A 57,153-nucleotide genomic window follows, 5' to 3' on the forward strand; every position below is an offset into this window, starting at 1 on the left:
TCGGATCAGGGGTCATAAAAAACAATTTTTTTCAAAAAAAGGGAAAAATACCGTTAACCAAAAGAACTTGACAAAGTCGCAGATTTTACAAAACTTTGTCATAGAAAGCAAGCGGGAGTAGCTCAGTTGGTAGAGCGGCAGCTTCCCAAGCTGCAGGCCGTGGGTTCGAGACCCATTTCCCGCTCCATGATTCCGAACTCACCGTCAGGCACTTACGCTTTATTCGTAGGTGCTTTTTTCGTTTAGAGGCTATTCGGCCTTTTCGTTGGAAGGCTTTAGACGCTTGTATTTTTACGACTATGCAGCAAGTACGCCAAGCAATTGAGAAATGGCCCTTAGCGTATAAGTGCCGAACATACTCACCAGGCATTGAGGGCGGTCGATTGCCGATAAGCCAATTAAGTTTCAGTCAAAACTAGCTCACTAAACGGGACAAGGACAGCTATCTTTATAACACTTTGCTGCCCTGAATCGAAAGGTACTTTACTGCTCACCACTTCAGCATTCCTTTCTACGATTATTCGCTTTCATTCGATAAAATGTGGTAAGCGTAGCAAAAAACTATTTACGGAAGGTTGTAATGGCTTCCTCATAAATCCGCACGCCCGGTATCTGCCGTACCCCGTGAGAAATGTCTGCCTTGATAGCGGCCTCATCCAGCTTCCAGTAGCCGTTAGGTATTTGATTGTGATCGACTATCTCATAGGTCCACCTCATCTGAACGCCTTTCGGCTTATCAACAATAGCTACCTCAGGGGTTAGCCAGTTGGTTTGACCAGACTCAGCTAAGGTGGCTTGTTGAGCAGCCTCGGCCTGTTGGTGCTCCCGAATGCGCAACATCTCCTTGTTATAGTGCTCAACAGCGTCTTTCAGCGGCTGCATAGCGGCCATGATCGGTGCCGTCAACTCTTTTTCAAGCTCCATCCAGTCGTGTTTCTGTTTGTCAAGTTCGCGGGTGATCTTCAGCCGTTCAGCCGCTACGAGCTTAATTAGCTCATGCCCCTGAGCCACATGTTTAATCAAGATCTCTTGCTGCTCGGCACTACCGCATATGGCAGGCTGGCGACGCAAAAAAGTCACATAGTCCGTTAAGGTAGCTTGAAGTAGTTCACGACCATTAGAGTCGGTCAGTGACAGGCTTGTATTAGGTTTAGATGGCGTATCCATACCCCTAAAAGCATTCGGGGCTCCTAAATGTTAGAAGGAACATTCTTGATTCGCTTTTGCAGCCTGTTAGATTCTCAGGCACAGGAAACTATGTGAGTCGATAAAGAGAATAAATATATTTTTAGGCTATCACTTTCGTAACTATCGTCTACCAACGGGCAAATGAAATGCCATGATAAGCAACGCCCAGACCTGTAGTGATCCGGGCGACTAGTGAAATTAACAGCTATAGCCTACTTTTTCTTTAGTAACTGTTCAACAAGCTGTTCCAACTTATTTAGCTTTGCTCTCAGTTCTTGATTCACAGTTTGCTGGTGTTGATTAGCCTTCTCCAGTTGAATACTATATAGAGTCAATTCTTCAATCTTCTCCAGGAGCTTAGCGTCCATCTTGGCCGCTTCAATACCCTGCTCGACTACCTCAGCCGCCGACGGTACACCTGGCAGGTGCTGATGCTGTTGAATATAGGTATTCACCTCCAAGAGCGAACGTAGCTTGTAGCCACTCATAAACACTTTATCTGACCAATCGGCTACGCTCTGCACTGAGTACCGGCCTGCGGAGGTCAGAATTAGCTTACCTGTGGCGTCAACGGTGAGTAGCTTGTCAGCCGTGGTGAGTTGAACGGGACTATTGGCGGTGAGTCGACTTATACGAATACCGGATTCATGCTCAATGCCGCTGTTAACGTCTAGACGAGCGGTAGGGGCTGAGGTACCAATACCGACGTTTGCTTCGTTGCCTAATACAACTGCGTTACTTATAGCTACGTGACTGTTTGCGCCGATGGCCGTCGCATTAATCAGATTTTGAGCGATAGCATCAGCTCCGGTGCCCACGTATGTATTGCGTGATCCATTGTCATGGTTGCCTGTGTTAAAGCCGATATAAACATTGTCATCTGAGTCACTGCTGGATGGTCCTGCACCATTGCCTACGAACGTATTGTGGCTACCTGTGATATTGCCCCGGCCTGATGATGTTCCAAAGAAGGTGTTGCCCGTTCCGGATGTATTGGTATGTCCAGATTGATAGCCAACGAAAGTATTGCCATCAACATACGTGTTAAAACCTGCTCTATAACCAACAAATGTATTCTGCACACCATTCTGATTGGCAAAGCCTGTTTTACTACCTACGAATACATTACCAGAAGCATTATTGTAGAAACCTGCTGAATCGCCAACCATGACTATATTATTTCCGTTTCGTCCGAATTCATTAGCATAGGCTCCAACAAATACATTAGAATAGCCTGTCGAGTTATTATAGCCAGTAAAGAAACCAATGGCAACGTTATGGCGACCAGTTGTGTTAGAATAACCCGATTGATAGCCCAAAAATGAATTATAGGCTCCCAATGTGTTTTTATACCCCGACGAGCCGCCTATAAACAAATTGTATGACCCTGTAGAAGTGTTGTAGCCAGCATAACTACCAACAAATGTGTTAATAGCACCAGTCGTATTATTAAAGCCAGCCTCGCTACCGACGAATGTTCCACCTAGACTGCTGGTCGCTTTGTTGCCAGCATTAAAGCCGGTAAAAACATTATGATTACCAATCAAACCAGCACTCCCAGCATTGACCCCTACCATTACATTGCTCTGTCCTGGGTTATCAACAGCGGGCGAATTAATAACTAAGTTATTTTGTGCTTGGAGGCTCAGCGAGAAGAAAACAAGTGAAGAGAGAAATGAGTAAACAGGGTTTTTCATAAAAAACAATTAGATGCCCTAGCGGAGCTAGTAGCAGTGGGTACGACTTGGATTTACTATTGATACCAGGAAGTTGAGTAAGAATATGCCGGACGGTCTTTAAGGTCCCTTCTTGTACCCGCTTCTCTATAAACTTATAGAGAAGCGGGTACAAGAAAGAGCGAAAAAGTATATAGCCAGATCTGCTACTTTAGTCTCTAAACAAACCTACTGACTTAACTGCAACTTAGCGTCGAGGGCATAAATTAGTTGTGATCCGGTCTCAAAGGTTACCCTGCCAGCAGTACCGATGTAACCAGACGACAAAGTAATTCTGTGTTTGATCACTGCCGCATCAGTCGCCGTTGGTACCCGACCACAGGACCAGATAGTGGCATCACTCCATAGTCCATTCTGCAACGTATACATACCCGAGGAGCAATCCGAACCCTGGTATTCGTAAGCACCCATATCAATCCGTCCCGCCTGCAGCCGCTTATTACCGCCTAAATCCAAGCTGCCTACCATAGCCGTTGAACTAGATGGATCGCCAGTGTTGATGCAAGGACTAGAAAGCTTAAGCCGAAAGTCGTTGGTCGCTGGGTCAGCAAACAAAGGATCAGCATTAATATTGCCCATTCCCGTATAGACGCCATTACCCTGAATATTTGAATAGGTGATATCTGGGTAGTTTCTGAAACTGAACACCGCTGGTTCGTTAGCTACTCGGCCCGTGTTTCCCCAAAAAATACAGTTTATTAGCTTGGCTTTTATACTATTTTGGGAGTCGTAAAAATAGATAGCGGAAGCCGACTGAGTGATGTAGTTCTTCGTGAAGGTACAATTAAGTATAATAGGTGTACTAACACCATTATAACCTATTCCGAAATAAGCTGCTCCGGCATAGAAGTATGCTGTATTCTGGTTAAACAAGCAGTTGACCAATGAGGGTTTGCTATTGCCTACGTAGCATGAAGAAAAACTAATCGCTCCACCATCGTACTCGCTCTTATTACGGTTGAACTGACAATTAATAAATATTGGTGCACAGTAACCGTCAAAACCCGCACTTTTGACTGCACCTCCATTTTCATTAAAGGCTGTATTTTGGTCAAACACGCAATTCACAAATGAAGGAGTACTATACCCTGAAACTTCTCCGGTATTGTATACAGCCCCTCCACCCTCAGCCCTGTTTTTCGCGAAAACGCAATTTCGAATTGTTGGATTGCAATAGTTACCGACGCCATCTCCCTTATTCAACATTCCTCCGCCATACCAAGGAAAACCTGAGCCTTCTTGGTTGCCCTGTGTAATAACAAAGCCGTCCAGAATCGCCGTGCTATCAAGCTTAGTATTGCTAATCACATGATAGGTGTTGTCGTCAATAAGTCCTGTGGTACCAATATCACCGCTTAGCGTAGTGCTGCTAGGCTTACTTGGACTGGTGGGAGGACGCTGGTCTGGGGACGACTCAGTGCCGATAAAGCCACCGTAGATAGCTACCCCATTCCGCATCGAAAAGCTAATAGCTCGGTTGGTAGTAGTGGTCGGCTTATACGTACCGGCTGCTACCCAAACCTGACTTCCAGCTTCTAGTGAGCTAAGCCGACTTTGCAACTGAGAGCTAGGTAAGGCATTGGCCCATGAAGAACCGGACAAATTACCCGCTCCCGCTTCAGTGACATAAACAATGGATTGAGCCGACGAAAAGCAAAATGACAAAACAAGAAGACTGGCGAGTAAAAGTCGAGTGAACACCTGAAACACAAGTTTATAGGATTATTACAAACTTAGCCGATGTAAATCGATTAACAATGAACAAATGATAAACCAAACATTTGGTGTATACAAGGAAACGAGACTTTCTTCTTAAGCTTAGAAGACCGCTTCAAGATGTCGCTTCGAGATTTGTCCAGTGTTTTATTGTAAGTTCAGTTGGCGAAGCTAGTAAACTGTTGGACAGCACAAACATGTGCGGAATGGCTGTCTGTCTTGTGTTTGCGCAGTGGCCTCTTAGAAGGCCACTGCCCGGTTTTTGAAAAGATCACATTTCCTTACCTTTTCTAGGAACCCTGGGACGACCTAGATAGTGATCGATATGGTGAGTTAAAACGATTGCCTGCTGGCTTAGCCGCGTCAGATCAATTGTATGCGTCTGCAACTGAATCGGGTTATCAAGCACGTCCACTTCCTGAGACAAACGACGTAGATGGTTATGCATCAACTGTAGATGCTGTTGAGTCTGCTGCTTGATGTGTTCAAGAGTCGAAGATTCCGAACAGTCTTCAGTGTTCAGGTGATGGGTTCGTTTGGCCAGTAAAGCATAACTAAATCGGAACTGTTCAGCTGCCTTAAGCCAAAGATCGAATTGGTGAGAAGTAGTTAGATCAGTGGTTAATAAAGGATCATTTAATAGTGATAAAGGCATAATTGACTCGATTCAGTGTAGTGAATGGGGTACCTACGTATTTTGAACCAGTATCAATTCATATGCCAAATTCTGAAAAGCCCTCTTTATATCGGCTAACCAACCATCTTTTTGATTGAATGGACCACTTAAGCAATATTTTCTCTTGCGCGGAGACATTAAGCCTTTGTTCAGTATAGCTGGCAATCTGTAGCCAGCACGTGGAGGTCCGGAGTACTACAATTCTTAACCTTATCAGTTGAGCAACTTCCTTCTACGGCTTTCGTATTCCTGTTGAGTCAGAGTGCCAGCGTCCAAGGCCGCCTTTAGTTTAATTAACTCCTGAGCAATCTTAGCAGGTAAGGCCGGTGAAGCGGCAGCGGAAGGACGGTACTTGATGGGCGGCAGCAGTTCACCAGCGTTGATGGCACTATCAAGAGCAATGTAATAAGGAGGAAGGGTACCGGGGCTAATTGCGCCATACACACCAAACCCATTCTCCGCGGAGCCTCTTGCTATCAACTCTTTTAGTACTACTTTCTGACCTGAGTACGTGTGGTTTAGCGACTTTTGTGCGTCCGAGTCATCGCTGGCTGAAAGCGTATGAATATAAACGAATCCTTTATCCTCCTTGGAGCCTTGTCCCAGTTGCAACGTATCGCCAGCCGACAGTATCCAGCCAGGAACTTGGGTCTGATAACCTGCTTTAAGTCGTTTAGCATCTGGCTGCTGGGTCCTTGCTTCTTGTTGCGTAACAGGTCGGGGTTTGCCATCCTGCTGAGCCTTGCTAGGTTGTGAAACAAGTAGAAGACAGACCAAGCAGGTCAACGTATACTTGTGAAGGTTGTAAACATGTTGCCTATTGCAGAAGTCGCGAGAGTGCTGAAACAGGCGGCTTTTAGCTAAAGTATGAATCATATTACGTCCAGTAGTGGGGTGTTAGCTCTATAACTCAAGCAGATAAGTTAAGTTTTACGCCTGGCACAATTGATCTATGACTTTGCCTTCTGCTTCACCGGCCAAGGCGGGCAGGTCTCGATTTCAGCCTTTCAGAGAATAAGTCTATCTATTCATCAAGTTCTTATTGGAAGAAGTTTTGCCAGACCGAACCAATTAGTAAACCAAATTGACTACCTGCGCGTTGGCTCTATAATACTTATTACTGCTCACTTATTTATGCAGGCTACTCTTACTGCCAGTGCGCCCGCTGTTCCGACGGGCCTCGTTCGTTTTATCATTGTTGTCACGGCTATTTCAGCGGCCGTTATGGAGCTTATTGACGTAACGATTGTCAATGTGGCCCTCAACGAAATTGCCGGAGCCTTAGGTGCAACCATTGAGGACGTAGCCTGGGTGGTCACCTCCTACGCTATTGCCAATGTCATTATTATACCGATGACGGGTTTTCTGGCTGATTACTTCGGGCGTAAACGGTACTACGTCGCTTCCATCATTCTCTTTACGGTTGCCTCTTACTTCTGCGCCAGTTCGACGAGCTTGTGGCAGTTAGTTTTCTGGCGATTTATTCAAGGTATGGGGGGCGGAGCGTTGCTATCTACCTCGCAGGGTATCATTTTTGACGCTTTCCCGCCAGACAAGCGTGGTGTTGCATCCGGCATATTTGGCATGGGCATCATTCTTGGTCCTACGCTGGGACCCTTCTTAGGTGGGGTCATTGTCGATAACTATCATTGGTCGTATATCTTCTACGTCAACGTACCTATTGGCATTCTGGCGACGGTACTAACCATGCTTTACATCGCTAAAAAGCCCGGTGAAGGTACTCGTAAACACCTGATCAAAATCGACTATGCGGGTATTCTGCTGCTATCAGTGGGCGTCGGTTCACTTCAGTACGTGCTTGAAAAAGGGCAGTCCGACGACTGGTTCGAATCCAAGGCAATTGTGGTGCTTACACTAACGGCCATCCTTGGGCTGGGCGGCTTCGTCTGGCGTCAACTTACTGCTACGCACCCCGTTGTTAATTTGCGCGTGTTGAGCAAGGGGACACTAGGTGTGACCACAATCTTTAGTTTCGTGGCAGGTGTTGGATTATTTACATCGGTCTTTGTGTATCCTGTGCTGGTGCAGCGTATCAACGGGTTTACCCCAACGATGACCGGCATTTCGCTGCTTTGGCCCACGCTGGTAGGTATTCCTTTGTTTCCTTTGATTGGTAAACGGTTGTCCGGGGGAGCTTCACCCTTACCCTTCATTATCATCGGGATGGTTACGTTTGTGGTGTTTGGCTTTTACAGCGGCACTTTGAACGGGCAGGCTAATCAGTGGGACTTTTTTTGGGCGCAGATGATGCGCGTAGTTGGTGTAACCATGCTTCAGCTACCGCTTATCAACCAAGCTGTTGCGGGTTTGCCTCCTCAAGATTTCCCATCGGCTATCGCGCTTAACAATATGATTCGGCAATTAGGAGGAGCCTTTGGTATTGCATTGGCAAACACGTTCGTCGCGCGTGACTACGCCCAGCATCGATACGATCTGGTGGCCAACCTTGACCCGGCTAACCCGCTACTGGCTGAACGACTCAAGCTGATGGGCGGAGCCAGCGACCGGGCTTATAAACTCCTTGATTTGGCGGTTGATAGACAGGCTTACCTGCTGTCGTACCTGGACACATTTCGGCTGGTAGGCATTTTCTTTTTGATTATCCTCCCACTAGTTTACTTCCTGCGAACAAAAAAGAAATCAGCCCAAGAGATTGCCCTAGCGGCAAAAGCGATGTCCGAAGCGCATTAATTGTTAGTCAGCTGACTCATTTGAGTGCATTAAGTTAGGCTCTTGGTTCCTCTACGGCTTGAAGGCTGTAGTCTCAGGAAAATCCAATCCGCAGGTCCATGCTCTACTGTGTCCATTGGCAAGGCCAACGTGTCATAGTACAGTGTGTGCTTGCATCAGTTGAAGACAGGAGGTACAAACTCACAATTACTAGTATGGGACAACGCTTGACGAGCCATTGCCAATTAACACTTAGAGATCAAACTGTATTTTAATATACTCGTATCACTTGGTGCTGAATAGTCCATACTCTCATTGATTTAAGCTTTTGCTGGCTGAACGTGGTTAGCAGGTTAAATCGCTAATCAATTAACTCAGGGGTATGAAAAAGACAATCATCATTGGAGCCATGCTAATAGGCATCGCGACCTTCAGCGCTCAAGCGCAAACAAATGGATCAAATAACAGTGGCAACGGTAGTAGCGGGTCGACATCTCAGCAGGGATCGTCAGCCACTAGCGGTAGTAATAGCAACAGTCAGGGAACTCGTAGCAAGTCCAGTCGGTCTGGTTCGGTCAGTGATGGCTCGACTAACAACGGTAATCGCAGTCACGGTAACCACTCGCTAAACGCCCAAGGCAGTGTATCGCCGTCTAGTCAGGGTGGTTCGTCGGGTAGCGGTGGCCGTAAGGGTAAAGCAACAAAGTCGACTTCAACCAGCTTGAATTAATATACCGAGCTATTTACCGCGAATAAGTGGTTACATGCTCGTTACTGCCCGGGCTGGTACCAGTCCGGGCTTTCAATTCCTAATCCCTTTTTATTCAGTGTCCTCTTTAACGAGCAGAAGTTTGCTGATAGCCCTGCTGCTCATCCTTTTATGAACCGGATGCCACTACGTTTTGAAACTTGTGCTCGTATTATAGTGGGCAACTTCCGCTTACTGGCTAAAACTTCTTGAAAGCGTAGAAAGCAGGCTCCAGGAAATTAGCACCGAAGCATACAAACAAAGTTGACCGGTGCCTACTCTACTCAATAGTCATTTTGAGCAAAAGCCAATCTGATCGTATAATCTAAGCCGCAATAAACATCTGCAATTCAGACATGTAATCGTCCGCTCCTATTGAGTGTAAACGAACAGGAACTGATTTAGGACAACCCATCTCCATCCACCCTTGAATAGTTACGTGTACAAACTGCATAAACGGAGGTTGACCTTCCAATCTGGTAAGAGTTACGGATTTGAACCAGCTTAAGGCTACAACTCCGGCCGCTTTGTGATTCGGATGATTGGGATAACTTACAAAAGCATTTTTCCCGTCTGGTGTTATAAAATGAACATACAGTTGCTGAGGGCTATCTACAAATGTAGGATAGGTATACTGGTAGAATCCTGGTGAAGGAGGGGTAGACAGTTGAGTCATTCGTTGGCTTTAACTTTGAGTAAAAATACAGTTATATCACTAAGTAGTTTTCGAATTTACGGATAAATAAATTACTGATTACAACTTTTTGCAATTTAAGCGTATTTTAATCTTTAAGTCTCCGTTGGGAAATAAACCAGATACGAAGGATATTTTCTTTACCTGAGTGTGCTCTTGGCTGCGATAAAGCCTTTTTGAATAGCGCTTCCGCGAAGAAAATTACAGACTACAGTTAAGCTTTTATCTGAACTTATACGCGTATACGTTGCTTACTAACCCCTAGCAACTACCTATAAACTAAGTAATTAGATTGCTTACCAGCGCTAAGATAAATTAAGTAACTAGCTACAACAGACACCTTACTGCTAGGGCGTGGTGTTTATTATCCGATTGCGAGCTGTCTTATTGACTAGACACAGAAAATCCAGGTAGAAAATCTGTCTGGATTTTACAATTAATTTAACTGTCGCTTAATCAGCCACTATATGGTTATCAGCGTGACAAAGATCAAATGGCTTATCCCCATTTTTTTACTGGCTAACAACTTTATCTGATTTGACTTCAATTAGATCGGCCCCGATAACGCAGTTGAGAATATCCTGAGCCCGAATTGACTGATGCTGATTCAAGGCACGATCATGAACATACAGCTTGATGCTGGCAATTTGTTTTTCCTGTAGTAATTCAATAGCCTCTTCGGTCAATCTGATTGTCGATTGACTGGTATGGATATTTCCATCAAAGGTAGATTCAACGGATGCGGTCGGCCAGTCGAGCGAGGTACCATCCTTAAAAAAGACTGATGCGCCTTTTTGAGGCAGAAATGAGCCGCTCTCCACGTAAAGCTGGACAAAGTAATAGACCTGCCCCTGTTCGTAGACTCGCTTGTAATGAATAGCGTCCGCAGAACGCTTACCCCGGCAAGTAGTCATCACAACGGTCTTATCACTAAACTTATGTGCTTTCCTAACCAGCTCGCTACATTGAGCAAAGCCAGAGCTAGAAAGAAGAAGAATAACTAAGAGCGAGTAAAGAATATGTTTCATTGTTTGATTGACTGTTTTTGGATGGTGCAAAGCTATGCGTTGTTTCTGGCTGCACTAATTATATTTACTAAAGTGCATTTTTTTAAATAATAAAGAACCCACTAAGCTTTTATATACATGTTTTATGACCATATATATCTATATAAGTCACTCGATGAGATCATTTTTATTTTACAAAAAATAAATAGCTGATTTCAATGAGCACTAGGTGGTCTTCAGGACGAGAGAATGGAAGCTGTTGAGGGCTCAAATTCGAATTAAAAGTTAACAGTATCCTAATAGAGAATTAGCCGTTTTATGCTTTCCTAACAAGGACACTTAAAAGCCGTCGTCGACTATGAAAACGATTCACTTTTCAATCAACTTACCCTCCTTTTTTCTGGGTTCGCTTACAGTAATTGGCATCCTACTGCTGACTAATTTCACCTCCGACCCAAACAAACAACCCGATCCGAACGGTACAGACAATCGTCGGTTTCAAGCAGTTTCGAGTGAACGGGAATCGATAATTCTCGACACGAAGACAGGACGGTTCGTAGTGATGCCTAGTTATCTGGGCAAACCGCGCTGGATTAACGCGGATTTTGAGGAGATTCGGGCTAATGGTAAAAAATAGTTCAGAGCCGGGTAGAACCAATAACAGCAATCTACACAGACGTATCTTATCCGTGTAGATTGCTATTAACCTACTTACCAAATACCCAGCTATTTCTGACTCCAAAGCCCAGGGGTGAACTTCTTACAATAGCCTGTATGTCAAGACGGCCTTTCACAGCCAGGACACAGGCATCTGCTCATACGTTTATCCGATTGTGCCTAGCTAACGAGTGAAATAATTTTGCTACACAAATAGCTCGTGGGAGACGGCTTTTGTTTGTGGCATTTCAATGCGCTATGGCCTGCATCAATTCCGATAAACCTCTCCGGCGTTTGTAACCCGTTCATCTTTATAAGGCTATGCAGTCATGAAACAACAAACAACCCTCTTACTAGCCATCCTGGCAATCTTCGTTTTTGCACTAATCTCCTGCGACAAAACAGTTGAGGTTGGCCCGAGTGGATCGACACTGAATACCGACGATCTGGTCAAGGCCATTTCAAAACGGCTAGACGGCAATTGTGTAGGCTATCAACTTGTCGTCTCGGTCAACGGTTCTCAAAAAAGCATCTATGCCTATGGAGATGCCCGTCTGTCCCAGGATGGAAATCCCCGCGCCATGTTTGTCAACGATAAGTACAACATTGCCAGTTGCAGTAAAACAATTACGGCTGCGGCCCTGCTACGAACGCTGAACGCCAAACAGAAAACAGTTGACGATCTAATTCATTCCTATCTACCCGCCCACTGGACATTGGGAACCGGCATAAAAACGATAACCTTCAAACAACTGCTCACTCACCAGTCGGGCTTCGTAGACAAATCATACGGATCAGATTACGGTAGTCTGAAAAAATTAGTGAGCGAGGGATTAGTTGACTCCTCAAAACCCGAGACGTACAACAATGCCAACTACGCACTGATGCGCTTCCTGATTGCTACATTGGCCGATTATTCCGTTACCAAACTACCAGCCAACGCCAATAGTACTACATTGGCGACTGTCGAAAACAAACAGGCCCAGGAGTATGCTGATGCCTACATCGACTACTGTCAAAAGAACGTTTTGGGCGTGTCAGGTAGTGGCATGAGCACTATTGTTTGCAAACCTACCGATCCTAATCCGGCACTTTGCTACCAGTTTCCCAAGGACAATGGTAAAGGGGACAGCTTTGGGGATATGACGCTAACTAATGCCGAGCGTGGCTGGAACATGACTAGTGTACAGATGGCAGCCTTTATGAGTACGCTACATTATACCGAAAAGATTATTCCTAAGAGCCTATCGGATATGATGAAGAATGAGCGGGCAGGTTACGACTTTCGGAACAAGACCGCTGGGGGTATAGCTTATTACGCCAAGAACGGGGGCTATCCGGGTAAGTTTGCGGATAAAGCGAAAGATGGTGCCAACTTCGGGAAAAACTACAATGCAGGGCAGCTCGAATCATGGTTGATTGGTTTTGACAACAACGTTCAGATCGCTTTTATCGCTAATTCCCAAGTTTTTATCACGGCCAACAAAAACGATTCCCCCAACGGCGAATTGGCCTTTAACTCAATTCTTGCGGGTTTTGACGAATGGTATAAATCAGCAAAAAAGTGATGCCCCTCTACCACAAACCAAGTTACTGACCAGACTTTTTGTATTGGTAACCAGCAGGCTCGCTACCATTTTGTAGAATAGTATAGGCTAGTTTGTTCACGAGATTTCAGGCACAGAGCCAACATATTGCTTCCGTATTGATTACATACATATCGTTGTTTCTTTTCCTACGCAAAGGTGAGCTTATGTTGTACACGTGTATTGACCGGTTCACCTTTGCGGTTGCAGGCTACAGGGATAACCTATTAGCGAAGCCGGGAAAATCGAGTAAAACAAACTAGTATATGGAAGCACAAGAAGCACTACGGCAAGTGGCTGTGTATTGGGAAGAAGAGTACACGCGCATGAGCCAACAAGCAGAGACTTTCCCTAGAACGGGTATAACTGATCAGGACAATGAAACAGCGGCCTGGCTGGCAGACGTGAAAGAAATGTATTATAAGAAGTACCAGCAGGCCAAGCAGGATTACATGGATGCCAGCTTTGGGGAAGCAGAGGAGTTGTTGGGCAAGTAGGATGCTTACGGTGCTTGTCCGACGCAACCACTGAAACAAAACAAACAAGTCCGTCGGCAAAATGCACAGGCTACTCTAGTTCCTCTGCATCTCACTTACCTTATCAGCTTCTTATACTAGATTCGGCATAAATGAGCCATCTTCTGGTACAAGGTGGCTTATCAACATTTGGTTAAACACTTAGCCGAAGCGCAGACCTTTCATGCGTTGCTCAGGGTGTTACTACCTAATCAAAAAAATAGACTGGTTCTATGAGAGCCAGTCTATCGCAAAAGCCTTAAAATGACATAACTTACCTTCCTGTAACTGGAAACATACTTATATGTTAGTTCTGTCAAGTAGATAGCTTGTAAAATAAGTCTACTTCGCTGTTCAGCAACGCTTAGAGGCATCAACCTACATCTCCCATCCACTGGCTTTGCTGGTCTGGTGCGGCCGCTCCTGAATCTTTTCAACCCTTTTTACTAACAAAATAGTTAGCACTATAACTAATGTGTCAGTTTTGCCATGAGGAATAGTGTGCCGCAGTCAGTCATAAAGACCAACTTTTTGAGAGCCAAGTTATTTGTCGTCGAAGATAACGACGATCAATGGATGCTTATCCAACAGGCCATGAAGCAAGCTCTAGCCGAAGTGGTTGTCGAGCGTGTCGCTACTTGTGAGCAAGCGTTGGAGAACATTAAAGACTGGCAGTATCAGGACTGGGACGCTCCTAAACTTATTCTGCTGGATTTGTATTTACCCGCTAGTGAGCAGGGCTGGAAAGTTCTGCAAATGATTAAGCAATTGCCTAGTCCCTTGAGTCGTATTCCGGTAGTCATGTTTAGTTCATCGGTCGATAAGAATGATATCATCAAGGCCTATGAACTGGGAGTTGCCTCTTACCTAATTAAACCAACTACCCATGCCGAGTGGACCGTTTACTTTAATCGATTACGTAGCTTCTGGTGGGAAACGGTCGCTTTGCCAGATATGCGCTTCACGCTTTAGGGCAATTCTGCGTTATGCATTTTGCGAAATGTTACTGAGCTCTAGGTACCCCATTGTATAGTTGAATAGCGCAATAAGACGCCCCGCTTTAGGCAAAGCGGGGCGTCTTATTGCGTAATAGCTTTATAAACTGTTGAGATCATGCACACTTGATCGGGTAAGGTTCAATAATTGTGTTCAGCCTTCATTGTACGTTAACGTTATACTACTCATTCACACACTCAACCGCCTTCCTAAACCTTACTTACCATCATTGCATTGATATTCTACTAGTCTCAAACCCAAGAATAAATACAACACTGGTAAGTTGGCTAATCAGCACAGGCTGAAAAGATCAAATCCTTGTCAGGAGAGTCTCCAGCAACCTCCGAATCATCAGTCCTTCTTATTTTTCTGGACGGATAGCTTCTATCATCGATCATCAAAACAACTTATTTCGAGACTTCTTATACTGCTTTTGGCGCAGTTTGTGGAACCATCTATATACTTTTATTAACATTAATACCTATTAATATATAAGTAGTTATCTTTTTATGAAAAAATATAACTACTCAAGATTTACATCTACCTTTATTCAAAAAAATAACAAAACGTATGGATGCAATTTTACCGATCAGTATGCTAGCTGGCGCTTTGACGGCTAGCAGTGTTCTATACTTCAGACTTAATCACAAAGCTAAATGCCCTCGTTGTGATCAACCGTTACAGATTGAACCCAAACAAAAGATGAGCGCGCGGATCATATATTACTGCCATTCATGCAATAAGCGGTTCACCAACGGCAACGACGAATAGAAACAGCCTCCAATCTGGCGCTTAATACCTAATCTAGGATTCAGATAGATATGTTCATAGGTGGTTATCATTGGGTTACACCTGCTAGTAAATAACAACAGCAGCCCAAGTTTTTTTGCGCATTTTTGCGCTCCCTATGAGCGATCTTTCCGCCCAGTACCTTACTATCTGGTTGGTACTCAGTATAATTGTTGGAGTAATTGGCAGCACAAGAACCATTGGTTTAGCCAAAAGTTTCTTTTGGTCGCTGGTACTTAGCCCCATTGGCGGAATAATACTAGTATTAACATCAGAGCGTAAACTAGCCAGTGGCACTTCACAGGAAGCAGGCGTTGACGCTGCCGAGTCTATAAGCTTGAAAGACCAAATGCTTCAAGAATTGAAGACTGAGTATCAAGCGGGCAGACTTAGCAAGCAAGAGTACAAATTCGCCCAAAAGGAAGTTATCAGCCGTTATCCGAGTTAACCCACCGCCGGGTAATAGAATAGAGCTTTTAAAGCAGTTTTATTGACATTGTAAACTCACTTCCGCAGACCGTCATTACGAACTCGGTCTGGAATACACTAGCCTCTACATTTACCTACTGTATTTTTAGACATGCCTCCCCTTGGTGGGCTGTCCCTGCTTTGAGCATTTTCGATTTGATCGCAAGTAGCCGAACTAACTGCAACCGTATCATGCGGATTTGCGTAGTCAGTTTTTCAAATTTGAGCCTATTAATTTCTCAAAGCCGACCCTATATCATAAAATACGGATCATCGACGCTAATAAATTCAAGAGTGCCTTTACCTCACTATTTAGGATTGGAGGTATTATCCACTGTTATATGAGTTCAAGTTTACACGTAACGGATATTATAAGCCAGGTTCATGTTGTGGCCTGGCTTATTTGTTTACAATGCTCAGTGGCTAAGTCGTTTTTCAATTGAGAAAACAGAATGATAACAGTTCTTCGCTACGGACCTAATTGGACAAAATCTGAAATTCAGCTACAGGCTCAGTAGCCATAAGCCTCTACACTGATTATAACTTCGCTAGTTATCTATCGCTACAAATTTTTTAAGCGGTATGCTAAAACAAAATGGTATTATTTTTCGTATTTATTGCATGCATCATAAAAACAAATTTTAACACCCGGCTCGGTTGAAGCCGGGTGTTTTTGTATTCAATAAGTATACTAAGGATTGGAATTCCAGGTGTTTAAAGCGAATAACCGAAGAGAATAGCTACCAATACTGACCAACAGGACCTAAGCATAGCATGGTAAGATAGACTGTATCAAACAGGTAAAGAGTCGCAATTAGTATCATCAACAGCCATGTAATAGCGTCTGTCAACTCAAATGGATTTCGTTCTGTGTTCATAGTCGTTAGAAAACGTTGAATAATAAGCAGATTAGTTTAAGACCCAGATTTGTCTGTAGAATTCATTTTGTACGCTCTTCACAACAAGCATTTCCATTTTCAGACTCAAGCGCATCCACTTCATCTCACAAACCCAATTACAAAGCGTATAGTAAATCGATAAGGTACTCAATTACTTTTTCAAATTCAGGCAACGATTTACCTGTGCTTAACTGCTGTTATAGACAAAGCTTGTGCCATAATTTTCTCAAAAATGCGAATCAACTGGTCATTAGATAAAAATCCCCGTCCGCAGAGCAGATGGGGATTGGGGCACTAATCCAACGTGACAATACTTGGGCTACCTTTTCATTGCCACTACCTGAAAATAAAGAACAAAAAGGATCAACCGCAAGTGAGTAATAACTTATTAATTAACTGGTACGTATTTTTTTTTACAAGACGGTAGTCAAGTTACCCAACAGAAACTTATAGTTGAGCGAAGGCTACTAATGACAGTATTAATTGTCTAGACCTGACGTGTGAGCAGAACAGAGCCGGAACACCATCCTTATAAATAGACTGCTAGTTATTAACAGATCGCCCCCACCACACGATCTTTGAAAAAGCAGCTTTGCTACACTCACTCATACACAATCAGTACATAGCCCGAAAGTACTTAAGCAAGCTAAACCGCATCACCAAGCGCTGACCGACAAATTCACTAACTTGGTAGTAATGTTTGTATTGGAGGAGTCAATGGCTGACCGACCAACAGCTTTGTAGATAATTGAGACTGCTTTCTCTATCCGCTGCCATCCCTCTTCACTACGCAGATCAATGCCGATAACAGTCCGGTCGTTTTGAGCCTGGATTGTTAAGTAAGAGAGCGCACCTAAGATTATAGCGGAAATAGCGTGGTAATCACAGCCTTTGATAAAAGCAAGTTGATCGACCAGGTGCGTAAGCTCGCCATCCTGCGCTTTGCTAATCACATCCGCGAGCGGGTCGTTGTCTTTTACGCCTGCTTTAAACAATTCGCGAGCTGAGCGCGAGACGCGGATGTGGCGAAAAAGTTGCAACGATTGAGACGACCATAAATTCGCTAAATCTCCGGGATGCGCTGGCTGTATTTGCTCCAACCATGCAGGTGTATAGTGCGGAAACATCCGGCCCATTCGTACAAAGTATTCCAGCAAACCATCTACACCACCAAAATATCGGTATATCAACGCTTTGCTTACGCCTGCTCGTTCAGCAATAAGGTTGATACTAACGGCTTCGGTACCCCCTTCTGCCAAAATTTGCTCTAAAGTATCGATAATACGCTGGCTGGTCAAAACTCGATTTCGTACCATTTTTTTCATACTCGTTTCTCGCAGGTTAAATGATTTGCTCGCTTTATGCCAGCATGTATGCCTATTGAATCTATATTTTCAAAGATAAAAAACATCCGTTCTTTTTATTTACATTTTTTATCTATCGGTAACTATATTTAAAATAAGTGACTTACTTTTTAATTTAATTAATAGAAATAATAGTAAGTTCAGTTTTATTTTTGGCCGACGGGGCGTGTGTATGGCAGTAAGCGTAGCAACTTATAAAACCTTTTATGCACGCTTTTGTGAACCGGTTGAGTCTGAAATTTGCAACAGTTGATGCAGCTCTAATGTAGTGCTTTATAGACCGACCAATTTGTCTCATCAAACGTAGCAAGAACAAGAAAAAGTCTTTGCTTGTGACTACATCCAACTTGTCATATTGAGATCGTTTGCTTGAAGAAATACGAGCGTTTATCTACATTGGCCTGCATAATGATTACTAAAGTATTCAAATAGACAGTTTGATGCTTATTGAAGCAACCATTACACTAGTAGCACAGGCGCTATTATAAACCGAGTAGCAGATGATGATGAGAGGTAATAGCTTATAAACTGCGGTAGTCTATTGGCAGTAAAAGCCAATTCAGTTTCCACAAATAAGCCAGAACGCATATGCGTTCTGGCTTATTTGTGTCTATCTATTACGTATTGTCTGTAATTTAAACAGTAAGTCGTTGCAGGCAGGCTTTATTGTTGAGTGAACGGCAAAACAAGAAAATAAACCTAGTAAACATTAAGTAGAATTTGTTAATACATGGAAAAAGAAGTTAATACAAATCTTCGCTTATTGTTTGTCTATTTCGTTACGTGTAAATCAGCCGGGCAGCCTGCTTGCAGTTCGACTTAATATTTTGATTTAAAAGCCTTGTTAACACAAATAAGCCAGGCTACAAAGCAACCTGGCTTACCCACTCCACTACTTTTTATGTACTTCTTTAACCAAGTATCTTTGTGGATTGCCCACAGTAGTGAGGATTTGGATCAAAAGAAAACCCCTACTGAATAGCAGGGGTCTTGTGTGTGCGAATGGTGCCTCATCACAGCTTTATACTGGAACCAAAACCTCACATTCTTAACAATGTTTAAACAACCTATACAACGGGAAAATCTAACTTGATACTTCGTAGTGCACTTACTTTATCAGCCTTTATAGACAGCTCTACGCTATCCTGTTTTATCAGCATAACTAACTTTACCCATTATGAAGCGGCTTTTTCAGTCAATTCTTGTTTTTATTGGACTCGTGTTTATCACTTTACCGGCTGCGCTTGGCTGGAACAAAGCTACTCACATGGCGATTGGGGCTATGGCTTACCAAGAGCTGAATACCACTTCACCCCAACTGCTACCCAAGCTATTGACTATTCTTAAGCAACACCCGTACTTTCAGAACCGATGGGCTCCTCAAATGGCCGCGCTTAAACTGTCGCAACAGGAGCAGGATGAGTACCTGTTTATGCTAGCGGCTCGCTGGCCTGATGACGTGAAAGGAACAGATCCTTATCATGATCACTTCAGTTGGCATTTCATCAACTATGTTTATGCACCACAACAGGGTATTGCTCGTAGCGACAGTGCGTTACCAACCGGCGAAACGATCTTACAAGCCTACGCATTAAACAGACAGTTACTTAAAAGTAATGTGGCCGACAGTTCTAAAGCGATTGCTCTGTGCTGGCTCTTTCACCTCACTGGTGACGTTCATATGCCTTTGCATACATCAGCACTGGTTGGCACTCAATTTCCTCAGGGAGACAAAGGAGGCAACTTATTTAAAATAAAGCTTGCCTTGAGCAGCAACACCACCAATCTCCATTCCTTCTGGGACGGCATGCTGTTGAATTCGGATGATTATCACTCAGCCGATAGTTTAGCAACCCAGGAACGAGCAGCGTTTTCGCGAACTCAGTTGCCACAGTTGGGTAATCTGGACCTTATCGATTGGTCAAAGGAAAGCTTTCAATTGGCGCAAGACAATGTATATCGAAATAACACCTTGCAGGCTGGTTCCGAAACAGAAGGATCGGTGTTGCCACCAGACTACATAGCTACCGTCAAGCCCATTGCCCGGCGCCAGGTCGCTCTGGCAGGTTATCGGCTCGCAGACGAACTCGTAGCAGACCTATCAAACTAGCTGCATAAGCCTTTCGCTATAGCATCTTCTGGAAGCTATGTTCTTCTTATTAGTTAATAGTCGTGCAACCAAGGCCCTTAGATTTCTGCGATAAAACGTAGCATCAACAGTAACATAACTGTTTCGCTTACAAAGTATTGCCAAATGGTTCCTATTGTGACGAGTGGATCATCTGTTAGTCGTAACTGATGAGACTTCGGGTAAACTTCCTTACCGTTTCGATTCGTCTCTTTGCATTAATTCTATCCACATCTGTTTATTAACGTTCTGTAGTATAGCCCTGTAGAAGATCGCAAGGCTATACTACTTTACAATATTTGTTGATAGGACTCACACCTGGTATAGTGTAACAAACGTAGTTACCAAACAACGATACAATTCTGTGTCAATAAAGCGTGTTGAACCCAATCGCGGAAAGCTGTCTGCAAACCCCTTCTAGCTATACGGATAACTTCTGGTAAATATGATGTCGAATCCATTGACTCAGAACAGGAGGTAGCAAAAAGTACACTTGGTGAGGTTATTTATTAAAGAGTATACATGCCGCTCAATATATTTACATAATTGTATCAGTAGTAACGCTCCATAGGCGCTACTTATTTATTATTTCGCCATTGTGGCATATTTACACATTAGAAACACATTAAATACGGATTATACTACAAAAAGTATATGTTAATACTTGTAGCGCAATTGAATTGTATACTTTTTATGTTGCTTAATCGAATAAATATATAGTTACCATAGTTGTGTTAGCTAGTCTCAACTTAAACTAGCTAATGACCTACCTATGAAAAAAGCCAGGCTAGCCGATGAGCAACTGGTTAACTCGTTTCAAAACACGAATTCACCTGATAGCTTTGAAGCACTTTATAGTCGGTATGTGAGTAAAGTTTACCACAAATGCCTTTCCATTACCAAGGATTCTGAAGCCGCTCAGGACTATACGCAAGACATTTTTATTAAAGTATTCAATAAGCTGGACTCCTTCCAGAACCAGTCTACTTTCTCAACTTGGCTTTACTCTATTGCCCATAATTATTGTCTGGATCAGCTTCGGATCAGTAAACGCCTGACAACAGAGCCGTTATCAGACGAACAAGCGAACGGCCTTCCCGAAACCAGTTCGGCTTTTGTGCTCGAAGAACGTATCGAAGAGCTTGAAGGCGTACTTAATCAGCTACCCAAAGAGGAGGTCAAGCTGTTACGACAGAAACATGAACAAGGATTATCCATCCGGGCGCTCAGCCAACAGTATGGCATTTCGGAAAGTGCAGTTAAAATGCGGCTTAAGCGCTCGCGGGAGAAGCTTCAAAAACTGTACGCAAAGCAGCTTCTGGAGTAACCGACAAGCTAATTAACCAGCCACTGAATTCGCTGATTCTGTTCCTGTAAACGCAAGGTATGCCTGTGGAGCCGTTCAACATCGCTGGCTGTCAAGGCAAGGTTCTGCGGTTTGTTCATCTCGTTAAGCATACAGCGCAGCTCAGCCAGCATATTCTGACGGATCGTTTCCATCTCTTTTACCGAATGCTGCTCATCCATAGCCACGAGCTGAATAGTAACGTCAGCCATGACCTGCTTTCTTAATTCAATGGATTGCTCCAGCAAATGGTACAAATCCTTGAACGTACTGATAGCCTGACGCCAATCCTCTAACAGAGTAGGCAGATCTCCCAGCCTCAGCTGGGCCTGTAGCCCATTCCGGCCTGGAGAGGTACTATTGACTCTTTTGTTTAACATTATCAATCGTATTACTCTGTTTAGATCAAAACTTCTAAACATCGTCACACATCTTTATTAGATGCTCTCTACTTTGTTTTTGCCTTACCTCTGCTCTTTCTGACTGGCTTCGTCCCCTCATTAGTACAACCGCAATCACGTTGGTAGCTGCAAAAAAATGGCCCGTCAGTTGCCACTAGCAGGTGATTGCCACAAACCGACCACATAAGTTTCCGGCTTCTTAGTAGACTCTTACGAACAGGCCTCAAATTACCTTAACAGCCGAGCTTCTCCAAGCTGTCTCTATTCATTATCAGTCGTTTATTGCTTCTTCGTAAAGTCAAGGTTGTACAGTACGTTTACCCAGATACCACTGTTGAGTTCAACAACCGACCGACTGGAGGCCGGGTCTGGGTCAGCATGTTGCCTGATTTGATAGAGATAGTTTAGCTCTAGTTTGGCATTGTTAGTAAATTGATAGCCCAGGCCACTAGACAAGCGGTTCTGATTAAAAACGTTGTCATTCACGTTTCGACCAAACCCTATAAATAATTCATCAAAGGCATTCAAATACCATTCTTTATCCTCAATTGTTTTGCCCTGTAGCGGAAATTCCAGCGATAATTGATAGCGGATACGGTTTTGATATTCCCACTCCTGTACAGCCCCCTGACCGCTCTGGTCACGCGAGCCCAACCAGCGCTGCTCTAACCGAAGGCGATGTGTCAGCCCCAAACGACCCAGTTGGTCCTTCAGCGAGATATCTTCATAAAGTCTGTTTTCCGGCTCCGCACGGCCCATTACCTCCGGATAGTTACCATAACGATAGCTTTGAAAATAAGTATACCCTCCCGACACTTCCACGCGTTCGGTTAGTGTACGAACGAACCCCAGCCGTGCCAATAGCTGTTGCGGCTGTTGTACCCAGTCAACCCGGCGTTCCTGGAACTCGGTATGAATTGCCCATTTTTTTGCGATCTGATGATCGCCAGCGTAAACAAACCAACATAACGTATTCGCATCCTTTAATCGGGATGCCTGCCCTAAACAGGTAAGTGTACCAGCCAGTCCAACAAGGCCAGTCAATAAGAGGTGCTTCATGCGCAATGAGATAAACAGCAGATAGCTTATTTGCTTTTGATGGATAAGCAGTCAGAGTAGGCACGAAAACAACAATTCAGTTTGAGCCTAACAAATTTGTTTGTATACTGAAGCCATAATCCTGCTCTTATAACCTGTGCAATCCAGCCGTTTGTTTTAACGCGGTCGAAGCTCCTATTGGAAAGTACAGCGTCGTTTGGTTGTTCGAAGGTGTACGAGCAGTTTCCATTCGGAGAATTCCAAAAAGCGTTTCAACCGCTGCATCTTATGCAATAAGCTTATGTCAGGACAACTACACAACCTTATTTTTCTCTGTTTAGGTTTGGTCTTTAGTGTCTCCCTACTGGTCATCGTTGCTCAGAAAGTAAAGATAGCTTACCCTGTTTTTCTGGTATTAGCTGGTTTAGCCGTAAGCTTCGTACCCATTGTTCCAGCTATACACATTGATCCGGAATTAGTTTTTGTGGTCATACTACCGCCCATCTTGTTCGATGCCGCAAATAATATGTCTCTCAAAGCCTTGTGGAAATGGCGACGAATTATCAGCGTAATGGCTCTGGGCTTTGTCTTGTTCACGGCAACTGCCGTTGCCTTTGTTAGTTACTGGCTTATCCCCGGCTTTACGCTTAGTCAAGGCTTCTTACTGGGCGCCATCATATCGCCACCGGATGCCGCTGCTGCCGTTTCGGTATTAAGGTACACCCGGCTTCCTAAAAGCGTTGTTTCTATTCTCGAAGGAGAAAGTTTGCTCAACGATGCCACCAGCTTGACGCTGTTTCAGTTTGCGCTGGCCGCTATCACGACGCATAATTTCGTTTGGTTTGAAGCCGTAACTGGATTTGTTATCGTCGTGATTTCCGGCATTGGGATTGGTCTTGCCTTTGGTTTGTTATCGTATATCATTTATAAATGGCTACCAACCAATGCAAACGTTGACGTTGCTTTCTCAATCGTTTTACCGTACCTGATGTACCTTTCGGCCGAAGCTGTTCATTCATCCGGCGTTCTGGCGGTAGTAAGTGGTGGACTGTTTACCGCTTATCAGGCTCATTTTATTTTTTCGCACCAGAGTCGCTTAAAGGCAGCCGCTCTTTGGTCGTCGGTCGTCTTTATTCTGAATGCCGTCATTTTCTTCTTGATTGGTTTACAACTTCCCGAAATCACCGAATCGATAAAGAGTATACCCGTTCTTACCGCATTCAACTATGCCCTGATTATTACACTGGTCGTCATTATCGTGCGAATTATATCCGGCTTTACCAGTTCAGCATTTACCCGGTTTATCAGCCGGTATATTACGGTGGCTCAGAGCAATCCCGGCTGGCGGAACCCGATTATTATTGGCTGGGTCGGTATGAGGGGCGTTGTATCGTTAGCGTCCGCAGCTTCCATCCCTTTATTGTTACCCAATGGCCAGCCCTTTCCGGACCGAAATCTTTTCCTGTTCATTACGTTTGTTGTCATCATTGTTACGCTGGTAGGCCAAGGTCTTTCGCTACCCTGGGTGATTCGCAAGGTGAAGCCCGAAGCATTTCCTAACGCGAAGTCTGATGATCAGCAGCGGCTAGAAATCGAGTTGGAATTGTATCACGTCGCTTTCGATAAATTGACTTCAGGCTATGCGCTTGATATTCAGCACAATAGCCTGCTTGAGTACCGAGCTCAGTTCCTGAAACACAAGTTACAATTGTTGAAAGAAGCGAACAGCGATGACGGTACACGAGCAAGAGCGGTTCACTTGATCGGCCACTTTCAACAGATTATGATGGAAGTAACGGAACAGGAACGCAAAAAACTACACTCTTTTCGGAAGCGGGCGGACTATGACGACGATGTAATCCGCGCTATTGAGCACAGACTAGATCTGGAGGAAGAACAATTACAAGAAGATAGCGACGATCTATAGTGCCGTTATCGTCAAAAAATCAAGTAAGTAATTCTTATTGGGTGAGCGTATACGTTCTTATCAAATTTATTTAGCTAAGTTCTGGTGTTGATTGCAGCGATTTACCCAGATGGTTGTTACGCAAAGCATTGTAAAGCAATACAGCGGAAAAACAAATATAGGGATGTACTGCATCTGTTCCTGCATTAGCCATAGCGCAACATCAGAAAGGCTATAAGCCAGCGGAGGAATTGCTATCAATAAGACAACGGCTATTACTTCGATTAAATATTTCATGACTGAGTTCGAAGACGAAAAGAGGTAAACTTTATTCAGCAACACCATTTACAAGAAGTAAGTTTAGTTGAATACCAAATTCATGTATATACATTATATACTATTTAAATTGACGTAGCGGCTAACGAACTGGTTGAATTCGCAACTAATCTAATCGCTTATCGAGATCCTTTATACGCTATTAAAGTCTACAGTTGCTTGGGTTGATGGTAGCTAGTATAATCGTTGTCCCTCTCGGGGTATATCATCGCTTTAAAAGCCATCCAATAGCAATAATCCCCGACAGCATTACTGACGGGGATTAGTTTTCAGTACGAAAGTCCCTGCCAAATCGTGGACTTGGCAGCGCTTGAAGTACCAACGGCGTCTATCTCGTTGTATACTATGCAAAGGTAATATAGCATCATTACAAGTATACTAAAGACAACCACAAATTAATTGACCGGCAACTTAAGGCCACATATTGGCTACTTCTGCTTATTGGATGGCTACCATTCTTTGTAATCTCTGTGCATTACGAACGGCATTACCCGCTCCGTCGTTGTTGAAGTATACATACACATCTTTTCCTGCACCAGTCCATTCGTTAATTCGATCAGCCCACCACTGCAAATCGGTATCTGAATAAGAACCGCCATACAAGTACTGATGATCTGGGCCATGCAATCGAACGTACACAAAAGGAGCTGTACTCAATAGTAAACATGGTAGCTGAGCCCCGCTCATAATGCAGTAAGCTACCCGATGTTGTTCCAGCAGTGAAAAAGTAGACTCGTTATGCCAGCTCACGTGTCTAAATTCTACCGCTACTTGCATCCAATGGGGAATTTGTTCCAGAAAATAAGCCAACCGATTGTAATCGTAAACATGCTGAGGAGACAGTTGTACGAGTAAAACCGCCCTTTTCTCACGCAACTCGTGCCAGCACGCTTTGATCCGTTCCATCCAGATCTCGGGGGCATACAGTTTTTTTGCGTGAGTCAGTCCCCTAGGCGCTTTAACGGATAAGAGAAAATTTTCGGGTAACCGCTGATACCATTGAACAAACGTAGATTGTTTAGGCCAACGGTAAAAACTGCTGTTCAATTCTACCGTTTGAAACTGCTGCATATAGTAATCTAACCGCTTATGAACTGGCGTATGATCCGGGTATAGAACACCTTGCCAGTGATCATAACTCCAACCGGACGTTCCAATGTAAATGCCCATACCGTTCCATTTAGTAAATGAATAGCCGATAGCCGCTCAACGACTCGCGTACTCAAAGATGCTTTCCGCACTAAAACGATTTTAAGCTCACCTAGGTTACCCAACACTTCTTAGCCAGTCTTCACACGGGAAGCTGATCATACATAAATTTCTTTTAATGAATACTGGTTACTTATTGATTGGTAGTTTATTATATTAGACTCGGTAGTACAAACGACATATCCTCCGTTGTTACTATCTGGTGTGGATATAGAAACCCTACTGGTTTTACTGGTAGGGTTTTTTATTAATCGTCAACACAACTATTTCTGTATCGTCACTCATCCGTTACCCATTAGCTTCTACGGAAAATAATTATGCTACCATAGATGTCACCAAATAATAAATTTACAGTTGCGCACTACCAGAATATAAAGAGAAGCAGTGTAGGATAGGTTTTTGTACATTGGTGGTTTAGGATACCTAAATAGCTTGCTACGTATTAGTCAACAACCTCCTTAGCGCCAACTCTCGGTTGCGGCTAACGATTAGTGAACTTCCATCCGTCATTGACACAACCAGAAATTTCTTACCGTCACCTCCCATGTCGTACTGATATCCAGTAATATAGCCTGCGTTGATAAGGTGAGTTTTATTAATACGAATAAAATCAGGTAGTTCTGGTAATTCCGCAGCTAGGGTTTTCAATGTCTTACTGCTTGTAAATGACTTCCCTTCTCTTGCGAATATCTTTGTGTAATTACCTGTTCCTTCTAATCGAACGATATCCTTGATTAGCAACACAGTTTTACGATCAATGTAAAGTTCTGTTGACATTATTGATACTTTATGCAGTCGATCAAACCTACTTGCTCTTTTATGTAGCCGAGCATTATTGTAAGACTTAATTTAATCATTAAAACATAATATCACATTCTATGCCATAAATGTTACCGAAATATATTTTACAAATACTAATTAACTAAGATTATAAAAGCAACCAATAGTGTATACAAGCTTAGCGCATTCGACTTATACTATGATTGAATGTTTATTCGTCCAAACGTAAACAAAAAAGGTCACATCCGTTCAGATATGACCTTTTAACTAACAAGTACCAGGAGCGGGAGTCGAACCCGCACGGGCCGTAAAGCCCACAGGATTTTAAGTCCGGCGTGTCTACCAATTCCACCATCCCGGCATGCCCTCTTTCTTCGAAGCAGACATGTATGAAAAAAGCACCGGGGTCGGTGCCTTTTTTGGAGCGAAAGACGGGGTTCGAACCCGCGACCTCGACCTTGGCAAGGTCGCGCTCTACCAGCTGAGCTACTTTCGCGTTTGTTGTTCGCCATCTCTCGGCGAATTGTGGATGCAAATTTAGGGTGTTTTATTCGTTTGTCAAGTCTACAGCTTAAAATTTTTCATGTTTTTTTTACCCTCATCGTGTTTAAAACTGATCCTTAACGGGTTAATACAATCAGCAGCAGAAAAAAACTGTTGAGACCGATGCTCGATATCCACATCATACGCATGGTGTATCGATAATTGGCAAAATGCGCATTCTGATGTACGCGCCAAAACCAACGGAGAAAAAAGACGATGGCAGGCATTAAGAACAACAAGTACAGCAACACGATATAGCTTCCATCGAAATACTTATAGAATCCAATAAGCGAGAAAATATAAATGGCAATAGCAGTGAAGAACGTTCCCCGAACCCCTAAGAGTCGGCTAATGGTCATATCACCCCGACGAGCATCCTCTTCATGCTGATATACTTGTGTAACGGGGTAAAGCGCCATCAGATTCAGCGTGGCCAATACTCCGCCAAAAAGTAGCTTGGGCTGCGCTAAAGACGACATGGGCAAATCATTGATCGAAATATACGTCATGACGTACGTTATTCCTCCCTGAAGAAAACTAATCAGGAACCAGCTTAGGATTGGGTATTTCTTTAGCCGAATTCGGTCGTGGCTGTACGCTTTGGTCACGAAGCCATAAACGAGCAGGTAAACAATGAAAGGCCAGTTTACAAACATTCCCAACAAAAGCGCTATGCCGTCCAGTAACCACGATACCCAATAAAGGTCTTTATCGACCGGGGGCGGAGCTTCTAAGCCGCCAATACTTCCTTCATCTTTATCAAAATAGCTGTTGTAGGCGTTACTGGCGGGATAAAGCAACAGATGGACAACGATCAAGACAAGAATCGACTTTCCGACAGAAGGTGCTGCTGACTGACTGACAGCAAACCAGAACATGGGTAGCAGAAAAAAGGAAAAAGGTACGCGTAGATGTAACCAAATCGTTCGGTTAGTCATGGATGTTTCGCTCAGTGGGCTCAATTTACAGAACTTTCATTAATGAGTGTAGTTATACACCTGACAGTCCTCTATGAATAAATGAACGCTTTAGCGTAAAGTCCCAATGCGATCTCAATCTGACGGTTATATTAATGCCATTGGTACGGCGGTACCGGATTTTTACGCGTCACAACAGCACGCGGCTGAGTTTATGGCCGATCTTCTTCAGTTTGATGAACGCGAGCGTCGTCGCCTGATGACTTTATATCGCTATACACGAATTGAAAAGCGTCACACAGTCATGGCTGACTATACGCGGCCACCAGGCGAGTTTACATTTTACCCAAATACGCCCGGTATGGAGCCGTTTCCAACGGTGAGCCAACGAATGGGTGTTTATCGGCAGGAAGCAGTTCCACTGGCTTTGAAAGCTATACACAACTGTTTTAGCAGTTACCCTGATTTCGATCCACAAACAATAACTCACCTGATTACGGTAAGTTGCACGGGGCTATACGCTCCTGGTCCGGACATTGAAATCATTGAAGCTCTTGGTTTACCGACAACTACGCAACGACTAGCGATCAACTTCATGGGTTGTTACGGCGCTTTTAACGGTCTCAAAGCCGCTAACGCGATTGTCCGAGCAGAACCAGAAGCAAAAGTGCTAGTTGTTTGCGTTGAGTTATGTACCATTCACTTCCAGAAAAAGACCGATACGGATTACCTTTTGTCAAACGCTTTGTTTGCGGATGGGTCAGCAGCGGTACTGGTTGAGAGTAAACCGCGCCCTGATCAATCGTTCCGCTTACGGTCTTTCTACTGTGACCTACTACCCGAAGGAAAAGATGCAATGGCCTGGCATGTGAGTGATTTTGGCTTTGAGATGACGCTTACCGCCGAAGTTCCGAATCATATCCAGCGTGGAATCGGCCAACTAATGCATCGATTATTGACTCAATGTGATTTGACGCTGTCGGATATCGGCCAGTATGCACTGCACCCAGGTGGACGTCGGATTCTGGAGGTGATTGAGGCTGAACTAGGGATCACCGCTAACGATGACCGTTATGCCTACAATGTACTTCGGCAATACGGAAATATGTCTTCAGCGACGGTTTTATTTGTTCTTAAAGCGATTTGGGAAGATTTACATTCGGGAGCTGCTGAGGTAGACACGAACCGGCCCAATATTCTGAGCTGCGCCTTTGGGCCGGGCTTGACATTAGAAGCGATGGTACTCGAAGCACTTACTCAGGAATCTGTTCTGTCGTCGACCTACGCTACGTCAGAATCTTCCAACGCATTAAGCCTAGCTTTGTAAGGCAGTAAAACAACGACGTGCGTAAAACGCCCAATCCGTAGATCGAGCTCCGCCGAAAGTTAATCGACGAGGCTTCTTCAAAGTATTTTGTAGGGCAGGTTACTTCGGCAATCTCGTAGCCTTTGTAAAAAATCTGGGCGATCATTTCATTATCGAAAATGAAATCGTCCGAGTTATGGCTAAAGTCTAAGCTGCGTAATACCTCACCCGAAAATGCCCGGTAACCCGTGTGGTACTCCGACAGTTTCTGATTCATCAGCAGGTTTTGGGCAAATGTTAAAAACCGGTTAGCAACGTATTTGTACATAGGCATACCGCCCTTCAGCGCGCCTTTACCCAGGATACGCGACGCAAAGACAACCGGATATAGCCCATTGCCGATTATTGAGATCATGGCAGGCAAAAGCATTGGCGTGTACTGATAATCAGGATGTAACATGATTACAATATCGGCTCCTAATTCCAGCGCTTTGGCGTAGCAGGTCTTTTGATTCCCACCGTACCCTTTATTTATATCATGCCGAATGACGTGCCGGATACCTAGTTGCCGAGCCACTTCAACGGTATTATCAGGGCTGGCATCATCAACCAGAATCACATCGTCTACTAAGTCAAAAGGGATTTCTCGGTAGGTACGCTCCAACGTTAGCGCAGCCCGATAAGCGGGCATTACTACAATAACTTTTTTATTATTAAACATAGGCCAAAACTAACGGGTTGATAGCATTATGCCAATTATTTGCTGCATGAAGCCAGCGGCTTCGATAGATTGAACGTAGATTTGTAGATTAATATCGACTTCTCCATCTTCTTGGCGTTGGTTCGCTATCTACCTTACTCTGTATGTTTTCAAACGAAACTGTATTCTTTCTAGGCTTTGCCGCGTTCGTTCTGCTTATTATGGCTATTGACTTGGGAGCATTTACCAAGCAGAAGAGCCATGTAGTAGCGTTTAAGGAGGCAGCCATTTGGAGCGCTATCTGGGTCGCTCTTTCGATTGCCTTCTATTTCTTTCTACAACACTTCGGTTATCTCGTTCATGGTATTACCGACATGGCCCGACTGGAGGAAGTTCGCAACCGATACGCTGAACATGTAAAGCTAATACCTAACAATTTTCCGGCCAGTTTAGAGCGGTTCCAGGCTAATATGTCACTGGAATACATTACGGGGTATCTCGTAGAATATTCCTTATCTGCCGACAATATTTTCGTTTTTATTCTGATTTTCAAGTCGTTCGGCGTCCAACCACGTTACTTTAAAAAGATATTAGTTTGGGGAATTTTAGGCGCAATCATCTTACGGATGGTATTCATTTTCCTCGGTTCCGCCCTGATCCAACGGTTCGAATGGATTATGTACTTATTTGGTGCGTTTTTGGTTTATACAGGCTTACAACTGTTTTTTCAGAAAGACGAAGATGAAACGATTGAACCCGCTAGTCATCCAGTGGTCCGATTTGCCAGCAAATATTTGAGTATTTACCCCCGCAATGTCTCAGATAACTTTTTTATTCGGCGGAAATCGGACAAGAAGCTATTTGTAACGCCCCTGTTCATCATTGTTATCGTCATTGCCTTTACGGATATTGTCTTTGCCGTTGATTCCATTCCGGCGATTTTTTCGATCACGAAAGACCCATACATTGTTTTCTTCTCGAACGTATTCGCCATCATGGGGCTTCGCTCTATGTTCTTCTTCCTGTCGAGCATCATTAGCAAGTTCCGATTCCTGAAAGTAGGACTGGCCGTACTACTTACGTTTATTGGTGCAAAAATGCTGGCTGAACACTGGCTTGCCGGCATAGGATTTACGCCGATTTATTCACTGTACGTTATTGTTGGTATCTTAGGAATCAGCATCTTGGCTTCGCTGCTGATTCCAGAAAACAAATCTGAATCGACTAAAACCCCGGTGTGATTTTTATGCGTATTTTGATGAGCTATCGTTATTTCGCCTACTACATGCGTTATATCGATAGCTCATCATTCTAATCGAATGCCTTACCGTTCGGACATTCTGCGCGCTTTTCGCCGACGACTCGTTAATCTAAGTAGCCGGAATCGATCGTTGTTACTGACGAATTTACCCGCAAGCCAATTTCTTGATCTACATGAGGCCGACTTCCTGGTCAACAGCTCGTCGTTTAACCTTATCAGCGAGTTAATCAGCAGAAAGTCGTCCCTAACAATAAGCGAAGTTCTCGACGCCCGGCACGAGCGCAGCAACGAAGTAAGCCGAAAACTTCGGCGAATCGCCCGCACGGCCAAGTTCATCACAGAAGAGCGCGGTACCGAAGACTTGTACGTCGGCTGGCCTTTTGTCCGGGGGAAATTTATGGATGGAACGGTGGTCCATGCTCCTCTGCTCTTTTTCCCGATTCAAATTGAACAACAGGGCAAATACTGGAAGTTAGTTCGACGAAGCGATGAATTCGCCTTTCTTAATCCTACGTTTGTCTTGGCTTATGGCCAGTACAATCAGGTACGGATTCCGGATGAAATTCTGGAAAAAACGTTGGACGACTTTGACCAGGACGCACTTGTTTTTCGAACCCAGCTGTACGAATGGCTAAAAGCGGGTCCTATTGAGATCAATTTCAATCAGAATCTTTTTGTCGATACGCTTCACTTCTTCGATCCACAAACGGCTAAAAGTCTCCATCAACTTGAACGAACGGGCGAGTTAAAATTGTACCCGGAGGCTGTACTGGGCATCTTTCCGCAAGCCGGCTCTTATTTAGTCCCTGATTACGACAAACTGCTTGCAGAGCGTCAACAGCCCGAAAGCGCAGAACTTTTAGACCTCTTTCCTACCCTCCCCGAAAACTCATCTCTTGCTTTACCCGAAAACAGAATCCATACACCCTTACCCCTTGATGCTTCGCAGGAATCTGCTTTACGAGCGGTGAAAAGCGGACAGTCATTGGTTGTTCAGGGCCCGCCCGGTACTGGTAAATCACAGCTTATTGCCAACTTGATGGCCGATGCGGCTGCGGCTGGTAAGCGTGTGCTACTAGTTTGCCAAAAACGGGCTGCGCTCGATGTCGTACAGGCTCGCCTTAAGCAGGTAGGTATGGGGCCGTTTGTTGCTCTAATTCATGACTTTCAGGACGATCGTCGGGCACTTTACGCACAGATAGCCAATCAGATTGAGCAGATAGGTGCTTACCGGAAGCAAAATACCAGTCTGAACGCAGTACTACTCGAACGAAACTTCGATCAGGAAAGCCGACGGATCGATGAGGCTGTCTCTGAACTACGGGCGTTTAAAGAAGCTCTTTTTAGCACTAGTGAATGTGGCGTTTCTGCCAAAGAACTTTATTTAACAACCAGCCCAAACGCCCCCTCAATTCCGCTAGGCGATAGTTATCCACATTTTCACACCAATAATATGGATAACTTTACTAGGCGATTAAGCGCTTATGCTGACTATAAGCATCGGTTAAGTCCATCACATCCCTGGGCTTCCCGACGTAGTTTTGCAGAGTTTACGCTATTTGATCTACCGAAGGCAGATCAGGCTATTGCCAAATGGACAGAAGCTGTGCTAAAGGCCCACGTCCAGGCGGTTAATCTCGTTGATAAACCGCTTACGCTCGATCAGTTAGCCAACTGGCAGGCTAACGATCCGGAAATTTCGGCTTTACTGACTACGCTTGACGAAGCGAATAGGTCAGATTTCTGGCCGATAATTCAGTATCTACGCAACAAGCCAAAGCACCCTGCTTTTACGGTCAACCAAGATCAGCTTGAGTCTTTAGCCAACGAATGGGAAGCTATCCTAGCATTACCTGGACCTGAGATGACGGTATCGCTGAACGATCTTTCATCATTTGACCAGTTACTTGTTGAGGCTTTACAAGCTCACTCGTCATGGGTCCGGTGGAACTGGTGGCAACTTACGAATGAAGGGAAAATCCAGCTCAAGCAGGTTGCCTCATCCAATAACCTAACCGTTTCTCAAGCGGATATAAAAATCCTTCGCAGCAAAGTAGCGAAACGCGTTAGCTTGGAAGTGCTTAAAAGCCGAATAAGCCCGTTGTTAGCCGATCTTCCCCTTGCTGAAACGCCAGATAGTTTACATATTCTTCGCCGTGCTATTGGTTTTATTGAACGTTCAAACGCTATTATTTCTCTTAGTCAACTGCCAACGTCTACTTGGCTAACGGCTGCTCGTTTTCAGGAAACTGTTAAAGAACTACTTGTTATAGCAAGGTCGGTAGAAAGGGAGCGAACACTGGCTCAAACTTACCTGAGCGAGACCCAGTTGGTGACAATCTGGCGAAACGATAACGAGGCTGTTCAACTTCGACAATCGCTCCGGCAAGATTTTGATTTGTTAGTAGAAGCCGACCGTCTGAACGAAAGCTTCTCGACCATAGAGAAATCCGTCATCGAGCGACTCATAACTATTGATCCTAGTCACTGGGTAAAAACATTTATGAACTCGCTCGGCTTAGCTTGGATTGATCATCTAGAGCGAAAATACCCCGAACTACGGAGCGTATCTTCGTTGAAAATGGCTCAAACCGAAGAAGATTTACAACAGAGCGTTTTGCGTAAACAGGCACTGAGCCGAGACATCTTATTAGTTAAGCTTCGCGATCAAACATACCGAAATCTAACGTTTAATCGACTCAATAATGTCGTTACCTATCGCGACCTTCTTCATCAGACGACAAAGAAGCGCACGATATGGCCTGTTCGGAAGTTAATGGAGTCTTTTGCCGACGAGGTATTCAAACTTATCCCCTGCTGGCTGGCCTCGCCCGAATCGGTATCGGCTATGTTTCCGCTACAAGCTGGCTTATTTGATCTGGTGATATTCGATGAAGCCTCCCAGTGCTTTGCTGAAAATGGGATTCCAGCTATCTTCCGCGCTAAGCAGGTCGTTATAACGGGCGATAGCCAGCAATTACGCCCGAATGATTTATACCGGACTCAGGTGGATGACATTGAGATCAGCAGCGAGACAATTGCGCCCTCGCTTGAAGTAGAGTCGCTGTTGGAATTAGCGGTTCAGGAACTGCCTCAGATTTCGCTAACCGAGCATTACCGTAGTCGATCTCTTGACCTGATTACTTTCTCGAACGTCCATTTTTATCAAAATAAGCTTCAGCTACTGCCTTATTTCTCTACGGTTAATCGGCATGAACCAGCCATTCGGTACAAGAACGTTGAGGGCGTATGGAAGCAGAACACCAATCAAATCGAGGCCGAAGCTATTGTGCAGCTTATCGGTCAATTGATGGCCGAATCGCCAGAGCTATCCATTGGTGTTGTAACGTTCAATTATCCGCAACAACAGTTAATCCAGGAGTTGCTGGAAGCCGGCTCAGAAGCGATAATTAGCCAATTTGAGAGTAAGGTTACTAACGAGCGGCTGATCGTTAAAAACATCGAGAATATTCAGGGAGACGAACGGGATATTATTATTTTTTCAACGGGCTACGCGCCTGATGAACGAGGAAAACTCTCAATGCAATTCGGCAGCTTAAGCGCGCAAGGAGGAGCCAATCGTCTGAACGTGGCCGTTACAAGAGCTCGTGAGCGGATTTACGTCATCACAAGCCTCTGGCCCAACCAAATGAACATAGCGGACGTAACGAACGATGGCCCCAAATTACTGAAGGCCTATCTGGACTATGCGCTCACGGTATCAGAGGAACGTTTTAAACCTGCTTATCAGGTTTATCCTAGTCCGCTAATCAATACATTATTGAGAGACCAATTGATAGTTCAGCATCCTAATTGGCAGCCCGAATTGCCTTTTGCGGATTTGACCGTTAAAGATGAGACTGACGGTAATTATGAGGCAGTCGTTTTAACGGATGATAACGCTTACTATCAGCAATCATTGAAGCAATCGCATGCATATTTACCAATAGCGCTCAGAAGCCGTAACTGGCCGTTTCAACGATTTTGGAGCCGCACTTTTTGGCAAAAAGCAATCAATTGAAAAAAGCCTGGAATGTATCCAGGCTTTTCTTTTACTCGTTCATCATTCCTACGAATTGATCAAATAAGTAGTGGGAATCATGAGGTCCCGGTGATGACTCCGGGTGGTACTGAACCGAAAACGCAGGCTTGTCTTTACGACGAATCCCTTCAATCGTTTTATCATTCAGGTTTATGTGCGTTAGCTCAATATTATCGTGATCCATCACCTCCTCGGCGCTTACAGCGAAACCGTGATTTTGCGACGTTATTTCACAATGACCCGTGATCAAGTTCTTTACCGGGTGATTAAGTCCGCGGTGGCCGTTGTGCATTTTATATGTCGATATACCACTAGCTAGCGATAGAATCTGATGGCCCAGACAGATACCGAACACAGGCTTCTCCTCGTCCAGAACTTGCTTCACAGTTTCAACGGCATAAGGCATAGCCGCCGGATCACCAGGGCCATTAGCGATAAAATAGCCGTTTGGTTTCCAGGCAGCCAGTTCGCTATACGACGTTCTAGCCGGGAATACTTTACAGAACACTCCGCGCTCGTTGAAATTAGACAGAATGCTCCGCTTCACACCCAAATCCAGAACCGCTACGCGTAACTTCGATTCAGGATCGCCCTGCTCGTACGCTTCTTTTGTGCTTACCTCCGACGAAAGCTCAAGCCCAGCCATATCCGGTACTTTGTGCAACTCCGCCAATAAAGCTACCGGATCCAGAATCTCAGATGAGATAATGCAGTTCATCACGCCTTTGGAGCGGATATAACGCACTAACTGACGTGTATCGACGCCATGAATACCGACAATGTTAGCACGCTCAAAATAATCCTGTAACGAACCATAGGCTGTATAGCGGGAATGGATATCAGAGAAGAAGTTACAAACCATTCCCCGAATTTTGACACCATTTGATTCCTGCTCGGCATTGTTCAACACGCCGTAATTTCCGATGTGCGAAGTAGTGTTGATAATTACCTGTCCGTAGTAAGATGGATCGGTGTAAATTTCCTGATAACCGGTCATGCCCGTGTTAAAGCAGATTTCACCACCGGCAGTACCTTTTTTACCGAGTGCTAATCCTCTGTATACGGTTCCATCTTGTAAAACCAATAAAGCTTCCGGCTGCTGCGTATGTTTCATAGATGCGTTTTGGCTTAAAAAGCTAAAAAAAAGGGCTAACCCATAACGGTTAACCCCTTATTAATATGGATGACAAGTATGTCATTAACTTTCCTTCGTTTCGTCAGGAGTTGATGCTTCAGGAGCAGCGGGTGTTTCGTCAGCAGGGGCTTCCGTTGTTGTTGCTTCCGCAGCAGGTGCTTCTTCAGTAACTGGCGTTTCTGCGGCAACAGCAGCGGGTGCAGCAGCTACTGCTTCAGGAGCAGTTTCTTCAGCAGAACGGCCACCACTCCGACGGCTCCGGCGTGTTCTTGTCGTTGTCGTCGCTTTCTCAGCGGCAGCAGCGATCAGTACTTCGTTGAAGTCGACCAATTCGATCAGGCAGGTTTCAGCGTTATCACCTAACCGGTTACCCAATTTGATGATCCGCGTGTATCCGCCTGGACGGCTGGCGATTTTATCAGCCACCGCTCCGAACAGTTCTTTAACTGTTTCTTTATCCGTCAAGGCCTGGAACACCATCCGACGATTCTGGTGGGTGTCATCTTTGGCCCGCGTTAAAATTGGCTCCACAAACTTACGGAGTTCTTTTGCCTTCGCAACCGTCGTTTCAATCCGCTTATGCAGGATCAACGACGAAGCCATGTTCTGCAACATCGCTTCGCGGTGCGAGTGCGTCCGGCTTAGGTGGTTATCTTTTTTACCGTGTCTCATTATTTTATGATGTTTACGGCTTATGGTTTACAGTTTGTGGTTTACCGATGAACACAGTCAACTAGAAACCGAGACCATAAACCGCAAACCGACTTAGTCTTCGTCTAATCTGTACTTAGCGACGTCCATACCGAACGTCAGGTTTTTCTCAGCAACTAATTGCTCTAATTCTGTCAGCGATTTCTTACCGAAGTTACGGAACTTCATCATGTCTGAAATCTCTAACCGAACCAGATCGCCCAACGTCCGTACATCAGCCGATTTAAGGCAGTTATAAGCACGAACTGACAAGTCAAGATCTGCCAATGAAGTTTTGAGCAGTTTGCGCATGTGCAGTACTTCCTCATCCACCACGTTTTCTTCTTCAGGCTTAGTCGTTTCAAACGTCATTGTTTGATCCGAGAACAGCATGAAGTGCTGAATAAGAATGTAAGCTGCGCCTTTTAATGCTTCTTCTGGGTGGATTGAACCATCCGTTTCAATGTCCAGCAGCAACCGCTCATAGTCCGTTTTTTGCTCAACCCGGGTATTCTCAACGCTATATTTCACGTTTTTGATTGGCGTGTAAATAGCATCAAGCGGGATATGACCAAACGGTAATTCATTTGCACGTGGTTCATCAGCCGGAACATAGCCACGACCTTTTTCCACGAAAATTTCCATTTCTAAGTCCCGTGTATCGTCGATGTGGCAGATCTCCAGTTCAGGATTCAGCACTTCGAACGATGGCGAAAACTTAGATATATCACCAGCCTTTAAGACTGATTGTTTTTTAATGTTGACCGTAATTTTGTTGTCAACCATGTCTGAAATCTTTTTGAACCGAACCATTTTCAGGTTCAGGATGATTTCAGTCACGTCTTCAACCACACCCTCGATCGAAGAGAATTCGTGCAACACGCCGGGGAATTTTACGCTTGTGATTGCGTAACCTTCCAGCGACGACAGTAAGATACGCCGGAGCGCATTACCGATTGTTACACCGTATCCTTTTTCAAGGGGTTTGAATTCAAACACCCCGTGAAAGTCGTCAGCTTTCTCCACTACGACTTTGTCGGGCATTTGGAACGCTAAAATTGACATACGTTTCGTATTGTTTACAGCAGTTCTCTGCCTTGGCGTGAAGACTGAAACATATCTGTAGTATAGATCCTGATCAAAGCTGTGCTAGGACAGTTTAACCGGTGAAAAAACTACAAACAATTTATAGTAAACCAGCAGAACCCAGAAGGTTCTGCTAGACTTATTATTTCGAATACAATTCGACGATTGCCTGCTCGTTGAAGTTCTCAGGAATCTGATCACGCTCAGGGTAGCTGATGAACTTACCCGTTAACTGTTGGTTATCCCACTCAACCCAGTTGTACCGTTTCGTGTTACGAGCCGATAGGCTAGACGAAACAGCTTCCAACGATTTTGATTTTTCACGAACACCAATCAGTTGACCTGGCTTCAATGAATAAGAAGGGATGTTTACAACTTCACCATCAACAATGATGTGCTTGTGAGATACCAGCTGGCGAGCAGCCCGGCGTGATGAAGCAATGCCTAAACGGTAAACGGTATTGTCCAAACGAGCTTCACACAGTTTCAGCAGGTTTTCACCCGTGATACCTTCACGAACCTGAGCGCGGTGGAACAACGCCCGGAACTGGCGCTCCAGGATACCGTACGTGTATTTTACTTTTTGCTTTTCAAGCAACTGGAGCGCATATTCAGATTGTTTCCGTTTGCGTCCACGGCCGTGCATACCCGGTCCGTAATTCTTTTTCTGAAGCGCCTTGCTCGGTCCTAGGATAGGCTCACCGAACTTACGCGAAACTTTGGCTTTTGGCCCTGTGTAACGTGCCATTCTTCAATGAATGAATAATTGTGAAACATTGGACAGACACAACTAAATGTCACCTGCCCCTATTCATGTCATCCGTAATTATACGCGACGACGTTTTGGCGGCCGGCAACCATTGTGCGGCAGCGGGGTAATATCACGAATCGTGGTTACTTCGATCCCTGAGTTCTGAATGGTACGGATTGCCGACTCACGGCCTGAACCTGGACCTTTCACGAACACTTCTGCTTTACGCATTCCCAAATCATGGGCAACGGCAGCACAGTTAGAAGCGGCAGTCTGAGCAGCATATGGGGTATTTTTCTTTGAGCCACGGAAGCCCATTTTACCCGCCGATGCCCAGGAAATAACCTGGCCGTTCATATTAGTAATCGAAATGATGATGTTATTGAAAGTAGCCCGGATGTGTACTTGGCCTACAGGTTCAACAACTACCACCCGCTTTTTCGCTTTGTCTTTGCGTTTTGCTTGAGCCATTGTGTTAGGTAATCGTCAATGTCATAAGCTGTCATAATTTGTTATCCAAAAAAACCGGGTAACCGTACATGACTATATATGACTCGAAACGACCTGTTAATTATTTAGTAACTTTTTTCTTGTTAGCAACTGTCTTCCGCTTACCCTTACGCGTACGAGAGTTGTTCTTCGTGTGCTGGCCACGTACTGGTAGACCTTTACGGTGACGTAGACCGCGGTAGCAACCGATGTCCATCAAGCGTTTGATGCTTAGCTGAACTTCAGAACGCAACTGACCTTCTACTTTGTACTCGTTCGAGATAGCATTACGCACGGCGCTTGCTTCTTCATCCGACCACTCGCTAGCTTTCTTGTCAACACTGATTCCAGCATCGGTCAAAATCTTTTTTGCCCGGCTGCGGCCAATGCCGTAGATATAGGTCAGCGCAATTTCACCACGCTTTTTATCTGGAATATCAACACCTGCAATACGTGCCATTCTTAGCCTTGTCTTTGTTTATAACGGGGATTCTTTTTGTTGATCACGTACAGCTTTCCTTTCCGACGGATCACGATGCAGTCTTCACTGCGCTTCTTGATGGACGCTTTAACTTTCATGATAAAAGTTTTTCTGTTTATCGTTTTTAGTTATCCGTTTGAGTAGAGCCTAACGCCCTTCCCTACTTCTCCTAAAGACTTATTTGTATCGGTACACAATCCGCGCCTTACTCAAATCATAAGGCGACATTTCAAGTTTTACGCGATCTCCCGGTAATATTTTGATGTAGTTCATCCGCATTTTACCGGAGATATGAGCAATTACCTCGTGCTTGTTTGCCAGTTCTACCCGGAACATCGCATTCGATAATGCCTCCAAAATCACACCATCCTGTTCTATAGAATTCTGTTTAGCCATGTTCGCTTTATGCCGCCATCAGTCCTTGCGATTCGACCATCAGGCTCGTGTTCGCGGTTACTGCTTCAATGTATTCAAAGGTTGTCAGAATTTCAGCTTTCCCTTTTCGCACAGCTACTGTGTGTTCAAAGTGCGCTGACGGTTTACGGTCTACAGTCCGAATAGTCCATCCGTCACGCTCCTGTACGATAGCCTTCTTACCGAAGTTAATCATTGGCTCGATAGCCAGTATCATACCTTCCTGTAGTTTAGGACCTTGCCCACGCTTACCATAGTTTGGTACTTCGGGAGCTTCGTGCAAGTTTTGCCCTACTCCGTGTCCTACTAACTCGCGGACAACAGAATAGCCGAATTTCTCTGTGTACGTTTGAATCGCATAACCAATATCACCTACACGATTTCCTTCTATTGCCTTTTCTATACCAATGTATAGCGACTCTTTTGTTCGAGCCAGCAATTTTCTTGTGGCCAGGTTTACCTCCCCCACTGGATACGTATATGCACTATCGCTATGATATCCATTCAACTTAACTCCGCAATCGATAGAGATAATGTCACCATCGCGAAGCTCATATCGGCTTGGAAAACCATGAACGACTACGTCGTTAACCGATATGCACAGTGAAGCGGGAAACTTATTATAACCTAAGAATGATGGAGAGCCACCGTTGTCTTTAATAAACGTTTCCGCGACCTTATCCAGTTCCTTTGTCTGTATACCGGGCCGAATCAGCTTAGCTACTTCAGCATGAGCTTTTCCAAGTACTTGGGCACTATTTTTTATAAGAGTGATTTCTTCATCACTCCTGTAAAAAATCATTTTCTCTTTTTTATCAGAACTACCCATTCTTGTTAGACTGCAACTGTCTCGTTCGTCCGACCTTGTACACGGCCAGACTTCATTAATCCTTCGTACCGACGCATCAATAAGTAGCTTTCTACCTGCTGCAATGTGTCAAGTACAACACCGACCATGATGAGCAATGATGTACCGCCAAAAAACTGAGCAAAGCCACTAGTCATACCTAGTAAGTTCGCAATAGCAGGAAGGATTGCCACAATAGCCAGCATTATAGCACCTGGCAGTGTGATCCGATCCAATACAGTTCCAATATATTCCGATGTTTGAATACCAGGTTTAACACCAGGAATAAAGCCGCCACTACGCTTCATATCATCAGCAATTTGAGTCGGATTGACCGAAATAGCCGTGTAGAAGAATGTGAAGACAATGATCAGTAGTGCAAACAGCACGTTATATTGCCAGGTGGTATAGCTCTGGAAAGCATTTTGCACGCTTGCGGCAAAATCACTTTTTTCAGAAAAAAGACCTGATAAATAACCCGGAATAAACATCAACGCCTGAGCAAAGATGATTGGCATTACACCAGCAGCGTTCAGTTTTAAAGGCAGATATTGGCGTTGACCACCTACAACCTTGTTACCAATAACCTGCTTAGCGTACTGAATTGGAATTCTCCGAACTGCTTGTGTTAAAACAACGGCACCCATTACAACAAAATAAAGGGCAACCAATTCAAGCACAAACAATAACAAACCACCTGTACCTCTTGACTGCTGTTCACCAATGATAGCGCCTGGAAGCCGAGATACAATACCAATCATAATGATCATCGAAATACCATTACCAATTCCTTTGTCTGTAATGCGTTCGCCCAGCCACATACAGAAGATAGTACCTGAGGTAAGAATAAATAGAGACGAAATAGTAAACAGTCCACGATCGATCAGCAGCGCATCGGCAGGAATCGTAGTACGTATGTATGTGATTGCCTGTACAGCAGTCACACCGATTGTCAGTACTCGTGTTATTTGATTCAATCGCTTACGGCCTGACTCCCCTTCCTTCTGCATTTTCTGGAAATAAGGAAGAGCCAGCGTTAGCAACTGAATTGCAATCGAGGCTGATATATAGGGCATGATGCCCAGCGCGAAAATAGACGCTTTGCTGAACGCGCCACCCAAAAAAGTGTCTAACAAACCAAGCAAACCTTGTGGGTTCAAATTCAGTTTGTTAGGGTCCACACCCGGTAGCACAATCGCTGAACCGAGACGAAACGCCGTAATAAACAACAACGTATTGAGGATACGACTCCGCAACTCGTCAATTGCAAAAATATTCTTAAACGTGGTGATCAGTCGGTTCATAAAAGTAGGCGGCTGATGCCGTGCTCACAACTTAGTTAGCTGCTTCCTCTTTCGCTGGTTTAGCGGGCACAATTGCTTTTCCACCTGCTTTTTCGATTGCTTCTTTAGCACTGTTCGAGAAAGCATGTGCGTGAACTTCCACAGCCGTTGTTAACTCACCACGGCTCAGAATTTTCACAAGATCTTTTTTGCTTACTAATCCGTGTTGGAGTAGGAAGTCAATGTCAACCACTGTTGCTTTTGTCTCATCAACCAAAGCCTGAATAGAATCCAGATTGAGTGGTTTGTATTCGACACGGTTGATATTTTTAAAGCCGAACTTCGGAACACGACGTTGAAGAGGCATCTGACCACCTTCAAAGTGTGTTTTACGGCTGTAACCTGAGCGCGACTGCGCTCCTTTGTGACCACGCGTGGACGTACCACCCATGCCTGATCCTTGCCCGCGTCCGACTCGCTTGCGCTCTTTGACGGAACCTTTTGCCGGTTTAAGGTTGCTTAAATTCATTGTCGTTATTAATAAAAAAAGATGATTCTTTTGACCTCTCAATCATGTGCGGTACGAGACCACGCTGAATAGGAAGCCAAAAGAATCGCAAAGATACTTAAATTTCTTCAACCTTTACTAAGTGCTGTACTTTGTTGATAGCACCTTTTAAAGAATCGTTATATTCTAGCTCAACACTGTGGTTGATTTTGCCCAAGCCTAACGACTTGATTGCGTTTTTCTGAGATAGCGGTCGTTTAATGGTGCTGCTGACCTGCGTGATGCGTACTCGTGCCATGTCTATTGCTCCTTTCTAATTAACCGTTAAATACTTTAGCCAAACTCACCTGACGCTGGAAAGCAACTTGGTGTGGCAAACGCATTTTCAGCAGTGCGTCAAGCGTTGCTTTCACCACGTTGTGTGGGTTCGACGAACCTTTTGACTTCGCTAATACGTCGCGGACACCAGCTGATTCAAGAACAGCCCGCATAGCACCACCCGCAATTACACCCGTACCAGGAGCAGCAGGTTTCAGGAGAACAAATCCACCACTGAATTTGCCTTCCATTTCGTGGGGTACCGTGTGCTTCAAGAGAGGAATCTGCACCAGATTTTTCTTAGCATCTTCTACTCCTTTAGCGATGGCATCCGTCACTTCATTGGCTTTACCTAAGCCGTATCCGACGACACCGTTACCGTCTCCGACAACGACAATTGCCGAGAAACTAAACCGGCGACCACCTTTTACCACCTTCGCTACGCGGTTGATGGCTACCACCTTTTCTTTCAGGTCGGCTTCGTTAAACTTTGTCGGTCTTGCTGCGTTCGTGTTCATCCTTTAGAACTTAAGGCCACCCTCGCGGGCTGCATCGGCCAGTGCTTTTACTTTACCGTGATACAAATAGCCATTACGGTCGAATACGACGGTGTCGATGTTTTTGGCAAGCGCTTTTTCAGCTAGCCGCTGTCCGACTTTCTTTGCAGTTTCGACGGTATTGCCTTCTACTTCGCTCTTCAGTTCAACCGAAGAAACGGCTGCCAGCGTGTTACCGGCAACGTCATCGATTAATTGAGCGTAAATCGCTTTGTTCGAGCGAAAAACTGACAAACGGGGACGTTCGGCTGTACCAGAAACTTTTGCCCGGATACCGTATTTAATCCGTTGTCTTCTTTCTTGTTTATTCGTTGCCATCTTATTTGATTCCGACCAAATAGGCGATTTTTATTGTCCTTAATTAGTCATTGATTGTCATTGGTTGCCGATAGCTGCCCATAATGAACAAATAACTAATGGCAACTAATGACAATAACTTGACCTTATTTTTTCGACGAAGACTTACCAGCTTTACGGCGTACTTGCTCACCAACAAAGCGGATACCCTTCCCTTTGTAAGGCTCAACTTTACGCAGTGAGCGGATTTTGGCCGCTACATCACCGAGAAGTTGTTTATCAGAACCTTCAAGGTAAACCTTTGGGTTCTGTCCTTTTTCGGTTACAGCCGTTACTTTGATCTCAGAAGGAACAGCTACGTACACGTTGTGCGAGTATCCTAGTTGTAGTTCGAGAACATTGTTGGCGACCGATGCTTTGTAACCTACCCCGATTATTTCCAGGTCAAGTTTAAAGCCTTCGCTTACACCTGTTACCATGTTGTTAACCAACGAACGGTAAAGGCCGTGCAACGCCTTGTGACGTTTTTGTTCCGTCGGACGGGATACTTGGATCTGGCCCTCTTCGACTGCTACCGAAATGTCCGGATCAATCGTTTGAGTCAGCGTGCCCTTCGGTCCTTTTACAGTCACAACGTTTTGACCATCTACGGTCAACGTAACGTTGCTTGGCAGAGCGATGAGTTTCTTACCTATGCGTGACATCGTTCAGTTCGGATTAATACACGTAACACAATACTTCACCACCCACGTTCAGCGTCTTAGCTTCTTTGTCCGTCATCACGCCTTTAGAAGTCGAAATGATGGCTACACCCAGTCCATTCAGGATACGGGGTAGATGGTCAGCTCCGCGATACTGGCGAAGACCAGGACGGCTGATACGCTGTAGGTCAACAATAGCAGATTGCTTTGTCGTTGGATTGTACTTAAGCGCGATCTTGATCGTGCCCTGGGCAGAGTTATCGTCAAACTTGTAGTTTTGGATATACCCCTTATCGTACAAAACCTTGGTAATTTCTTTCTTTATATTGGAAGCAGGAATTTCCACAACCCGGTGCTTAGCCCGGATAGCGTTTCTGATTCGGGTCAGAAAATCTGCTATTGGATCTGTATTCATTCTTAGCGTTGCGTTACTTGCAAACCCCTGTTTCCAAGAAAGTTCGCAAAATTACGGAAACTGAATTACAAATGGAAATGATGACTGGAACTACCAGCTTGCCTTAGTTACACCTGGAATTTTACCTGCCGATGCCATCTCACGGAACGTTACCCGCGAAATGCCAAACTTACGCATGTAACCCCGTGGGCGACCCGTTAATTTGCAACGGTTGTGCAGACGAACAGGTGATGCGTTTTTAGGCAGCTTATCAAGACCAATATAGTCACCAGCAGCTTTCAAAGCAGCACGCTTTGCAGCGTACTTAGCTACCAGTGCTTCACGTTTCCGTTCCCGGGCTTTGATTGATTCTTTTGCCATGTCTGTTGGTTATTTCTTGCCAGTGTTTGCAAATGGCATACCCAATGATTTCAACAATTCATAGCTTTCGTTATCCGAGTTGGCAGTCGTCACGAACGTGATGTCCATACCTGAGATACGAGCTACTTTGTCAATACTGATCTCAGGGAAGATGATCTGCTCCTGTACACCGAACGTGTAGTTGCCACGGCCATCAAATCCTTTATCGCTGATGCCTTTGAAGTCCCGAACGCGCGGCAACGAAACTGTCGTTAACCGATCCAGGAATTCATACATCCGCTCACCACGTAGTGTCACCTTCGCACCGATTGGCATTTTCTCCCGCAGCTTGAAGTTCGATACAGCCTTTTTCGACAGAGTCGGAACGGCTTTCTGACCCGTGATGGTCGTTAATTCTTCGACGCCTACGTCAACCAACTTCTTGTCAGCGACAGCAGCACCGATCCCTTTATTGATAACAATCTTGCTCAGACGCGGTACTTGCATAACCGACTTATACTGAAACTTGTCTTTCAATTGGGGAACGACCTCGTTTAAATATTTTTCTTTCAGTCTTGGCGTTGCCATTTTCTTAGACCTGCTTAAGGTTATTTACGACCCGCATCGGCGGACCGATCTGGGATAAAGTTGCCTGTCTTCTTCGAGAAGCGTTGCAGCTTTCCCTTGTCGTTCAACTTACGACCCGTACGGGTTGGTTCGCCAGTAGCTGGATCGACCAATTTCAGATTGCTGATGTGGATCGAACCCTCCGTTTTTTCCAAACTCCCTTGTGGGTTAGAAGCGGTTGGCTTCATGTGCTTCGTAATCATAGCGACGCCCTCAACACGAGCACGATCTTTCTCTACGATTACTTCTTTCACCACACCGCGCTGACCTTTTGAGTTACCACCAATGACGAGGACCGTATCACCCGTCTTGATGTGGAATTTATGCTTTGGCAGCGTTATTTTCTTTTCCATTGCTTACAATACCTCTGGAGCTAACGATACGATTTTCATAAACTGCTTCTCACGCAATTCGCGAGCCACAGGTCCGAAAATACGGGTGCCGCGAGGCTCATCGTTGTTGTTGAGCAGAACAGCTGCATTGTCTTCAAAACGGATATATGAACCGTCTTTACGACGTACTTCTTTTTTCGTCCGAACGACAACAGCTTTTGACACCGTGCCCTTCTTCATGCTGCTAGACGACAAAGCCTGCTTTACCGTTACGACAATCTTGTCACCGACAGATGCGTAACGTTTGCCAGTACCGCCCAGAACACGGATAACGAGCACTTCTTTAGCGCCACTGTTATCGGCTACACCTAATCTCGATTCTTGCTGTACCATGGCTTACTTCGCTTTTTCGATGATTTCGACTAAACGCCAACGTTTGTTTTTACTCAATGGGCGGGTCTCCATAACGCGAACAGTGTCGCCGATACCGCACTCATTTTTTTCATCGTGAACGGTCAGTTTCTTCGTTTTATTCTGAAACTTACCGTACAACGGGTGCTTCACTTTACGTTCTACCGCAACCGTGATCGTTTTCTGCATTTTATTGCTTGTCACCCGTCCAATACGCTCTTTCCGAGCGTTCCGCTCCGACGCCGTAGCTTGTGTTGCGGCTGCCTGCGGCTGTTCTGTTGCTACGACCGCCGAAGTAGTTGCTTCTTCCTGCGGTGCTGGTGCTTGTTGCTCTTCCATCGTCGTATCTTATTAGGCTTGCCGCGATTTAACCGTCAGTTCTGTGTTCAGGCGAGCAATCCGTTTACGGCTCTCGCGAATGCGCATTGGGTTCTCTACTGGAGATACCGCATGAGCGAACTTCAGTTTCAGCAGACGGTCTTGTTCTGCGCTGATCTCGTTACGCAGTTCGTCGGCCGACAGTCCTTTCAAGTCTTCTTTTTTCATTTTGTTCGTCGCTTAGGGATTATTCGCCTTGCTCTTGATAATCGCGCCGAACCACAAACTTGGTCCGAACTGGCAATTTTTGTGCTGCCAAGCGCAGAGCTTCCATACCCGTTTCCAGACTAACGCCCGTTGCTTCGAACATAATCGTGCCGGGTTTTACAACGGCTACCCAGTATTCTGGTGCACCTTTACCTTTACCCATCCGTACTTCGGCTGGCTTCTTGGTGATTGGCTTGTCTGGGAAAATACGAATCCAAACTTGGCCTTCACGTTTCATGGCCCGCGTTACAGAAATACGGGCAGCTTCAATCTGGCGGGCAGTGATCCGGCCCGGCTCCAGCGATTTGATGCCGAACGTGCCAAATGCTATTTCGTGGCCCCGCGATGCGATACCAGGAATCCGTCCTTTATGTTGCTTGCGAAATTTTGTTCTTTTTGGCTGTAACATCTTTAAGGAAGTTTACAGTTCTCAGTTATTCAGTTTTTACTTCTTTTTTGATTGAGTCAAAGCGGAATCAAAACCACACGGACACCCGTGAAAACTGAAAACTCGTCTATCGTCTTGGTCCTCCACCGCCACGGTTGCCACCTTGACCACCACCGCCACGGTTGCCGCCTTGACCGCCACCGCCACGGTTGCCACCTTGACCACCACCACGGTTGCCGCCACGGTCATTACCGCCACGATCGCCCCGGTTGCGACCACCACGCTCGTTTCCATCGCGGTCGCCACGTGGGCCACGACGATCACCACGATCATTCGCACTTGCGTTGCGTTCGCCTGCCTGCGCCTGACTCATCATAGCTGCTGGAGACAGATCACGCTTTCCGTACACTTCACCTTTGAAAATCCACACTTTGATGCCGATTTTTCCGTAAACGGTTTGTGCTTCAGAAATTGCATAGTCAATATCGGCACGTAACGTATGCAGAGGAACACGTCCTTCTTTATACTGCTCCGAGCGAGCAATTTCAGCTCCACCCAGACGACCTGATACTTTTACTTTAATTCCCTGTGCCCCTACGCGCATAGCCGACTGAATAGCTTGCTTCATCGCGCGACGGAACGATATACGTGCCTGTAGTTGCTGAGCAATCGCTTCACCAACCAGTTTAGCATCGATTTCAGGACGCTTGATTTCAAAGATGTTGATCTGGACGTCTTTACCCGTCACTTTTTTCAACTCTTCTTTGATCTTGTCAACTTCGCCACCACCTTTACCGATAACGATACCTGGACGTGCCGTGTGGATCGTTAAGGTTACACGCTTCAGCGTACGTTCAATTACGACCCGTGCGATAGCTCCTTTGGGGATACGAGCAGCTACGTATTTGCGGATCTTCTCGTCTTCTACGAGTTTGTCAGCAAATTCTTTACCACCGTACCAGCTTGATTCCCAGCCCCGAACAATACCAAGTCGCAGGCCAACTGGATTTATTTTTTGTCCCATTTCTTATTGTTCGTTTTCTGGGGTTTCTGCTTCTGCCTGGCTTAACACAGGCTGAGCTGCACTATCTACTACGATAGTAATATGGTTTGACCGCTTCCGAATCCGGTGACCACGACCTTGTGGGGCAGGGCGCAGACGCTTCAGCATTGGACCACCATCTACAAAAATCGTTTTTACATAAAGGTCTGCGTCTTCAATGCGCTCGCCTTCATTTTTTTGTTGCCAGTTGGCAACCGCCGATAACAGCACTTTCTGTAATACGGCGGCACCGGCTTGCGGCTGATATTTTAAGAGACCCAACGCCCGGCTAACACGCTGACCACGAATCAGATCGGCGATTAACCGCATCTTACGGGGCGACGTGGGCACATCTCTAAGTCTTGCTACTGCTTCCATTCTTTTGAAGTTTTCAGTTTTTCAGTTTTCAGCTTTACGAGCCAAAACTTAAACTTGCTTATCGTTTGCCCTTGTCTTTCTTTGCAGTGTGTCCCCGGAAGTTACGCGTTGGAGAAAACTCGCCTAACTTGTGGCCTACCATATTCTCGGTGACATAAACCGGGATAAACTTATTGCCGTTATGAACAGCAAAGGTGTGGCCTACGAAATCCGGCGAAATCATTGAACGACGCGACCAGGTTTTGATGACCGATTTCTTGCCCGATTCATTCTGAGTCTGTACTTTGTTGTCCAGACGGAAATCAATATATGGGCCTTTTTTAAGTGAACGTGCCATTGTTATCTGTTACTTTTTGCGTCGGCTAATAATCATGCTTTCTGAAGCCTTGTTCTTGTTGCGGGTCTTCTGACCTTTAGCGAACTGGCCATTCCGTGAACGTGGGTGACCACCCGAAGCACGGCCTTCACCACCACCCATTGGGTGATCGACAGGGTTCATTACTACTGCACGAACGCGGGGACGACGACCTAACCAACGGTTACGCCCTGCTTTCCCAACGACAACGTTCATGTGGTCGGGGTTCGATACAGAACCTACAGTAGCCATACCAGCGCTTAATACCCGACGGGTTTCCCCAGAAGGCAAACGTAGGATAGCATACTTATCTTCACGACCGACTAGTTGTGCATACGTACCGGCAGAGCGAGCCATTGCACCACCTTTGCCGGGTGTTAGCTCAATGTTGTGAACAATAGTACCGATTGGCATGGCAGCCAGTGGTAATGCGTTCCCAACATCAGGTGTCGAACCTTCGCCAGACTGAATAGTCTGACCAACCGTGATACCTTGTGGCGCGATGATGTAGCGTTTCTCACCGTCAGCATACTGCACCAGAGAGATACGGGCCGAACGGTTTGGATCGTATTCTACAGTCAAAACTTCGGCTGGCTGGCCGACTTTATCGCGCTTGAAGTCAATAATACGGTAGTGCCGCTTATGACCTCCACCAATGTAGCGCATAGTGCGGTGACCTTCATTGTTCCGGCCGCCGGTTCTCTTTAGGGGCTCCAGCAGGCTTTTTTCCGGCTTGGAGGTTGTTATTTCCGCAAAGTCGGGTGCCACGCGAAAACGTGTACTCGGCGTTATTGGTCTTAGTTTCTTAACTCCCATGACTGATTAATTGGTAGGGCAATGCCCGGTTTACAAGTCAGCGTAAATATCGATTACTTCGCCTTCCGCAACCGTTACGATTGCTTTCTTGGTAGTGGGGGTTTTCCCGGTAACTACGCGTCCGTTAATATTCTTGCTCCGCTTTTTACCAAGCGACCGCATTGTATGAACAGCCTCGACGTTTACGCCGTACAATTTCTCGACAGCTTTAACGATTTCGAGCTTGTTTGCTTTTAATTCAACCTCAAAAGCATACTTCCCCTGCTTGTTAAGGCCCGTCATTTTTTCGGTGACGATTGGTCGTTTCAGTACGCTCATGATTATTTGTCGAACAACGTTTGAATGGTTGACAAAGCTCCTTCGCTGATAAGCAGTTGGTCTGCATTCACCAGATCGTAGGTATTAACCTGCGATGCAGTGGTTACCTTTGCTTTCTGCACGTTCCGGCTCGATAGAACAACGTTCGTGTTGATGTCCGGTAGAATCAGCAGCGTTTTACGGCCAGCTACATTCAGATCGGTCAGGAATTGAATGTAATCTTTCGTACGGGGAGCTTCCAGCGTGATGTTATCAATAACTGAAATGTTGTTAGCCTGCGCTTTAACAGCAAGAGCCGATTTACGGGCTAACGATTTCACTTTCTTGTTCAGTTTGAAGCTATAGTCGCGGGGACGAGGACCGAAGATAGTACCACCACCAACAAACACGGGCGATTTAGCACTACCAGCGCGGGCACCGCCGGTTCCTTTTTGCTTCTTAAGTTTGCGTGTAGAGTGAGCATTTTCAGCGCGCTCTTTCGCTTTGTGCGTTCCCTGACGCTGGTTAGCCAGGTACTGTTTCACGTCGAGGTAAATCGCGTGTTGGTTCGGCGTGATACCGAAAACCTCCTCTGGAAGGGTGACCTTTTTGCCTGTGTCTTCGCCCTTGCTGTTATATACGATTACTTCCATGACCTACTTCTCGATAATAACGTATGAATTTTTGGCTCCAGGAATCGAACCGCTAACAACGAGCAGGTTTTGCTCAGACAGAACGCGCAGGACACGTAGGTTTTGAACCTTCACGCGGTTGCCGCCCATACGACCGGCCATACGCAGACCTTTAAATACCCGAGAAGGGAATGAGCAAGCACCAATCGAACCTGGGTGACGTCCCCGGTTGTGCTGACCGTGCGTTTGACCGCCAACCCCACCGAATCCGTGACGTTTCACAACGCCTTGGAAACCGCGCCCTTTGGCTGTTCCGACAACATCAACGAAGTCGCCTTCGCCAAATACGTCAGCCGCCGTAAGCGTGTCACCAAGGTTAAACTCTTGTTCAAATTCCTTGAACTCAACAAGTTTACGCTTTGGTGTGGTGCCAGCCTTTTTGAAGTGGCCCAACTCCGGCTTGTTGGTGTGCTTTTCTTTTTTGTCGCCGAAACCTAGCTGCACAGCCGTGTAGCCATCTTTTTCGATGCTACGAACTTGTGTTACGACACAGGGACCCGTTTCAATGACTGTACATGCCAGAGCCTGCCCGTCCGCATTGTACACACTGGTCATCCCGATTTTCTTGCCAATTAAACCAGACATTTGTGTTTGTTTAAAGTAAGCAGGTAAAAAATAGGTACTATCCCGCACTCAGACCTTCTGAATCGGGCCGCAAAGGTAGGCAAACTATCAGGAAATTCCTATATCTGCTTAACACTCAGCCCAAAAAGACATAAAAAAAGGTCGGGTATATTACACCTGACCTTTCACGGTCACACAAGGCCTGCTTACGAGGCTTGTCTAACCAATAGTCAGATGTGGTTTCCACATGTGTGGACCTTCACCCTTATATGTCTTTAACTCTCACTCGAGTTTGGGAGTGCAAAAGTATAAATTTTCTTGGACAATCAGAAAAAATATTTCAAAATAATTTATAAGCAAATAAATCTCCAAAACAAATGCCGCCAGTATAATACATTCCGGTATTACACTGGCGGCATTAAAAGCCTTTAGCCGAAAATCGTTAGACTTTGATTTCTACATCAACACCACTTGGCAACTCAAGTTTCATTAATGCGTCAACCGTCTTAGCGCTGCTGCTATAAATGTCAACCAGACGCTTGTAGGTGCAAAGCTGGAATTGCTCCCGTGCCTTTTTGTTGACGTGGGGCGACCGCAGTACCGTGTAAATCTCTTTGTCTGTTGGGAGAGGGATTGGCCCGCTTACGACAGCTCCTGTCGATTTAACAGCTTTAACAATTTTCTCCGCCGATTTGTCAACCAGCATGTGGTCAAACGACTTCAGCTTAATGCGAATTTTTTGGCTCATTGTGTTGTGGTTCGTTATTTGTTTATGTACGTCCTGCCGAAAGAACCATTTACTCCGACAGCACAAAAAATGGGCAGCAGGCCGGTTGACCTACTGCCCAGTATCTTAAAAGCTTACGATCTTCCGGTTCCTTTTTCTTTCGCTACTACGCTATCCGAAATGTTTTGTGGTACCACTTCGTAATGCGAGAACGTCAAGTTAGCCGTAGCACGACCTGAAGACATAGTACGCAGATCCGTTACATAACCGAACAGTTCAGAAAGAGGGACGTCGGCTTTAATCACTTGTGATCCAGCTTTGCTATCCATGCCTTTCATGACACCACGGCGACGGTTTAGGTCACCAGTGATTGGACCGGTATATTCTTCTGGTGTTAGTACTTCAACAGCCATGATTGGTTCGAGCAGTTTCGGACCAGCTTGGCGAGCAGCTTCACGGAATCCTAAACGAGCGGCCATCTCGAATGACAGCGAATCGGAGTCAACGTCGTGATATGAACCATGGAACAGACGAACTTTCATGCTTTCCAATGGGAAGCCAGCTAGCGGACCATTTTTCAGCGATTCGTCAAAGCCTTTCTGTACAGCAGGAATAAATTCGCGAGGAATCACCCCACCGACGATGCCGTTCACAAAGTCCAGACCTGGTTGCGTAACACCAGCTTCATCTTGGTCACGAGGTCCAAGTTCGAACACGATATCAGCAAATTTACCGCGACCACCCGTTTGCTTTTTGTAAACCTCCCGGTGTTCAACGTTCTTGGTCAGCTTCTCTTTGTAGGCAACCTGTGGTGCACCTTGGTTCACCTCTACCTTAAACTCACGACGCATCCGGTCAATGATAATTTCAAGGTGAAGCTCACCCATACCACGGATAATGGTCTGGCCGGTTTCTTCGTTCGACTCAACTTTTAAGGTTGGGTCTTCTTCGATCAGTTTACCAATAGCTTTCGAGAAGTTATCCTGATCGGCCGTTTTCTTCGGCTCGATAGCGTACCCGATAACTGGATCAGGGAACACCATGGATTCAAGAACGATTGGGTTCTTTTCATCAGACAGGGTATCACCCGTTTTGATGTCTTTGAAACCAACGACAGCACCGATATCACCAGCCTCCAGGCGTTCGATTTGGTTCTGCTTGTTAGCGTGCATCTGGAAAATCCGCGAGATCCGCTCTTTGTTACCCGAACGGTTGTTCAGGATGTAAGAACCCGACTCAAGGATACCCGAGTATGAACGCACAAAGCACAAACGACCAACGTATGGATCAGTTGCAATTTTGAACGCTAATGCAGAGAATGGCTCGTCCGAAGATGGTTTGCGCGAAATCTCTTCACCCGTGTTTGGGTTCGTACCTTTGATGCTTTCTTTGTCCAACGGCGATGGCAGCAGTGCCATCACGTAGTCGAGCATCGTTTGAACACCCTTGTTTTTGAACGACGAACCGCAAAGCATCGGCACGATTTTCATCGCGATGGTTGCTTTACGAAGAGCTGCCAGAATTTCGTCTTCCGAAATTGATTCTGGATCTTCGAAGTACTTCTCCATGAGCGTGTCGTCGAATTCGGCAACCGCTTCAAGAAGTTTTTCGCGCCATTCGGTAGCTTCCTCCATCATGTCGTCTGGAATAGGAACTACTTGGAAGGTCATTCCTTTATCCGATTCGTTCCAGACAAGACCACGGAAGTTAACAAGGTCAACTACACCTTTGAAATTGTCTTCTTCACCGATTGGTAACTGAAGAGGAACAGCGTAGCTGCCCAGCATTTCTTTTACCTGACGGCAAACATTCAGGAAGTCAGCGCCTGAACGGTCCATCTTGTTAACGAAGCCCAACCGAGCAACGTTATAATTGTTAGCCAGACGCCAGTTGGTTTCTGACTGAGGTTCAACACCATCGACGGCGCTGAACAGGAAGACAAGACCATCAAGTACACGCAGTGAGCGGTTTACTTCAACCGTGAAGTCAACGTGGCCCGGTGTATCGATAATGTTGATATGGTATTTTTTGTCCCGGTAGGTCCAGTCAACAGTGGTGGCAGCCGAAGTGATCGTGATACCGCGCTCCTGCTCCTGTTCCATCCAGTCCATCGTTGCGGCACCATCGTGAACCTCACCGATTTTGTGGCTTACCCCGGCGTAATAGAGAATACGTTCGGTTGTGGTCGTTTTACCTGCGTCGATGTGAGCAGCGATACCGATGTTTCTCGTGAAATTTAAATCGCGAGCCATTAGCTTGTTATACTGAGAGTTATTTTAATTCTAAAACAGTGAGAAGGGGCCAGTAAGTTCACAAAGGCACCTTTTACAAATCAGGTCGCAAAATTACTGAAAGCCAATCAGAAAACAAATAAATGATCTAGAAATATAGTGGTTTCTCATATTAGGAAGCGTGGCGTTTCGCTTGCGTGCGTAACAAACTGAATTGTTGAACGGATATAGCTTTTCGCATCCGATTCAGGACCCCATACTATCTATAGCCAACCTTCGTTATGGGAGGAAAAAATATTGATTTGTTGAACGTAAATTTCTTAGTTTTCGTCAACTTTGTATTGTGATTCTGGCTCAGAATCACTACCGTAACTTCATAACATGCAAAATCCTTACTTAGCTCTCATGCGTACTGCTTGGCAGTATGCCCGGCATGAGAAGCGTCAGTACATACTTGTGTATGTGCTCTTCATTTTCGCCAACATTATTGTCGCTCTTCATCCGTTACTTTTCGGCTGGTTCATTGAGTCTGTTCAGCGTGAAGGCAACGATGTTGTAAACACTGCTTTTGTTTACGCCGGAGGTGTCTTAGCCCTTAAAGTGCTGGAATGGGCTTTCCATGGGCCAGCCCGAGTTCTTGAACGCCGACTGGCTTTTAACCTGAGTCGCAATTTTCTGGATGAGCTGTACCATCAGACACTACACCTACCCGTTAGCTGGCATAAAGATCATCACAGTGGCGCAACTATCAACCGAATCCGAAAGGCCTACGACGCCCTGAAGTTGTTTTTCCAGGATGGGTTCGTTTACCTACATGCCATCTCCAAGTTTTTGTTCTCGTTTGGGGCTATGCTGTATTTCTCCCCGGTTTTTGGGGTGATCGGTGTAGCGCTTGGCGCTTTGACCGTTTATGTCATTCTTCGCTTTGATCGCCCGTTCATCAAAGCCCTCAACGAAACAAATGAACGCGAACATGCCGCGTCCTCGACACTCTTCGACAGTTTGTCGAACATCGTTACGGTAATTACACTCCGGCTCGAAAAGCGTATTGAAGAAAGCTTCTCGCAGAAGATAAGTGCAATTTTTCCACCATTCATGCGTCAGGTGACTATTAACGAGTGGAAGTGGTTTGTAGCTAGTATCCTTATTACGCTTATCTACGTAGTGATGGCGACGGGTTACGTTTACCAGCACTATACGCCAGGGCAGATATTTTATGTCGGTGGTCTCGTTACCCTGCTGGGTTATGTAAACCAGTTTACGAGCGTATTTAATGATGTAGCTTATCAATACACGCAGATCGTTCAGTTCAATACGGATGTACAGACGGTACGGAGTATTAGTGAGGCATACGCTCAGTATAAACAGTCGGATTCGCAGGTATCATTACCAGAAAACTGGCAAACCATTACGTTGTCTAACCTGAACTTTTCTCATGGTCAATTAGGATCGGATCAGCGGCAGGTTCCTGCCCTCCACAATGTCGGCATTCAACTGTCGCGTGGCAAGCGGATTGCCTTTATTGGCGAAAGCGGTTCCGGAAAAAGTACATTACTCACGTTGTTACGCGGTTTGTACACTACTGAGCCAGGCTTGTCGGTGCAGGTAGACGATCAGCATTTTTATACCGATATGAAGGCGATTGCCAACACGGTCACCCTGTTTCCGCAAGAGCCCGAGATCTTTGAGAATACGATTGGGTATAACATTACTCTTGGCCTACCGTTTGATGACAACGAGATAATCCAGGTTTGT

Annotated in this window: 61 protein-coding genes and 3 tRNA genes (2 of these 64 only partly in view); 15 read left to right on the top strand and 49 right to left on the bottom strand. The window is 45.2% G+C overall.

What is annotated here, in order from left to right:
- Positions 1–16, bottom strand: the 5' portion of a protein-coding gene (locus LQ777_RS22955) for an OPT family oligopeptide transporter (protein ID WP_232560268.1). 2,048 nt of this gene lie to the left of the window's left edge; only the first 16 of its 2,064 coding nucleotides appear in the window; it begins with the start codon at positions 14–16; its stop codon lies off the left edge, out of view.
- Positions 17–111: 95 nt separating this feature from the next.
- Between LQ777_RS22955 and LQ777_RS22960 the strand changes: the two genes are divergently transcribed.
- Positions 112–187: transfer RNA gene (locus tag LQ777_RS22960), tRNA-Gly, on the top strand.
- 374 nt (positions 188–561) lie between these two features.
- Here LQ777_RS22960 and LQ777_RS22965 read toward each other — a convergent pair.
- From LQ777_RS22965 to LQ777_RS22985, 5 genes are all read right to left on the bottom strand, one after another.
- Positions 562–1,167, bottom strand: coding sequence for an exonuclease SbcCD subunit D C-terminal domain-containing protein (locus LQ777_RS22965; RefSeq protein ID WP_232560269.1), 606 nt, complete (start codon positions 1,165–1,167; stop codon positions 562–564).
- 233 nt (positions 1,168–1,400) lie between these two features.
- A complete protein-coding gene (locus LQ777_RS22970; protein ID WP_232560270.1) occupies positions 1,401–2,885 on the bottom strand; it encodes a hypothetical protein in 1,485 nt (494 codons plus the stop codon).
- A gap of 207 nt (positions 2,886–3,092) precedes the next feature.
- Entirely contained in the window at positions 3,093–4,634 is a 1,542-nt protein-coding gene (locus LQ777_RS22975; protein ID WP_232560271.1) for a DUF5123 domain-containing protein, read from the bottom strand.
- Positions 4,635–4,911: 277 nt separating this feature from the next.
- Positions 4,912–5,295 (bottom strand): hypothetical protein, encoded by a 384-nt coding sequence (locus LQ777_RS22980; RefSeq protein WP_232560272.1) that lies wholly within the window; start codon positions 5,293–5,295, stop codon positions 4,912–4,914.
- Between the two features lie 234 nt (positions 5,296–5,529).
- The gene (locus LQ777_RS22985) at positions 5,530–6,093 is read right to left on the bottom strand and encodes an SHOCT domain-containing protein (protein ID WP_232560273.1); all 564 of its coding nucleotides are present in this window, start codon (positions 6,091–6,093) and stop codon (positions 5,530–5,532) included.
- Positions 6,094–6,450: 357 nt separating this feature from the next.
- On the opposite strand from LQ777_RS22985, the gene LQ777_RS22990 reads away from it, so the two are divergent.
- Positions 6,451–8,028, top strand: a complete 1,578-nt coding sequence (locus LQ777_RS22990; RefSeq protein ID WP_232560274.1) for a DHA2 family efflux MFS transporter permease subunit — start codon at positions 6,451–6,453, stop codon at positions 8,026–8,028.
- A gap of 361 nt (positions 8,029–8,389) precedes the next feature.
- The gene (locus tag LQ777_RS22995) at positions 8,390–8,737 is read left to right on the top strand and encodes a hypothetical protein (RefSeq protein WP_232560275.1); all 348 of its coding nucleotides are present in this window, start codon (positions 8,390–8,392) and stop codon (positions 8,735–8,737) included.
- A 1,224-nt stretch (positions 8,738–9,961) separates the two neighbouring features.
- Here the strand turns inward: LQ777_RS22995 and LQ777_RS23000 are convergent.
- Positions 9,962–10,477, bottom strand: coding sequence for a hypothetical protein (locus tag LQ777_RS23000; protein WP_232560276.1), 516 nt, complete (start codon positions 10,475–10,477; stop codon positions 9,962–9,964).
- A 337-nt stretch (positions 10,478–10,814) separates the two neighbouring features.
- Between LQ777_RS23000 and LQ777_RS23005 the strand changes: the two genes are divergently transcribed.
- The 5 genes from LQ777_RS23005 (at position 10,815) to LQ777_RS23025 (ending at position 15,447) form a co-directional block, all read left to right on the top strand.
- On the top strand, positions 10,815–11,093 hold the full coding sequence (locus LQ777_RS23005; protein WP_232560277.1) for a hypothetical protein: 279 nt from the start codon (positions 10,815–10,817) through the stop codon (positions 11,091–11,093).
- 349 nt (positions 11,094–11,442) lie between these two features.
- Complete coding sequence (locus LQ777_RS23010; RefSeq protein WP_232560278.1) at positions 11,443–12,681, top strand: serine hydrolase domain-containing protein; 1,239 nt, start codon at positions 11,443–11,445, stop codon at positions 12,679–12,681.
- A 284-nt stretch (positions 12,682–12,965) separates the two neighbouring features.
- Complete coding sequence (locus tag LQ777_RS23015; protein ID WP_232560279.1) at positions 12,966–13,196, top strand: hypothetical protein; 231 nt, start codon at positions 12,966–12,968, stop codon at positions 13,194–13,196.
- A gap of 549 nt (positions 13,197–13,745) precedes the next feature.
- Positions 13,746–14,186, top strand: coding sequence for a response regulator (locus LQ777_RS23020; protein WP_232560280.1), 441 nt, complete (start codon positions 13,746–13,748; stop codon positions 14,184–14,186).
- Positions 14,187–15,117: 931 nt separating this feature from the next.
- Positions 15,118–15,447: a hypothetical protein gene (locus tag LQ777_RS23025; RefSeq protein WP_232560281.1), complete on the top strand. Its 330-nt coding sequence runs from the start codon at positions 15,118–15,120 to the stop codon at positions 15,445–15,447.
- Between the two features lie 1,575 nt (positions 15,448–17,022).
- Here LQ777_RS23025 and LQ777_RS23030 read toward each other — a convergent pair.
- Positions 17,023–17,691, bottom strand: a complete 669-nt coding sequence (locus LQ777_RS23030) for a TetR/AcrR family transcriptional regulator (RefSeq protein WP_232560282.1) — start codon at positions 17,689–17,691, stop codon at positions 17,023–17,025.
- 1,216 nt (positions 17,692–18,907) lie between these two features.
- Between LQ777_RS23030 and LQ777_RS23035 the strand changes: the two genes are divergently transcribed.
- Both LQ777_RS23035 and LQ777_RS23040 read left to right on the top strand, forming a co-directional pair.
- A complete protein-coding gene (locus LQ777_RS23035; protein WP_232560283.1) occupies positions 18,908–19,840 on the top strand; it encodes a S1/P1 nuclease in 933 nt (310 codons plus the stop codon).
- 790 nt (positions 19,841–20,630) lie between these two features.
- Positions 20,631–21,185: an RNA polymerase sigma factor gene (locus LQ777_RS23040; RefSeq protein ID WP_232560284.1), complete on the top strand. Its 555-nt coding sequence runs from the start codon at positions 20,631–20,633 to the stop codon at positions 21,183–21,185.
- A gap of 8 nt (positions 21,186–21,193) precedes the next feature.
- On the opposite strand, the gene LQ777_RS23045 is transcribed toward LQ777_RS23040, so the two are convergent.
- Both LQ777_RS23045 and LQ777_RS23050 read right to left on the bottom strand, forming a co-directional pair.
- Entirely contained in the window at positions 21,194–21,583 is a 390-nt protein-coding gene (locus tag LQ777_RS23045; RefSeq protein ID WP_232560285.1) for a hypothetical protein, read from the bottom strand.
- A gap of 300 nt (positions 21,584–21,883) precedes the next feature.
- Positions 21,884–22,663, bottom strand: coding sequence for a DUF2490 domain-containing protein (locus LQ777_RS23050; RefSeq protein ID WP_232560286.1), 780 nt, complete (start codon positions 22,661–22,663; stop codon positions 21,884–21,886).
- Positions 22,664–22,943: 280 nt separating this feature from the next.
- Here LQ777_RS23050 and LQ777_RS23055 point away from each other — a divergent pair, with 280 nt between their 5' ends.
- The gene (locus LQ777_RS23055) at positions 22,944–24,569 is read left to right on the top strand and encodes a Na+/H+ antiporter (protein ID WP_232560287.1); all 1,626 of its coding nucleotides are present in this window, start codon (positions 22,944–22,946) and stop codon (positions 24,567–24,569) included.
- Positions 24,570–24,635: 66 nt separating this feature from the next.
- On the opposite strand, the gene LQ777_RS23060 is transcribed toward LQ777_RS23055, so the two are convergent.
- The 6 genes from LQ777_RS23060 to LQ777_RS23085 form a co-directional block, all read right to left on the bottom strand.
- Positions 24,636–24,845: a hypothetical protein gene (locus tag LQ777_RS23060; protein ID WP_232560288.1), complete on the bottom strand. Its 210-nt coding sequence runs from the start codon at positions 24,843–24,845 to the stop codon at positions 24,636–24,638.
- Between the two features lie 477 nt (positions 24,846–25,322).
- Positions 25,323–26,054 (bottom strand): DUF72 domain-containing protein, encoded by a 732-nt coding sequence (locus LQ777_RS23065; protein ID WP_232560289.1) that lies wholly within the window; start codon positions 26,052–26,054, stop codon positions 25,323–25,325.
- 474 nt (positions 26,055–26,528) lie between these two features.
- The gene (locus LQ777_RS23070) at positions 26,529–26,870 is read right to left on the bottom strand and encodes a LytR/AlgR family response regulator transcription factor (protein ID WP_232560290.1); all 342 of its coding nucleotides are present in this window, start codon (positions 26,868–26,870) and stop codon (positions 26,529–26,531) included.
- Positions 26,871–27,148: 278 nt separating this feature from the next.
- Positions 27,149–27,234, bottom strand: a tRNA-Leu gene (locus tag LQ777_RS23075).
- A gap of 59 nt (positions 27,235–27,293) precedes the next feature.
- Positions 27,294–27,369, bottom strand: a tRNA-Gly gene (locus tag LQ777_RS23080).
- 124 nt (positions 27,370–27,493) lie between these two features.
- Entirely contained in the window at positions 27,494–28,294 is an 801-nt protein-coding gene (locus LQ777_RS23085) for a UbiA family prenyltransferase (RefSeq protein ID WP_232560291.1), read from the bottom strand.
- A gap of 166 nt (positions 28,295–28,460) precedes the next feature.
- On the opposite strand from LQ777_RS23085, the gene LQ777_RS23090 reads away from it, so the two are divergent.
- Positions 28,461–29,660, top strand: coding sequence for a type III polyketide synthase (locus LQ777_RS23090; protein ID WP_232560292.1), 1,200 nt, complete (start codon positions 28,461–28,463; stop codon positions 29,658–29,660).
- Here LQ777_RS23090 and LQ777_RS23095 read toward each other — a convergent pair.
- Positions 29,620–30,360, bottom strand: coding sequence for a glycosyltransferase family 2 protein (locus tag LQ777_RS23095; RefSeq protein WP_232560293.1), 741 nt, complete (start codon positions 30,358–30,360; stop codon positions 29,620–29,622). The two genes, LQ777_RS23090 and LQ777_RS23095, sit on opposite strands and share 41 nt — an antisense overlap.
- A gap of 143 nt (positions 30,361–30,503) precedes the next feature.
- Between LQ777_RS23095 and LQ777_RS23100 the strand changes: the two genes are divergently transcribed.
- On the top strand, positions 30,504–31,580 hold the full coding sequence (locus tag LQ777_RS23100; protein ID WP_232560294.1) for a TerC/Alx family metal homeostasis membrane protein: 1,077 nt from the start codon (positions 30,504–30,506) through the stop codon (positions 31,578–31,580).
- 78 nt (positions 31,581–31,658) lie between these two features.
- Entirely contained in the window at positions 31,659–35,621 is a 3,963-nt protein-coding gene (locus LQ777_RS23105) for an AAA domain-containing protein (RefSeq protein ID WP_232560295.1), read from the top strand.
- Between the two features lie 31 nt (positions 35,622–35,652).
- Here LQ777_RS23105 and carA read toward each other — a convergent pair whose 3' ends face one another.
- The 32 genes from carA to fusA form a co-directional block, all read right to left on the bottom strand.
- Entirely contained in the window at positions 35,653–36,756 is a 1,104-nt protein-coding gene (gene carA, locus LQ777_RS23110; RefSeq protein ID WP_232560296.1) for a glutamine-hydrolyzing carbamoyl-phosphate synthase small subunit, read from the bottom strand.
- An 84-nt stretch (positions 36,757–36,840) separates the two neighbouring features.
- Entirely contained in the window at positions 36,841–37,449 is a 609-nt protein-coding gene (gene rplQ / locus LQ777_RS23115; protein WP_232560297.1) for a 50S ribosomal protein L17, read from the bottom strand.
- Positions 37,450–37,542: 93 nt separating this feature from the next.
- Positions 37,543–38,532, bottom strand: a complete 990-nt coding sequence (locus LQ777_RS23120) for a DNA-directed RNA polymerase subunit alpha (RefSeq protein WP_232560298.1) — start codon at positions 38,530–38,532, stop codon at positions 37,543–37,545.
- 163 nt (positions 38,533–38,695) lie between these two features.
- Positions 38,696–39,301 (bottom strand): 30S ribosomal protein S4, encoded by a 606-nt coding sequence (gene rpsD / locus LQ777_RS23125; protein ID WP_232560299.1) that lies wholly within the window; start codon positions 39,299–39,301, stop codon positions 38,696–38,698.
- Positions 39,302–39,379: 78 nt separating this feature from the next.
- Positions 39,380–39,775 (bottom strand): 30S ribosomal protein S11, encoded by a 396-nt coding sequence (gene rpsK / locus LQ777_RS23130; RefSeq protein WP_093827728.1) that lies wholly within the window; start codon positions 39,773–39,775, stop codon positions 39,380–39,382.
- A 100-nt stretch (positions 39,776–39,875) separates the two neighbouring features.
- On the bottom strand, positions 39,876–40,253 hold the full coding sequence (gene rpsM / locus LQ777_RS23135) for a 30S ribosomal protein S13 (protein ID WP_232560300.1): 378 nt from the start codon (positions 40,251–40,253) through the stop codon (positions 39,876–39,878).
- Between the two features lie 2 nt (positions 40,254–40,255).
- Complete coding sequence (gene ykgO / locus LQ777_RS23140) at positions 40,256–40,372, bottom strand: type B 50S ribosomal protein L36 (RefSeq protein ID WP_009284800.1); 117 nt, start codon at positions 40,370–40,372, stop codon at positions 40,256–40,258.
- 79 nt (positions 40,373–40,451) lie between these two features.
- Positions 40,452–40,670 carry a translation initiation factor IF-1 gene (gene infA / locus LQ777_RS23145; protein WP_009284801.1) on the bottom strand — a complete coding sequence of 73 codons (219 nt, stop codon included), beginning with the start codon at positions 40,668–40,670 and terminating at the stop codon, positions 40,452–40,454.
- 7 nt (positions 40,671–40,677) lie between these two features.
- Positions 40,678–41,517 carry a type I methionyl aminopeptidase gene (gene map, locus LQ777_RS23150; RefSeq protein WP_425276915.1) on the bottom strand — a complete coding sequence of 280 codons (840 nt, stop codon included), beginning with the start codon at positions 41,515–41,517 and terminating at the stop codon, positions 40,678–40,680.
- A 5-nt stretch (positions 41,518–41,522) separates the two neighbouring features.
- Positions 41,523–42,839 carry a preprotein translocase subunit SecY gene (secY, locus tag LQ777_RS23155; RefSeq protein ID WP_232560301.1) on the bottom strand — a complete coding sequence of 439 codons (1,317 nt, stop codon included), beginning with the start codon at positions 42,837–42,839 and terminating at the stop codon, positions 41,523–41,525.
- A 31-nt stretch (positions 42,840–42,870) separates the two neighbouring features.
- Entirely contained in the window at positions 42,871–43,347 is a 477-nt protein-coding gene (gene rplO, locus LQ777_RS23160) for a 50S ribosomal protein L15 (protein ID WP_232560302.1), read from the bottom strand.
- Between the two features lie 97 nt (positions 43,348–43,444).
- A complete protein-coding gene (gene rpmD / locus LQ777_RS23165) occupies positions 43,445–43,624 on the bottom strand; it encodes a 50S ribosomal protein L30 (RefSeq protein ID WP_164034783.1) in 180 nt (59 codons plus the stop codon).
- 19 nt (positions 43,625–43,643) lie between these two features.
- Positions 43,644–44,162: a 30S ribosomal protein S5 gene (gene rpsE, locus LQ777_RS23170; protein WP_163941476.1), complete on the bottom strand. Its 519-nt coding sequence runs from the start codon at positions 44,160–44,162 to the stop codon at positions 43,644–43,646.
- Between the two features lie 3 nt (positions 44,163–44,165).
- A complete protein-coding gene (rplR, locus tag LQ777_RS23175) occupies positions 44,166–44,519 on the bottom strand; it encodes a 50S ribosomal protein L18 (RefSeq protein WP_262923861.1) in 354 nt (117 codons plus the stop codon).
- Positions 44,520–44,644: 125 nt separating this feature from the next.
- Positions 44,645–45,202 carry a 50S ribosomal protein L6 gene (gene rplF, locus LQ777_RS23180; RefSeq protein ID WP_232560303.1) on the bottom strand — a complete coding sequence of 186 codons (558 nt, stop codon included), beginning with the start codon at positions 45,200–45,202 and terminating at the stop codon, positions 44,645–44,647.
- A 13-nt stretch (positions 45,203–45,215) separates the two neighbouring features.
- Positions 45,216–45,614, bottom strand: coding sequence for a 30S ribosomal protein S8 (gene rpsH, locus LQ777_RS23185; RefSeq protein WP_232560304.1), 399 nt, complete (start codon positions 45,612–45,614; stop codon positions 45,216–45,218).
- Between the two features lie 90 nt (positions 45,615–45,704).
- Positions 45,705–45,974 (bottom strand): 30S ribosomal protein S14, encoded by a 270-nt coding sequence (rpsN, locus tag LQ777_RS23190; RefSeq protein ID WP_077919287.1) that lies wholly within the window; start codon positions 45,972–45,974, stop codon positions 45,705–45,707.
- Between the two features lie 9 nt (positions 45,975–45,983).
- Positions 45,984–46,541: a 50S ribosomal protein L5 gene (gene rplE, locus LQ777_RS23195; protein ID WP_232560305.1), complete on the bottom strand. Its 558-nt coding sequence runs from the start codon at positions 46,539–46,541 to the stop codon at positions 45,984–45,986.
- 20 nt (positions 46,542–46,561) lie between these two features.
- Entirely contained in the window at positions 46,562–46,933 is a 372-nt protein-coding gene (gene rplX, locus LQ777_RS23200; protein ID WP_232560306.1) for a 50S ribosomal protein L24, read from the bottom strand.
- 3 nt (positions 46,934–46,936) lie between these two features.
- Positions 46,937–47,305: a 50S ribosomal protein L14 gene (gene rplN / locus LQ777_RS23205; RefSeq protein WP_018618706.1), complete on the bottom strand. Its 369-nt coding sequence runs from the start codon at positions 47,303–47,305 to the stop codon at positions 46,937–46,939.
- 3 nt (positions 47,306–47,308) lie between these two features.
- Positions 47,309–47,662, bottom strand: a complete 354-nt coding sequence (gene rpsQ, locus LQ777_RS30595) for a 30S ribosomal protein S17 (RefSeq protein ID WP_262923862.1) — start codon at positions 47,660–47,662, stop codon at positions 47,309–47,311.
- A gap of 12 nt (positions 47,663–47,674) precedes the next feature.
- Positions 47,675–47,869, bottom strand: a complete 195-nt coding sequence (rpmC, locus tag LQ777_RS23215) for a 50S ribosomal protein L29 (protein WP_232560307.1) — start codon at positions 47,867–47,869, stop codon at positions 47,675–47,677.
- 19 nt (positions 47,870–47,888) lie between these two features.
- Positions 47,889–48,317, bottom strand: a complete 429-nt coding sequence (gene rplP, locus LQ777_RS23220) for a 50S ribosomal protein L16 (protein WP_232560308.1) — start codon at positions 48,315–48,317, stop codon at positions 47,889–47,891.
- A gap of 106 nt (positions 48,318–48,423) precedes the next feature.
- Entirely contained in the window at positions 48,424–49,320 is an 897-nt protein-coding gene (gene rpsC, locus LQ777_RS23225) for a 30S ribosomal protein S3 (protein WP_232560309.1), read from the bottom strand.
- 3 nt (positions 49,321–49,323) lie between these two features.
- Complete coding sequence (rplV, locus tag LQ777_RS23230) at positions 49,324–49,716, bottom strand: 50S ribosomal protein L22 (RefSeq protein ID WP_232560310.1); 393 nt, start codon at positions 49,714–49,716, stop codon at positions 49,324–49,326.
- Between the two features lie 58 nt (positions 49,717–49,774).
- Positions 49,775–50,053, bottom strand: a complete 279-nt coding sequence (gene rpsS, locus LQ777_RS23235; protein ID WP_176568964.1) for a 30S ribosomal protein S19 — start codon at positions 50,051–50,053, stop codon at positions 49,775–49,777.
- Positions 50,054–50,062: 9 nt separating this feature from the next.
- Positions 50,063–50,887 carry a 50S ribosomal protein L2 gene (rplB, locus tag LQ777_RS23240; RefSeq protein WP_232560311.1) on the bottom strand — a complete coding sequence of 275 codons (825 nt, stop codon included), beginning with the start codon at positions 50,885–50,887 and terminating at the stop codon, positions 50,063–50,065.
- A gap of 30 nt (positions 50,888–50,917) precedes the next feature.
- Positions 50,918–51,205 (bottom strand): 50S ribosomal protein L23, encoded by a 288-nt coding sequence (gene rplW, locus LQ777_RS23245; RefSeq protein WP_164034770.1) that lies wholly within the window; start codon positions 51,203–51,205, stop codon positions 50,918–50,920.
- Between the two features lie 2 nt (positions 51,206–51,207).
- Entirely contained in the window at positions 51,208–51,837 is a 630-nt protein-coding gene (rplD, locus tag LQ777_RS23250) for a 50S ribosomal protein L4 (RefSeq protein ID WP_232560312.1), read from the bottom strand.
- A 3-nt stretch (positions 51,838–51,840) separates the two neighbouring features.
- The gene (rplC, locus tag LQ777_RS23255; RefSeq protein WP_232560313.1) at positions 51,841–52,461 is read right to left on the bottom strand and encodes a 50S ribosomal protein L3; all 621 of its coding nucleotides are present in this window, start codon (positions 52,459–52,461) and stop codon (positions 51,841–51,843) included.
- 421 nt (positions 52,462–52,882) lie between these two features.
- Positions 52,883–53,188, bottom strand: a complete 306-nt coding sequence (gene rpsJ, locus LQ777_RS23260) for a 30S ribosomal protein S10 (RefSeq protein WP_077134125.1) — start codon at positions 53,186–53,188, stop codon at positions 52,883–52,885.
- 113 nt (positions 53,189–53,301) lie between these two features.
- On the bottom strand, positions 53,302–55,419 hold the full coding sequence (gene fusA, locus LQ777_RS23265) for an elongation factor G (protein ID WP_232560314.1): 2,118 nt from the start codon (positions 55,417–55,419) through the stop codon (positions 53,302–53,304).
- A gap of 360 nt (positions 55,420–55,779) precedes the next feature.
- On the opposite strand from fusA, the gene LQ777_RS23270 reads away from it, so the two are divergent.
- Positions 55,780–57,153, top strand: partial view of an ABC transporter ATP-binding protein gene (locus LQ777_RS23270; RefSeq protein ID WP_232560315.1) — the 5' portion only. It continues 420 nt past the right edge of the window; only the first 1,374 of its 1,794 coding nucleotides appear in the window; the start codon lies at positions 55,780–55,782; the stop codon falls past the right edge of the window.

The sequence above is a fragment of the Spirosoma oryzicola genome (genome assembly GCF_021233055.1).
Taxonomy (GTDB): domain Bacteria; phylum Bacteroidota; class Bacteroidia; order Cytophagales; family Spirosomataceae; genus Spirosoma; species Spirosoma oryzicola.

What these genes read in the sequence shown, in the direction of transcription:
- LQ777_RS22965 (WP_232560269.1), bottom strand. Translation starts at nt 1,167, where the DNA reads ATGGATACGCCATCTAAACCTAATACAAGCCTGTCACTGACCGACTCT.
- LQ777_RS22970 (WP_232560270.1), bottom strand. Translation starts at nt 2,885, where the DNA reads ATGAAAAACCCTGTTTACTCATTTCTCTCTTCACTTGTTTTCTTCTCG.
- LQ777_RS22980 (WP_232560272.1), bottom strand. Translation starts at nt 5,295, where the DNA reads ATGCCTTTATCACTATTAAATGATCCTTTATTAACCACTGATCTAACT.
- LQ777_RS22990 (WP_232560274.1), top strand. Translation starts at nt 6,451, where the DNA reads ATGCAGGCTACTCTTACTGCCAGTGCGCCCGCTGTTCCGACGGGCCTC.
- LQ777_RS22995 (WP_232560275.1), top strand. Translation starts at nt 8,390, where the DNA reads ATGAAAAAGACAATCATCATTGGAGCCATGCTAATAGGCATCGCGACC.
- LQ777_RS23000 (WP_232560276.1), bottom strand. Translation starts at nt 10,477, where the DNA reads ATGAAACATATTCTTTACTCGCTCTTAGTTATTCTTCTTCTTTCTAGC.
- LQ777_RS23005 (WP_232560277.1), top strand. Translation starts at nt 10,815, where the DNA reads ATGAAAACGATTCACTTTTCAATCAACTTACCCTCCTTTTTTCTGGGT.
- LQ777_RS23010 (WP_232560278.1), top strand. Translation starts at nt 11,443, where the DNA reads ATGAAACAACAAACAACCCTCTTACTAGCCATCCTGGCAATCTTCGTT.
- LQ777_RS23015 (WP_232560279.1), top strand. Translation starts at nt 12,966, where the DNA reads ATGGAAGCACAAGAAGCACTACGGCAAGTGGCTGTGTATTGGGAAGAA.
- LQ777_RS23025 (WP_232560281.1), top strand. Translation starts at nt 15,118, where the DNA reads ATGAGCGATCTTTCCGCCCAGTACCTTACTATCTGGTTGGTACTCAGT.
- LQ777_RS23030 (WP_232560282.1), bottom strand. Translation starts at nt 17,691, where the DNA reads ATGAAAAAAATGGTACGAAATCGAGTTTTGACCAGCCAGCGTATTATC.
- LQ777_RS23035 (WP_232560283.1), top strand. Translation starts at nt 18,908, where the DNA reads ATGAAGCGGCTTTTTCAGTCAATTCTTGTTTTTATTGGACTCGTGTTT.
- LQ777_RS23040 (WP_232560284.1), top strand. Translation starts at nt 20,631, where the DNA reads ATGAAAAAAGCCAGGCTAGCCGATGAGCAACTGGTTAACTCGTTTCAA.
- LQ777_RS23045 (WP_232560285.1), bottom strand. Translation starts at nt 21,583, where the DNA reads ATGTTAAACAAAAGAGTCAATAGTACCTCTCCAGGCCGGAATGGGCTA.
- LQ777_RS23050 (WP_232560286.1), bottom strand. Translation starts at nt 22,663, where the DNA reads ATGAAGCACCTCTTATTGACTGGCCTTGTTGGACTGGCTGGTACACTT.
- LQ777_RS23055 (WP_232560287.1), top strand. Translation starts at nt 22,944, where the DNA reads ATGTCAGGACAACTACACAACCTTATTTTTCTCTGTTTAGGTTTGGTC.
- LQ777_RS23060 (WP_232560288.1), bottom strand. Translation starts at nt 24,845, where the DNA reads ATGAAATATTTAATCGAAGTAATAGCCGTTGTCTTATTGATAGCAATT.
- LQ777_RS23065 (WP_232560289.1), bottom strand. Translation starts at nt 26,054, where the DNA reads ATGGGCATTTACATTGGAACGTCCGGTTGGAGTTATGATCACTGGCAA.
- LQ777_RS23070 (WP_232560290.1), bottom strand. Translation starts at nt 26,870, where the DNA reads ATGTCAACAGAACTTTACATTGATCGTAAAACTGTGTTGCTAATCAAG.
- LQ777_RS23085 (WP_232560291.1), bottom strand. Translation starts at nt 28,294, where the DNA reads ATGTTCTGGTTTGCTGTCAGTCAGTCAGCAGCACCTTCTGTCGGAAAG.
- LQ777_RS23090 (WP_232560292.1), top strand. Translation starts at nt 28,461, where the DNA reads ATGCGATCTCAATCTGACGGTTATATTAATGCCATTGGTACGGCGGTA.
- LQ777_RS23095 (WP_232560293.1), bottom strand. Translation starts at nt 30,360, where the DNA reads ATGTTTAATAATAAAAAAGTTATTGTAGTAATGCCCGCTTATCGGGCT.
- LQ777_RS23100 (WP_232560294.1), top strand. Translation starts at nt 30,504, where the DNA reads ATGTTTTCAAACGAAACTGTATTCTTTCTAGGCTTTGCCGCGTTCGTT.
- LQ777_RS23105 (WP_232560295.1), top strand. Translation starts at nt 31,659, where the DNA reads ATGCCTTACCGTTCGGACATTCTGCGCGCTTTTCGCCGACGACTCGTT.
- carA (WP_232560296.1), bottom strand. Translation starts at nt 36,756, where the DNA reads ATGAAACATACGCAGCAGCCGGAAGCTTTATTGGTTTTACAAGATGGA.
- rplQ (WP_232560297.1), bottom strand. Translation starts at nt 37,449, where the DNA reads ATGAGACACGGTAAAAAAGATAACCACCTAAGCCGGACGCACTCGCAC.
- LQ777_RS23120 (WP_232560298.1), bottom strand. Translation starts at nt 38,532, where the DNA reads ATGTCAATTTTAGCGTTCCAAATGCCCGACAAAGTCGTAGTGGAGAAA.
- rpsD (WP_232560299.1), bottom strand. Translation starts at nt 39,301, where the DNA reads ATGGCACGTTACACAGGGCCAAAAGCCAAAGTTTCGCGTAAGTTCGGT.
- rpsK (WP_093827728.1), bottom strand. Translation starts at nt 39,775, where the DNA reads ATGGCTCAAGCAAAACGCAAAGACAAAGCGAAAAAGCGGGTGGTAGTT.
- rpsM (WP_232560300.1), bottom strand. Translation starts at nt 40,253, where the DNA reads ATGGCACGTATTGCAGGTGTTGATATTCCAGATAAAAAGCGTGGTGAA.
- ykgO (WP_009284800.1), bottom strand. Translation starts at nt 40,372, where the DNA reads ATGAAAGTTAAAGCGTCCATCAAGAAGCGCAGTGAAGACTGCATCGTG.
- infA (WP_009284801.1), bottom strand. Translation starts at nt 40,670, where the DNA reads ATGGCTAAACAGAATTCTATAGAACAGGATGGTGTGATTTTGGAGGCA.
- map (WP_425276915.1), bottom strand. Translation starts at nt 41,517, where the DNA reads ATGGGTAGTTCTGATAAAAAAGAGAAAATGATTTTTTACAGGAGTGAT.
- secY (WP_232560301.1), bottom strand. Translation starts at nt 42,839, where the DNA reads ATGAACCGACTGATCACCACGTTTAAGAATATTTTTGCAATTGACGAG.
- rplO (WP_232560302.1), bottom strand. Translation starts at nt 43,347, where the DNA reads ATGAATTTAAGCAACCTTAAACCGGCAAAAGGTTCCGTCAAAGAGCGC.
- rpmD (WP_164034783.1), bottom strand. Translation starts at nt 43,624, where the DNA reads ATGGCACGAGTACGCATCACGCAGGTCAGCAGCACCATTAAACGACCG.
- rpsE (WP_163941476.1), bottom strand. Translation starts at nt 44,162, where the DNA reads ATGAACACGAACGCAGCAAGACCGACAAAGTTTAACGAAGCCGACCTG.
- rplR (WP_262923861.1), bottom strand. Translation starts at nt 44,519, where the DNA reads ATGGCAACGAATAAACAAGAAAGAAGACAACGGATTAAATACGGTATC.
- rplF (WP_232560303.1), bottom strand. Translation starts at nt 45,202, where the DNA reads ATGTCACGCATAGGTAAGAAACTCATCGCTCTGCCAAGCAACGTTACG.
- rpsH (WP_232560304.1), bottom strand. Translation starts at nt 45,614, where the DNA reads ATGAATACAGATCCAATAGCAGATTTTCTGACCCGAATCAGAAACGCT.
- rpsN (WP_077919287.1), bottom strand. Translation starts at nt 45,974, where the DNA reads ATGGCAAAAGAATCAATCAAAGCCCGGGAACGGAAACGTGAAGCACTG.
- rplE (WP_232560305.1), bottom strand. Translation starts at nt 46,541, where the DNA reads ATGGCAACGCCAAGACTGAAAGAAAAATATTTAAACGAGGTCGTTCCC.
- rplX (WP_232560306.1), bottom strand. Translation starts at nt 46,933, where the DNA reads ATGGAAAAGAAAATAACGCTGCCAAAGCATAAATTCCACATCAAGACG.
- rplN (WP_018618706.1), bottom strand. Translation starts at nt 47,305, where the DNA reads ATGGTACAGCAAGAATCGAGATTAGGTGTAGCCGATAACAGTGGCGCT.
- rpsQ (WP_262923862.1), bottom strand. Translation starts at nt 47,662, where the DNA reads ATGGAAGAGCAACAAGCACCAGCACCGCAGGAAGAAGCAACTACTTCG.
- rpmC (WP_232560307.1), bottom strand. Translation starts at nt 47,869, where the DNA reads ATGAAAAAAGAAGACTTGAAAGGACTGTCGGCCGACGAACTGCGTAAC.
- rplP (WP_232560308.1), bottom strand. Translation starts at nt 48,317, where the DNA reads ATGTTACAGCCAAAAAGAACAAAATTTCGCAAGCAACATAAAGGACGG.
- rpsC (WP_232560309.1), bottom strand. Translation starts at nt 49,320, where the DNA reads ATGGGACAAAAAATAAATCCAGTTGGCCTGCGACTTGGTATTGTTCGG.
- rplV (WP_232560310.1), bottom strand. Translation starts at nt 49,716, where the DNA reads ATGGAAGCAGTAGCAAGACTTAGAGATGTGCCCACGTCGCCCCGTAAG.
- rpsS (WP_176568964.1), bottom strand. Translation starts at nt 50,053, where the DNA reads ATGGCACGTTCACTTAAAAAAGGCCCATATATTGATTTCCGTCTGGAC.
- rplB (WP_232560311.1), bottom strand. Translation starts at nt 50,887, where the DNA reads ATGGGAGTTAAGAAACTAAGACCAATAACGCCGAGTACACGTTTTCGC.
- rplW (WP_164034770.1), bottom strand. Translation starts at nt 51,205, where the DNA reads ATGAGCGTACTGAAACGACCAATCGTCACCGAAAAAATGACGGGCCTT.
- rplD (WP_232560312.1), bottom strand. Translation starts at nt 51,837, where the DNA reads ATGGAAGTAATCGTATATAACAGCAAGGGCGAAGACACAGGCAAAAAG.
- rplC (WP_232560313.1), bottom strand. Translation starts at nt 52,461, where the DNA reads ATGTCTGGTTTAATTGGCAAGAAAATCGGGATGACCAGTGTGTACAAT.
- rpsJ (WP_077134125.1), bottom strand. Translation starts at nt 53,188, where the DNA reads ATGAGCCAAAAAATTCGCATTAAGCTGAAGTCGTTTGACCACATGCTG.
- fusA (WP_232560314.1), bottom strand. Translation starts at nt 55,419, where the DNA reads ATGGCTCGCGATTTAAATTTCACGAGAAACATCGGTATCGCTGCTCAC.